40 protein-coding genes (2 of these 40 only partly in view) are annotated in these 57,671 nt (G+C 59.4%); 18 read left to right on the top strand and 22 right to left on the bottom strand.

From position 1 onward, the window contains the following. Positions 1 to 110, top strand: partial view of a 5-formyltetrahydrofolate cyclo-ligase gene (locus AC6I7J_RS03900; protein WP_058771549.1) — the final stretch only. The gene continues 496 nt to the left of window position 1, outside the view; only the last 110 of its 606 coding nucleotides appear in the window; the start codon falls outside the window, past its left edge; its stop codon occupies positions 108 to 110. Positions 111 to 140: 30 nt separating this feature from the next. Here the strand turns inward: AC6I7J_RS03900 and serA are convergent, their stop codons facing one another. Together serA and rpiA are read right to left on the bottom strand one after the other, a co-directional pair. Then, entirely contained in the window at positions 141 to 1,379 is a 1,239-nt protein-coding gene (gene serA, locus AC6I7J_RS03895) for a phosphoglycerate dehydrogenase (protein WP_021506658.1), read from the bottom strand. 279 nt (positions 1,380 to 1,658) lie between these two features. Beyond that, complete coding sequence (gene rpiA / locus AC6I7J_RS03890; RefSeq protein WP_021506657.1) at positions 1,659 to 2,318, bottom strand: ribose-5-phosphate isomerase RpiA; 660 nt, start codon at positions 2,316 to 2,318, stop codon at positions 1,659 to 1,661. Positions 2,319 to 2,500: 182 nt separating this feature from the next. Here rpiA and AC6I7J_RS03885 point away from each other — a divergent pair, with 182 nt between their 5' ends. After that, positions 2,501 to 3,406, top strand: coding sequence for a LysR family transcriptional regulator ArgP (locus AC6I7J_RS03885; RefSeq protein WP_021506656.1), 906 nt, complete (start codon positions 2,501 to 2,503; stop codon positions 3,404 to 3,406). Between the two features lie 115 nt (positions 3,407 to 3,521). On the opposite strand, the gene AC6I7J_RS03880 is transcribed toward AC6I7J_RS03885, so the two are convergent. After that, the gene (locus AC6I7J_RS03880) at positions 3,522 to 4,253 is read right to left on the bottom strand and encodes an oxidative stress defense protein (RefSeq protein ID WP_021506655.1); all 732 of its coding nucleotides are present in this window, start codon (positions 4,251 to 4,253) and stop codon (positions 3,522 to 3,524) included. A 219-nt stretch (positions 4,254 to 4,472) separates the two neighbouring features. Here AC6I7J_RS03880 and AC6I7J_RS03875 point away from each other — a divergent pair, with 219 nt between their 5' ends. Further along, the gene (locus AC6I7J_RS03875; protein WP_059011508.1) at positions 4,473 to 5,780 is read left to right on the top strand and encodes an MFS transporter; all 1,308 of its coding nucleotides are present in this window, start codon (positions 4,473 to 4,475) and stop codon (positions 5,778 to 5,780) included. Here AC6I7J_RS03875 and AC6I7J_RS03870 read toward each other — a convergent pair. Further along, entirely contained in the window at positions 5,767 to 6,465 is a 699-nt protein-coding gene (locus AC6I7J_RS03870) for an IclR family transcriptional regulator (protein ID WP_498006876.1), read from the bottom strand. The genes AC6I7J_RS03875 and AC6I7J_RS03870 overlap by 14 nt on opposite strands. Before the next feature lie 61 nt (positions 6,466 to 6,526). Between AC6I7J_RS03870 and AC6I7J_RS03865 the strand changes: the two genes are divergently transcribed. Next, a complete protein-coding gene (locus tag AC6I7J_RS03865) occupies positions 6,527 to 8,803 on the top strand; it encodes an FAD-dependent oxidoreductase (protein WP_498007209.1) in 2,277 nt (758 codons plus the stop codon). On the opposite strand, the gene argO is transcribed toward AC6I7J_RS03865, so the two are convergent. The 6 genes from argO to tkt form a co-directional block, all read right to left on the bottom strand. Then, entirely contained in the window at positions 8,782 to 9,405 is a 624-nt protein-coding gene (argO, locus tag AC6I7J_RS03860; protein ID WP_021506651.1) for an arginine exporter ArgO, read from the bottom strand. The genes AC6I7J_RS03865 and argO overlap by 22 nt on opposite strands. Positions 9,406 to 9,533: 128 nt before the next feature. After that, positions 9,534 to 10,409, bottom strand: a complete 876-nt coding sequence (mscS, locus tag AC6I7J_RS03855; RefSeq protein WP_136546699.1) for a small-conductance mechanosensitive channel MscS — start codon at positions 10,407 to 10,409, stop codon at positions 9,534 to 9,536. A 188-nt stretch (positions 10,410 to 10,597) separates the two neighbouring features. Next, complete coding sequence (fbaA, locus tag AC6I7J_RS03850) at positions 10,598 to 11,677, bottom strand: class II fructose-bisphosphate aldolase (protein ID WP_058757103.1); 1,080 nt, start codon at positions 11,675 to 11,677, stop codon at positions 10,598 to 10,600. A gap of 104 nt (positions 11,678 to 11,781) precedes the next feature. Then, positions 11,782 to 12,945, bottom strand: coding sequence for a phosphoglycerate kinase (gene pgk / locus AC6I7J_RS03845; protein WP_058771544.1), 1,164 nt, complete (start codon positions 12,943 to 12,945; stop codon positions 11,782 to 11,784). A gap of 51 nt (positions 12,946 to 12,996) precedes the next feature. Further along, positions 12,997 to 14,016 (bottom strand): erythrose-4-phosphate dehydrogenase, encoded by a 1,020-nt coding sequence (gene epd, locus AC6I7J_RS03840; protein ID WP_136546701.1) that lies wholly within the window; start codon positions 14,014 to 14,016, stop codon positions 12,997 to 12,999. A 398-nt stretch (positions 14,017 to 14,414) separates the two neighbouring features. Then, positions 14,415 to 16,406 (bottom strand): transketolase, encoded by a 1,992-nt coding sequence (tkt, locus tag AC6I7J_RS03835; RefSeq protein WP_058771542.1) that lies wholly within the window; start codon positions 16,404 to 16,406, stop codon positions 14,415 to 14,417. Positions 16,407 to 16,679: 273 nt separating this feature from the next. On the opposite strand from tkt, the gene loiP reads away from it, so the two are divergent. Then, on the top strand, positions 16,680 to 17,435 hold the full coding sequence (gene loiP / locus AC6I7J_RS03830; RefSeq protein ID WP_021506645.1) for a metalloprotease LoiP: 756 nt from the start codon (positions 16,680 to 16,682) through the stop codon (positions 17,433 to 17,435). Positions 17,436 to 17,692: 257 nt separating this feature from the next. Here the strand turns inward: loiP and speB are convergent, their stop codons facing one another. The 7 genes from speB to speA form a co-directional block, all read right to left on the bottom strand. Then, positions 17,693 to 18,613, bottom strand: a complete 921-nt coding sequence (gene speB / locus AC6I7J_RS03825) for an agmatinase (protein ID WP_021506644.1) — start codon at positions 18,611 to 18,613, stop codon at positions 17,693 to 17,695. 133 nt (positions 18,614 to 18,746) lie between these two features. After that, positions 18,747 to 19,970, bottom strand: coding sequence for an HlyD family type I secretion periplasmic adaptor subunit (locus tag AC6I7J_RS03820; RefSeq protein WP_369974314.1), 1,224 nt, complete (start codon positions 19,968 to 19,970; stop codon positions 18,747 to 18,749). Beyond that, positions 19,970 to 22,153, bottom strand: coding sequence for a type I secretion system permease/ATPase (locus tag AC6I7J_RS03815; RefSeq protein WP_394515902.1), 2,184 nt, complete (start codon positions 22,151 to 22,153; stop codon positions 19,970 to 19,972). The genes AC6I7J_RS03820 and AC6I7J_RS03815 overlap by 1 nt, the downstream gene beginning before the upstream one ends. Beyond that, positions 22,150 to 23,601 (bottom strand): TolC family outer membrane protein, encoded by a 1,452-nt coding sequence (locus AC6I7J_RS03810; protein WP_031279469.1) that lies wholly within the window; start codon positions 23,599 to 23,601, stop codon positions 22,150 to 22,152. The genes AC6I7J_RS03815 and AC6I7J_RS03810 overlap by 4 nt, the downstream gene beginning before the upstream one ends. Before the next feature lie 71 nt (positions 23,602 to 23,672). Next, positions 23,673 to 36,656, bottom strand: a complete 12,984-nt coding sequence (locus AC6I7J_RS03805) for an Ig-like domain-containing protein (RefSeq protein WP_498006872.1) — start codon at positions 36,654 to 36,656, stop codon at positions 23,673 to 23,675. Positions 36,657 to 36,857: 201 nt separating this feature from the next. Continuing rightward, entirely contained in the window at positions 36,858 to 37,553 is a 696-nt protein-coding gene (locus tag AC6I7J_RS03800; protein ID WP_136548065.1) for an EAL domain-containing protein, read from the bottom strand. Positions 37,554 to 38,259: 706 nt separating this feature from the next. Further along, positions 38,260 to 40,239, bottom strand: a complete 1,980-nt coding sequence (speA, locus tag AC6I7J_RS03795) for a biosynthetic arginine decarboxylase (RefSeq protein ID WP_071813582.1) — start codon at positions 40,237 to 40,239, stop codon at positions 38,260 to 38,262. A 796-nt stretch (positions 40,240 to 41,035) separates the two neighbouring features. Here speA and metK point away from each other — a divergent pair. From metK to ruvX, 8 genes are all read left to right on the top strand, one after another. Continuing rightward, on the top strand, positions 41,036 to 42,187 hold the full coding sequence (gene metK, locus AC6I7J_RS03790; protein ID WP_215481497.1) for a methionine adenosyltransferase: 1,152 nt from the start codon (positions 41,036 to 41,038) through the stop codon (positions 42,185 to 42,187). A 520-nt stretch (positions 42,188 to 42,707) separates the two neighbouring features. Then, a complete protein-coding gene (locus AC6I7J_RS03785; RefSeq protein WP_031279461.1) occupies positions 42,708 to 44,102 on the top strand; it encodes a sugar porter family MFS transporter in 1,395 nt (464 codons plus the stop codon). 105 nt (positions 44,103 to 44,207) lie between these two features. Continuing rightward, positions 44,208 to 44,720 (top strand): SprT family zinc-dependent metalloprotease, encoded by a 513-nt coding sequence (locus AC6I7J_RS03780; RefSeq protein WP_088517903.1) that lies wholly within the window; start codon positions 44,208 to 44,210, stop codon positions 44,718 to 44,720. A gap of 77 nt (positions 44,721 to 44,797) precedes the next feature. Next, a complete protein-coding gene (endA, locus tag AC6I7J_RS03775) occupies positions 44,798 to 45,505 on the top strand; it encodes a deoxyribonuclease I (RefSeq protein WP_127834530.1) in 708 nt (235 codons plus the stop codon). A 73-nt stretch (positions 45,506 to 45,578) separates the two neighbouring features. Then, entirely contained in the window at positions 45,579 to 46,310 is a 732-nt protein-coding gene (rsmE, locus tag AC6I7J_RS03770; protein WP_021506632.1) for a 16S rRNA (uracil(1498)-N(3))-methyltransferase, read from the top strand. Between the two features lie 96 nt (positions 46,311 to 46,406). Further along, complete coding sequence (gene gshB / locus AC6I7J_RS03765; RefSeq protein ID WP_021506631.1) at positions 46,407 to 47,351, top strand: glutathione synthase; 945 nt, start codon at positions 46,407 to 46,409, stop codon at positions 47,349 to 47,351. A gap of 85 nt (positions 47,352 to 47,436) precedes the next feature. Beyond that, complete coding sequence (locus AC6I7J_RS03760) at positions 47,437 to 48,000, top strand: YqgE/AlgH family protein (protein ID WP_021506630.1); 564 nt, start codon at positions 47,437 to 47,439, stop codon at positions 47,998 to 48,000. Then, positions 48,000 to 48,416: a Holliday junction resolvase RuvX gene (gene ruvX / locus AC6I7J_RS03755; protein WP_058757113.1), complete on the top strand. Its 417-nt coding sequence runs from the start codon at positions 48,000 to 48,002 to the stop codon at positions 48,414 to 48,416. Before AC6I7J_RS03760 ends, ruvX begins: the two co-directional genes overlap by 1 nt. 66 nt (positions 48,417 to 48,482) lie before the next feature. On the opposite strand, the gene AC6I7J_RS03750 is transcribed toward ruvX, so the two are convergent. Beyond that, positions 48,483 to 49,475, bottom strand: coding sequence for a type IV pilus twitching motility protein PilT (locus tag AC6I7J_RS03750; RefSeq protein ID WP_215481498.1), 993 nt, complete (start codon positions 49,473 to 49,475; stop codon positions 48,483 to 48,485). Between the two features lie 16 nt (positions 49,476 to 49,491). Between AC6I7J_RS03750 and AC6I7J_RS03745 the strand changes: the two genes are divergently transcribed. The 4 genes from AC6I7J_RS03745 to hemW are packed head-to-tail and all read left to right on the top strand — an operon-like array spanning position 49,492 to position 52,503. Next, positions 49,492 to 50,199: a YggS family pyridoxal phosphate-dependent enzyme gene (locus tag AC6I7J_RS03745; protein ID WP_021506627.1), complete on the top strand. Its 708-nt coding sequence runs from the start codon at positions 49,492 to 49,494 to the stop codon at positions 50,197 to 50,199. A gap of 12 nt (positions 50,200 to 50,211) precedes the next feature. Then, positions 50,212 to 50,766 carry a YggT family protein gene (locus AC6I7J_RS03740; protein WP_021506626.1) on the top strand — a complete coding sequence of 185 codons (555 nt, stop codon included), beginning with the start codon at positions 50,212 to 50,214 and terminating at the stop codon, positions 50,764 to 50,766. A 20-nt stretch (positions 50,767 to 50,786) separates the two neighbouring features. Then, positions 50,787 to 51,380, top strand: coding sequence for an XTP/dITP diphosphatase (locus tag AC6I7J_RS03735; protein WP_215481499.1), 594 nt, complete (start codon positions 50,787 to 50,789; stop codon positions 51,378 to 51,380). Beyond that, entirely contained in the window at positions 51,373 to 52,503 is a 1,131-nt protein-coding gene (gene hemW / locus AC6I7J_RS03730; RefSeq protein WP_058757116.1) for a radical SAM family heme chaperone HemW, read from the top strand. Before AC6I7J_RS03735 ends, hemW begins: the two co-directional genes overlap by 8 nt. 70 nt (positions 52,504 to 52,573) lie before the next feature. Here the strand turns inward: hemW and AC6I7J_RS03725 are convergent, their stop codons facing one another. From AC6I7J_RS03725 to trmB, 4 genes are all read right to left on the bottom strand, one after another. Further along, the gene (locus tag AC6I7J_RS03725) at positions 52,574 to 54,829 is read right to left on the bottom strand and encodes an Ig-like domain-containing protein (protein WP_215481500.1); all 2,256 of its coding nucleotides are present in this window, start codon (positions 54,827 to 54,829) and stop codon (positions 52,574 to 52,576) included. Positions 54,830 to 55,039: 210 nt separating this feature from the next. Continuing rightward, a complete protein-coding gene (locus AC6I7J_RS03720) occupies positions 55,040 to 55,756 on the bottom strand; it encodes a YggN family protein (protein WP_058757118.1) in 717 nt (238 codons plus the stop codon). Positions 55,757 to 56,044: 288 nt separating this feature from the next. Continuing rightward, the gene (locus AC6I7J_RS03715; protein ID WP_021313105.1) at positions 56,045 to 56,371 is read right to left on the bottom strand and encodes a YggL family protein; all 327 of its coding nucleotides are present in this window, start codon (positions 56,369 to 56,371) and stop codon (positions 56,045 to 56,047) included. Continuing rightward, positions 56,371 to 57,090: a tRNA (guanosine(46)-N7)-methyltransferase TrmB gene (trmB, locus tag AC6I7J_RS03710; protein ID WP_021506621.1), complete on the bottom strand. Its 720-nt coding sequence runs from the start codon at positions 57,088 to 57,090 to the stop codon at positions 56,371 to 56,373. The genes AC6I7J_RS03715 and trmB overlap by 1 nt, the downstream gene beginning before the upstream one ends. A 154-nt stretch (positions 57,091 to 57,244) precedes the next feature. Here trmB and mutY point away from each other — a divergent pair, with 154 nt between their 5' ends. Beyond that, a protein-coding gene (gene mutY, locus AC6I7J_RS03705) for an A/G-specific adenine glycosylase (RefSeq protein ID WP_058757119.1) crosses the window boundary here: on the top strand, positions 57,245 to 57,671 show its beginning. It continues 659 nt past the right edge of the window; the window shows 427 of its 1,086 coding nt (coding positions 1-427); it begins with the start codon at positions 57,245 to 57,247; its stop codon lies off the right edge, out of view.

Raw genomic sequence — 57,671 nt, 5'->3', positions numbered from 1 at the left:
CGCACGACTGCCAGCGCGTGGATGCGCTGCCGGTGGCGGCCTGGGATGTGCCATTGCCGGCGATTCTCACGCCGTCAAAGCTGTGGCAGTGGGAAACGCTGGCGGGATAAAGACAGGGCGCCCAGCGGCGCCCTGCACTGTCAGTACAGCAGACGGGCGCGCATGGTGCCCGGAATCGCCTTCATCAGCTGCAGCGCTTTCTCCGCCACATCCTCTTCGGCATCAATATCGATAACCACATAGCCCATCACTGGCGAGGTTTGCAGATACTGAGCGGCAATGTTGATGCCCTGCTCGGCAAAGATCTGGTTGATGGCGGTCAGCACGCCCGGGCGGTTTTCATGGATGTGCAGCAGGCGGCTGGCGCTGGCAGCGTGCATCGGCAGCGAAACTTCCGGGAAGTTTACTGCGGAGAGCGTCGAGCCGTTGTCAGAGTACTTGGCCAGCTTGCCAGACACTTCCAGACCGATGTTCTCCTGCGCTTCCTGCGTTGATCCGCCGATGTGCGGCGTCAGGATCACGTTGTCGAATTCGCACAGCGGCGAGTTGAACGGATCGCTATTGGTTGCAGGTTCAACCGGGAAGACGTCGATGGCGGCACCGGCGAGGTGCTTGCTGGCCAGCGCATTACACAGCGCCGGGATGTCAATCACGGTGCCGCGCGCGGCGTTGATCAACAGCGCGCCGGGCTTCATCAGTGCCAACTCTTCGCTGCCAATCATGTTCTGAGTAGATGGCGTTTCCGGCACGTGCAGGCTGACCACATCACTCATGTTCAGCAGGTCAGAGAGATGGCGCACCTGGGTGGCATTGCCCAGCGGCAGCTTGTTTTCGATATCGTAGAAAAATACGTGCATGCCGAGGCTTTCCGCCAGCACGCCGAGCTGCATCCCGATATGGCCGTAGCCAATGATACCCAGCTTCTTACCACGCGCTTCGTACGAGCCGGTGGCGATTTTATTCCAGATGCCGCGGTGGGCTTTGGCGTTGGCTTCCGGAATGCCGCGCAGCATCAGCAGCATTTCGCCGATTACCAGTTCCGCGACCGAACGGGTATTGGAGAACGGGGCGTTGAACACCGGCACGCCGCGTTTCGCTGCCGCGCTGAGATCAACCTGGTTAGTACCAATACAGAAGCAGCCCACCGCCACCAGCTTTTCAGCCGCCGCGAAGATCTCTTCAGTCAGTTGGGTACGGGAACGGATACCAATGAAGTGGGCATCGCGGATGGAGGACTTCAGCGTCTCAGCATCCAGTGCGCCTTTGTGGAACTCGATGTTGGTGTAACCTGCGGCGCGCAGATTATCCAGCGCACTCTGGTGAACGCCTTCCACCAGCAGGAACTTAATCTTGTCTTTTTCCAGTGATACCTTTGCCATTTCCCGACCCTATTCAGAATTCAACGAGGACTACCATAAGGTAGCCTTCTGTCAAAATATCAAAATTTTCCGGCGCGGCAATACAAACGATTGCCTGCACGCCAGCACGCGCCCACGTGCAGACAACACAAATCCACACAAAATCGTGAGATGACGAGAGCGCAAAGTACGAACCTGCTGTTGATGAATCATTTGTGACATAAGTCACCAAATTTCACTGCAGCAAGAAAAGATGTTTTGCGGATGGAAATAACCGGCGCTGGCGGCGCGCCGGTGAGATCAATTGGTGATGGTTTTCACGCCGTCCGGCGTGCCAATCAGCGCAATATCCGCTCCGCGTGCGGCAAACAGCCCCACGGTGACGACGCCCGGCAGCGCATTGATGGTTTTTTCCAGCGCAATCGGGTCAAGGATGCGCAGATTATGTACGTCGAGAATAATGTTGCCGTTATCCGTAACCACGTGCTGACGATACTCCGGCAGGCCGCCCAGCTTCACCAGCTCCCGCGCCACATAAGCGCGCGCCATCGGAATCACCTCCACCGGAAGCGGGAAGTTGCCCAGCACATCGACCTGCTTGGACGCATCCGCGATGCAGATAAATTTCTGCGCCACCGCCGCGACAATTTTCTCGCGCGTCAGCGCTGCGCCGCCGCCCTTGATCATCTGCATCTGCGGATTGATCTCATCAGCACCGTCGACATACACCGACAGCGCATCCACATTGTTGAGATCGAACACCGGAATGCCCAGCGATTTGAGCTTTTCGGTTGAGGCTTCCGAACTGGAAACCGCGCCCTCGATCTGATCCCTGATGGTACCAAGCGCGTCAATAAAATGCGCCGCCGTTGAACCGGTGCCTACGCCAACAATGGTGCCTGGCTGCACGTACTGCAGCGCTGCCCAACCTACCGCTTTTTTCAGTTCATCCTGGGTCATGGTATGTTTAAAACCTGTGCGACATCGAAGTGCGCGTAGTATAAAACAAGGCGCTGTCAAAAAGCGCGGCTGACCGACGTTGGATGTAAGCCTTTGGAAGCCAGCCCGCAAAAACGCGTCGGCCGCACAGCTTCGCCGTTTTATGGCATAGTAGTTTCCACCCTGAACGAGAGAGAACAACAATGAAACGCCCGGATTATCGAACGCTTCAGGCGCTGGATGCTGTGATTCGCGAACGCGGCTTTGAGCGTGCCGCCCAGAAGCTGTGCATCACGCAGTCTGCGGTGTCGCAGCGCATTAAACAGCTGGAAAATTTATTTGGTCAGCCGCTGCTGGTGCGTACCGTGCCGCCGCGCCCGACCGAGCAGGGACAAAAATTGCTGGCGCTGCTGCATCAGGTGGAGCTGCTGGAAGAGGAGTGGCTGGGTGATGATAACGGTGGCACCACGCCGCTGCTGCTGTCGCTGGCGGTGAACGCCGACAGTCTTGCTACCTGGCTGCTGCCGGCGCTGAAAGATGTGCTGGCCGACTCGCCGGTGCGCCTGAATCTGCAGGTAGAGGATGAAACCCGCACGCAGGAGCGTTTACGACGCGGTGAGGTGGTCGGGGCGGTGAGTATCCAGCCGCAGCCGTTGCCAAGTTGCCTGGTGGATCAGCTGGGTGCGCTGGACTATCTGTTCTGCGCCTCGCCGGAGTTTGCCGCGCGCTATTTCCCCAATGGCGTGACACGCTCGGCGCTGCTGAAAGCCCCGGCGGTGGCGTTTGATCACCTCGACGACATGCATCAGGCCTTTTTGCAGCAGAACTTTGATTTATCGCCGGGCAGCGTGCCGTGCCACATCGTGAACTCATCAGAGGCTTTTGTGCAGCTGGCGCGTCAGGGATCGGTGTGCTGTATGATTCCGCACCTGCAGATTGAGCGCGAGCTGGCGCAGGGAGAGCTGGTTGATTTGACGCCGGGTCTGTATCAGCGCCGGATGCTGTACTGGCACCGTTTCGCGCCGGAAAGCCGTCTGATGCGCAGCGTGACCGATGCGCTGATTGCCCACGGCCACCGCGTATTGCGCCAGGATGAAGTTGCGGCTTAGCGCCGTTCAGATTAGCGCACAACAGTCGTAGCGGCGCGATTCATCGCGCGTTTTAACAGCGGTTCTGCTGCTGGAAAGCGCGATGAATCGCGCCGCTACAATTTTACAGGCTAACTTACTGCGCCGTATTCGGTTTGATTTCGAATACCACATCCACCTGATCGTCAAAATGGATGCTCTGCTGCTCGTAGGTCTGCTGCGCGGTGGTGTCCGCTGCGGCACCGGCCGCTTTGTACATGCGCGCCATCGGCATCGGCTGGTAGTTAGCCACGTGATAGCGAATGCTGTACACCGAGCCCAGTTTGGCATTGAAGCCTTCCGCCAGGGCGCTCGCCTGCTGTGTGGCATTGGCAATCGCCGCTTTACGCGCCTGATCTTTGTAGCTGTCTGCGTTAGCCACGCCCAGCTCAACAGAACGAATCTCATTCAGGCCCGACTTCAGCGCGCCGTCCAGCAGCTCATTCAGCTTATCCAGCTGGCGCAGCGTCACTTCCACCTGACGCACCGCACGGTAGCCTTTCAGCACCGACTTGCCCTCTTTGGTGTAGTCATACTCCGGCTGGGTGCTGAGATTAGCCGCATCAATATCTTTCTTCTCGATGCCGTTCTTTTGCAGGAAATCAAAATATTGCGCCACGCGGTCGTCAGCCTGTTTTTTTGCATCCGCCGCGTCTTTCGACGAAACATTCACCACGATGGAGAGCGTCGCCATATCCGGACGGGCATCCACACTGGCCTGTCCTGATGTCACCACGTGCGGTCCGTTCGGCACTTCTCCCGCCTGGACCAGACCGGACAGTGCGCCCGTGCTCATTACGGCGGCCAGCGCCAGTGCTTTCAGTTTCACGAAAGTCCTCCTTGAAGGGTTCAATTTGCAGGTCGCCACTATGGCGAAACCCAAAACACATTACTATGCGTGATGGTCTGAGTTTGAAATTAGCAAAAAGTTCGGCTTTGCTCAGGTTTAACGTATCCGCGATCGCAAATTTATCGCTACAGATTCGCTGAAAAGCGCCGCCTGCGTTTCTATTAAAGAAACACTTCTGCCCCTCGGGAGAGTTGTATTATGACAGAACAGCCACTTAGCCAAAGCGCGGTCAGCGTGCGAGCCGGACGCACACGCTTTATGATGCTGGCACTGGTGTTTATCAACATCATCATTAACTACATGGATCGCACCAACCTGTCGGTGGCCGCCACGCAGATGGCCGGTGAACTGCGCTTCACGCCGCTGGAGATGGGGCTGATCTTCTCGGCGTTCGGCTGGATCTATGCGGCGCTGCAAATTCCCGGCGGATTCCTGATCGATCGTCTCGGCGCGCGGCTGGTATACGGCGCGGGGCTGTTTGCCTGGTCGCTAATCACCGCGCTGCACGCTTTTGCCAGCAGCTTTGGCGCGCTGTTCGGTCTGCGCCTCGGCGTCGGCGCCTTCGAGGCACCGGTGATGCCGGCTAACAATCGGGTGATTTCCAGCTGGTTCCCCGAGCAGGAGCGTGCCAGTGCAATTGGCATCTACTCGTCCGCACAGTTTGTTGGCCTCGCCTGTATGACGCCGCTGCTGTTTCACGTGCAGGCTGCGTTTGGCTGGCGCGGGCTGTTTCTGATTACCGGCGTGGCGGGTATGATTTGGGCGCTGGTGTGGTATCTGCTGTATCGCGAGCCGAACCAGCACAAAGGGGTATCAGAGGCTGAACTTAACTATCTGCGTGACAACGGCGCACTGCTGGAAAATCGCCAGGGCAGCCAGCCGCCGCGTGCACGCTGGGCCGATCTGGCGCAGATGTTTCGCAGCCGCAAGCTGGTCGGCATCTATATTGGCCAGTTCACCATCTCTGCCACCTTCTGGTTTTTCCTCACCTGGTTTCCCACCTATCTGGTGGAGTATCGCCACATGGACTTTATCAAGAGCGGCTACGTGGCGTCGCTGCCCTACTTCGCGGCGTTTTGTGGTGTGCTGCTGGCTGGCTTTGCCTCAGATCGCATGATCCGGCGCGGCGTCTCAGCCAGCGTGGCGCGCAAGCTGCCGGTGATCCTCGGCCTGTTCCTGACGCTGTTCATTCTGGGTGCTAACTACACCGAAGATTCGCGGCTGATCATCCTGTTTATGTCGCTGGCGTTTTTTGGTAATGGCCTGGCAACCATCACCTGGGTGTTTGTTACCGCGCTGGCGCCGCGCCATCTGATCGGTCTGGCCGGCGGCGTATTTAACTTTACCGGCGCGCTGTCATCGATCGTGGTGCCCATCGCCATCGGCGCCCTGATTGACGGCAGCAACTTCGCGCCGGCGCTGGCCTTTATCGCCGTGCTGGCCGCTATTGGCATCTGCAGTTATCTGTTTGTGGTAGGAAAAATTGACCATGTCAGCGCGCGCTGATGAGCCGTTTCGCCAGCGCGCGCAGCTGTTGCAGACGCTGCGCCAGCTGGTCCTCATCGGCCTGCCAGATTTTGGCGAAGGCCAGCGCCGCGCGATTGTTATTGATCGGCTGCGCCATGCTGATTTCACCGTCCTCGCGATGCCACACCAGATAATCCCCGGTGCGTTTGCGCGCCAGCAGCGGCGCAATCTGCGTCCACTGTTCGTCAGTGAAACGCGGCCGCAGCACCTCATCACTCTCCGCCGCCAGCAGCGCGACGCCAATCACCGACTGCCACGCTGGCAGCATGCGAAATCCGGCCAGCGCCTGGCTGGTACTGGTGCGCTCGCCGGGCTCCGAGTGCCAGATGTAGATCACCTGGTCCTCCCACAGCACGCCAAGCGCCACCACGATATCGCGCGGCGCGTGCGCCTCCAGCTGCGGCAGTGCCGAAGCAAACAGCGACGATCCACGAATGGCCTGCGCCGCCAGCGCATGAATGCCCGGGCCCGGCAGATAGCGCCGGTGTTCATCCTGAATCGTCAGGCCGATGGACGCCATGGTCATCAGCAGACGGTTTACCCGCGTGCTGTTCATCCCCATCTGGCGCGCCAGTTCACGGCCGCCGACCGCTTTGTCACTGGAGACCAGATATTGCAGGCAGCGAATTCCGTCAATCAGGCTCTGGTTGGGTTGCGAAGACATAAATCACCTTGTGACGGTAAAAATTCAATCTTAGCAGCCTTCAGGCGGGAGTAACCTCATGATGCAAACTTTCTCTTCTCAGGCCGCGCGTGCCTTTCCGTTGCAGTCGTTACACGCCGATGTGCTGGTCGCCGGTGGCGGTCTGGCTGGCGTCTGCGCCGCGCTGGCTGCGGCACGCGCGGGCCAGCAGGTGGTGCTGATTCAGGATCGCCCGGTGCTCGGCGGCAACGCCTCCAGCGAAGTGCGGCTGTGGGCCAACGGCGCGACGTCGCATATGGGTAATAACAACCGCTGGGCGCGTGAAGGCGGCATCATGGGCGAGATCATGGAGGAGAACCTGTGGCGCAACAAAGAGGGCAACCCGGTGCTGTTCGACATGGTGCTGCTGGACATCGTGCAGGCGCAGCCGCGCCTGACGCTGCTGCTCAATACCGTGGTCAGCGACATCGAAAAATCCGCGCAGCGCCTGCAGGCGGTTCAGGCTTTCAACGCCATCAATCAGACCCGCTATCGCGTGACGGCCGACCAGTTTATCGATGCCAGCGGCGACGGCGTGCTCGGCTATCTGGCCGGGGCAGCGCACCGTGTCGGCGCAGAATCACCGCAGGAGTTTGGCGAAAAAATGGCGCCGGGCGAGCAGTTTGGCCACAAGCTCGGCCACTCGATTTATTTTTATACCAAACGCAGCGCGCAGCCGGTGCGCTTTGTACCGCCATCCTTCGCGCTGAAAGAGATCACCGCCATTCCGCGCTATAAACGCCTGAGCTCCGATCTCAACGGCTGCGATCTGTGGTGGCTTGAGTGGGGCGGCCGGCTGGATACCGTGCATGAAAGCGAAACCATCAAGTGGGAGCTGTGGAAGATTGTCTGGGGCGTGTGGGATTACATCAAAAACTCCGGCGAGTTTGCCGATGCCGACACGCTGACCATTGAATGGGTCGGGCTGATTCCCGGCAAGCGTGAGAGCCGACGCTTTCTCGGCGATGCCCTGCTGTGTCAGCAGGATATCATCGCGCAGCGCGACCACTACGATGCGGTGGCCTACGGCGGCTGGTCGATTGACCTGCATCCGGCCGACGGCGTGTACAGCGCTCACGACGGCTGCCGCCAGTTCCACAGCAAAGGCACTTACACCATTCCGTTTCGGGCGCTGTACAGCCAGTCGCTGGATAATCTGCTGCTGACCGGTCGGCTTATCTCTGCCACACACGTTGCCTTTGGCAGCGCGCGCGTGATGTGCACCTGTGGCGTGCTGGGCGAAGTGGTGGGCCGCGCGGCAGCGCTGTGCCAGCAGCATAACCAGACTCCGCGTCAGCTGGCGCAGCCGGAGCATATTGGTCAGCTGCAGCAACAGCTGCTGCGCCACGGCGCGTTCATTCCGCGTCAGCAGCTGGCGCATCCGGCCGGTGCCGCTCAGGTCAGCGCCAGCAGCACCTTCGCGCTGCATGCCCTGCCGGCGGATGGCGGCTGGCACGCCCTAACCTCACGCTGCGCCCTGCTGCTGCCTCTTAAAGCCGGAGAACGCCTGCCCGCGCTGACGGTGCGGCTGCGGGCGTCATCCGCGCAGACGCTGCAGGTTTCACTGCTGACCAGCGACAATCCGGCCAACACCTGCGGCGATCGGCTGCTGGCCACGCACAGCCTGCAGATTGACGCTGAAGAGGCGTATTCGCTGCCGTTTGACTACCGTGCGGAATGCGATCGCTACCTGTTTATCGCCTTTGAAGAAAATCCGGCGGTTGAAGTGGCGCTCACCCGCCAGCGCCTGCCGGGCATTATGATGGTCTTCAACAGCCTCAATCCGCGCGTCGCGAAACGCACCCGGCAGATAAACGACGGCGATTACGGCGTGGAAGAGTTTGATTTCTGGCTACCGCGCCGCGCGCCCAATCAGATCCTGATCGCGTTTAGTCTGGCGACACCGCTGCGGCTGTGGCACTGCGACTATTTGCTCAATGGTAAACTGCGGCCGGAAAGTCACACCAACGGCTGGCTGCCGGCAGCGGACGATCGCCAGCCGTGGGTGTGCTGGCAGTGGCCGGACGCGCAGCGCGCCAGCCAGATTACGTTGCTGTTCGATAACGATTTCGATCATGCGATGGAAACGGTGCAGATGGGCCATGCGCAGGCGGTGACGCCGCACTGCACTACCCACTATCGCCTGTGGCTGGATGACAGGCTGCTGGCCGAGGTCAGCGATAATCATCACTCGCTGTGCCATCATGCGCTGCCCCCGGATACCGCGTTCCGCCAGATTCGGCTGGAGCTGCTGGCCAGCGCAGGCGCCCTGCCCGCGCTTTACGGCCTGCATGTGCATCACCAGCCGGCGATGCCCTGACGCGCCAGCTGCAGGGCGATAAACCACATCACGCCGCCCACCAGCAGATTAATGATGCGCTGCGCCCGTACGGTGCGCAGGCGCGGCGACAGCCAGGCGGCCAGCAGCGCCAGACCGAAAAACCACAGCAGCGAGGCGCTGGCGGTGCCGAAAGCGAACCAGCGGCGCGCCTCCGCCGACGGCAGCTGACTGCCGAGGCTGCCGAGCACCACGAAAGTGTCGAGATAGACATGCGGATTGAGCCAGGTCACCGCCAGCATAGTGGCGACAATGCGCCAGCGCCCCTGCTTCAGCGCCGCCTCTGACGCCAGCGTGACATCACCCTGCCAGGCACTGCGCAGCGCGCCCCAGCCATACCACAGCAGAAACGCCACGCCAGCCCAGGTGATCAGCATCAGCAGAACCGGTGACTGCTGCAACAGCGCGCTGCCGCCAAATATTCCGCCACAGATCAGCGCAATATCGCTCAGTGTGCACAACGACGCGGTCATCAAATGGTAGTGGCGCTTAATGCCCTGGTTCAATACGAAGGCGTTTTGCGGGCCTAACGGCAGGATCAGCGCAGCACCAAGGGCAAGCCCTTGTAAGTAAACAGATAACACAGAAGAGTTCCTGAAAAGGGGTGTTGCTGTGCAGTATAGTGAGGCGCGGATATTAGCGGAAATGGAAAGAATTAATCGGTCATTAGCGTAGCTGATAAAACAAGGGCACCCGCCGGTGCCCAGATAACTTACTCGCTGCGCGCAGGCTGCTGCGCCTCGCTCTGCACCTGATGCAGGTGCACGTCCATCTGCGGATAAGGAATACCGATACCGTGCGCATCCAGCGTGCGCTTGAAGTTCTTCATCAGATCCCAGTAGACGTTCTGCAGATCACCGCTTTTGCTCCAGCAGCGCACCACAAAGTTCAGCGACGAGGCCGCCAGTTCGTTCAGGCCAATCTGGATACCCATATCTTTCAGCACGCGCTCGTCCGCTTCCACCACGTCACGCAGCAGTGCGATCACCTGATCGACATCCGCATCGTAGGCGACGCCAATAATGAACTCGTTGCGACGCATCGGCTCGCGCGAGAAGTTGACGATGTTGCCGGCGATGATTTTGCCGTTTGGCACCACCACAATTTTGCCGTCAGCGGTTTTCAGCGTGGTCGAGAAGATCTGTACATTCTGTACGGTCCCCATTACGCCACCGAGATCGACGAACTCACCGGTGCGGAATGGACGGAAGGTCACCAGCAGTACGCCTGCCGCCAGGTTGGAGAGCGATCCCTGCAGTGCCAGACCGACGGCCAGACCGGCAGCACCGAGCACGGCAATCACCGAGGCGGTCTGCACACCGACGCGGCCCAGCGCGGCAATAATCGTGAAGGCAATGATACCGTAGCGCACCAGCGCCGAGAGGAAATCAGCCACGGTGGCATCAATATGACGCGCGACCAGCAGGCGATTGACGCCGTTCGATACCACGCGCGCGATAATCATCCCGACAATAATGATGGCGATAGCCGCCACGATGTTCACCGCATAGCTGAGGATCAGCGCCTGGTTGCGCACCAGCCAGCCACCTGCATTGTTAATGCCGTCAACGACGTTAAGATCTTCCATTTGTTAGCCCTGTTGTTGAGTTTCCCGCAGGAAAGTACAAAAACTGCCAGATTCAATCCGACACTCCCGAGTACAAGGGTAAACAATAATGGGGCGAAGCGCCAAAAATGTGCTGTATAAACCGGGATTTCCAGACGGGACGCATAAAAAAAGGCCCTTTCGGGCCTTTTTTGTACGGTAAGCAAAAATTACAGTACGTCGACAGCGTTCAGTTCTTTGAAAGCCTGCTCTAAGCGCACAACCATGGAAGATTGTGCCGCACGCAGCCAGACGCGTGGGTCGTAGTATTTTTTGTTCGGGCTGTCAGCGCCGTTCGGGTTGCCAAGCTGACCCTGCAGGTACGCTTCGTTGGTTTTGTAGTACTGCAGGATGCCGTCCCAGGTTGCCCACTGGGTATCGGTATCGATGTTCATCTTGATCACGCCGTAGCTGATAGACTCTTCGATTTCTGCAGCAGAAGAACCGGAACCGCCGTGGAACACGAAGTCCAGCGCGTTGTGCGGCAGGCCGTGTTTCTCTGAAACGTATTTCTGCGAATCACGCAGAATGGTTGGGGTCAGTTTCACGTTGCCTGGCTTGTACACGCCGTGCACGTTACCGAAGGACGCAGCGATGGTGAAACGCGGGCTGATTTTGCTCAGCTCGGTGTAAGCGTAATCTACGTCTTCTGGCTGAGTGTACAGTGCAGAAGCGTCCATGTGGCTGTTGTCCACACCATCTTCTTCACCACCGGTGCAGCCCAGTTCGATTTCCAGCGTCATATCCAGTTTCGCCATGCGCGCCAGATATTTAGAAGAAATCTCGATGTTCTCTTCCAGTGACTCTTCAGACAGGTCGATCATGTGTGAAGAGAACAGAGGCTTACCGGTTTTTTTGAAGTGCTCTTCGCCAGCATCCAGCAGGCCGTCGATCCACGGCAGCAGTTTCTTCGCACAGTGGTCGGTGTGCAGGATTACTGGCACGCCGTACTGTTCAGCCATCAGATGCACATGGTGTGCACCAGCGATTGCGCCGAAAATCGCAGCGCCCTGAGGTTTGTCGGTTTTGAAACCTTTACCGGCGATGAAGGCAGCACCACCGTTAGAGAACTGAACGATGACCGGCGCTTTAACTTTAGCCGCAGCTTCCAGTACCGCGTTGATGGAATCCGTGCCGACGCAGTTAACGGCTGGCAGAGCGAATTTGTTTTCTTTCGCTACTTTGAAGATTTTCTGAACGTCATCACCAGTGACAACGCCGGGTTTTACGAAATCAAAAATTTTAGACATGGTTGTGTCCTGTTTCGTTTATCGTCCACTCCCCAATGGGAATGCGATCTGTTCGCCCACAGCGGGCAAGCCTTCAGACAGCGCCGAAGCGCTGCCCCCAAAAATTACTGCTTCGCGCGCTCTTCCAGCATGGCAACTGCCGGCAGTTTTTTGCCTTCCACGAACTCGAGGAACGCACCGCCACCGGTAGAGATGTAGGAGATTTTGTCCTCGATACCGAACAGGTCGATAGCCGCCAGGGTATCACCGCCGCCGGCAACAGAGAACGCGTCGCTGTCTGCGATAGCGTTGGCAACGATTTCGGTGCCCTTACGGAAGTTCGGGAACTCAAACACGCCAACCGGACCGTTCCACAGAATGGTTTTTGCCTCTTTCAGCAGTTTCGCCATGTTCTGTGCGGTTTCGTCACCGAAGTCCATAATTTCTTCGTTATCCGCTACTTCGGAAACCTTTTTCACGGTTGCCGGGGCAGTTTCGGAGAATTCCGTGCCGACGCGTGAATCGGTCGGTACCGGAATGCCGTACTGGTCGCGCAGGCCTTTAGCGGCCTCAACGAAGTCTGGCTCATACAGCGATTTGCCGACGTTGTTGTCGATCGCCACGAAGGTGTTAGCGATACCGCCACCGACAATCACGGTATCAGCGATTTTCACCAGCGACTGCAGCACGTCGAATTTGGTCGACACTTTAGAACCACCCACCACGGCGACCAGCGGACGCTGTGGATTGCTCATCACTTTGCCCAGCGCTTCCAGTTCGGCAGACAGCAGCGGACCGGCACAGGCGATAGGGGCGAATTTGCCCACGCCGTGAGTAGACGCCTGCGCGCGGTGCGCGGTGCCGAATGCATCCATGACGAACACGTCACACAGCGCGGCATATTTCTTCGACAGGGTTTCGTCGTCTTTTTTCTCGCCTTTGTTGAAGCGAACGTTTTCCAGCACCACCAGTTCACCCGCGCCCACTTCCACGCCGTCGAGGTAGTCTTTCGCCAGGGTCACGTTAGTGCCGTTCAGTTTTTCTTTCAGGTAGTTAACAACCGGCAGGAGGGAGAACTCTTCGTTGTATTCACCTTCGGTCGGGCGACCCAGGTGAGAGGTAACCATCACTTTCGCGCCCTGTTTCAACGCCGCTTCGATGGTAGGCAGAGAAGCACGAATACGTGCATCTGACGTCACTTTCCCTTCTTTCACTGGTACGTTGAGATCGGCACGGATCAGAACGCGTTTACCAGCAAGATCCAGATCGGTCATCTTAATTACAGACATGGTGAACCCTCTCGTTGATTCTCATAAGTTTTGCCAGACGCAGTCCGCGTCTTACCTGAAACCGCTTGCGGCCATTGCTAACGTGGTGTCGATCATGCGGTTAGCAAAGCCCCATTCGTTGTCACACCAGACCAGGGTTTTGATCAGGTGGTGACCGCTGACCCGCGTTTGCGTGCCGTCCACTATGGCACTGTGCGGATCGTGGTTAAAATCTACTGAGACTAACGGTAATTCCGTATAGTCAACTATACCACGAAATGCCCCCTCTGACGCGTTTTGCAGCAACGCGTTGACCTCACACGCCTTCACCGCCTGGCGCACCGAAACGCTCAGATCAATGGCGGTCACGTTGATCGTCGGCACGCGCACCGCGATAGCCTCGAAGCGATCGTTAAATTTCGGAAAAATACGGGTAATGCCAGCGGCAAGACGCGTATCGACCGGAATGATCGACTGACTGGCGGCACGGGTACGGCGCAGGTCGCTGTGATACGCGTCAATCACCTGCTGATCGTGCATCGCCGAGTGAATGGTGGTTACGGTGCCCGACTCAATGCCAAAGGCGTCATCCAGCAGCTTGATCACCGGAATAATGCAGTTGGTGGTGCAGGATGCGTTGGAGACAATGCGGTCAGTTTGTTTAAGAGCCTGTTCGTTAACGCCGAACACTACGGTGGCATCCAAATCGTTGCCGCCGGGATGCGAGAACAACACTTTCTTCGCGCCAGCCTGCAGATGCGCTTCACCATCGTTGCGGCTGCCGTACACGCCGGTGCAGTCCAGCACGATATCGACATTCAGCTCGCGCCACGGCAGCGCGGCAATCTCAGCCTGATGCAGGATACGGATGGTATCTTCGCCAACCCACAGCTGATCGCGCTCCTGGCGTACCTCAAAGGCAAAGCGGCCGTGGCTGGTGTCGTACTTAAGCAGATGCGCCATGCCAGCCGCTTCCGCCAGTTCGTTAATCGCCACTACGGTGATTTCCGCCCGGCGACCGGTTTCATACAGCGCACGCAACACGTTGCGCCCGATACGACCAAAACCATTTATTGCGATACGAATGGTCATCTCACTTCCTGCAGCCACACCTGAAAAAACGTGCCAAATACCTTGAGCGTTTCGCTGCGTTTTGTACAGGGAATTCTTGCCCGGTTACGGTTGCTGACGGAGAGCACACGGCTGCAACTGAAACGGTTCAGCGAGAATAAAGCATGGAAGGAATAACAGGAATGATTGCGATCAACTGTGCTGCTGATTATTGGATCTGCGTCACAAATTCAGGCAATGGCGATTATTACTGCAGGAATAATTGAACCGTTTCAGGTTGAGGTGATAACAGGCCCGCCGATCTGCTCATGGGTGGCGCGGCGCAATTTATTGCGCGTAGTTAAGCCTGAGGATGGCAGCAGAACTGCGCGATGAATCGCGCCGCTACAACACGCAGCGGCGCGATGGGTTACGCGAAATTACAGAATCGATTTCGCGGTTTTCACCACGTTAGCCACGGTGAAGCCGAACTCTTCGAACAGCTTCTCAGCTGGCGCTGACTCACCGAAGGTGGTCATGCCAACGATGGCACCGTGCAGGCCGGTGTATTTGAACCAGTAATCCGCAATACCGGCTTCGATAGCAACGCGTGCGCCAACTGCTTTCGGCAGCACAGACTCACGATAAGCTGCATCCTGCTTATCAAACGCATCGGTAGACGGCATGGACACAACGCGCACCTTACGACCTTCCGCGCTCAGCTGCTCGTAAGCGCCGACTGCCAGCTCAACTTCAGAACCGGTCGCAATCAGAATCAGCTCCGGCGTGCCGTCGCAATCTTTCAGCACGTAACCACCGCGCGCCACGTTAGCCAGCTGCTCAGCGCTACGATCCTGCTGCGCCAGGTTCTGACGCGAGAAGATCAGGGCTGATGGACCGTCAACGCGCTCGATAGCGTATTTCCACGCCACCGCAGATTCCACCTGGTCACATGGACGCCACAGGCTCATGTTCGGGGTGGTGCGCAGGCTGGCCATCTGCTCAACCGGCTGGTGCGTCGGGCCATCTTCACCCAGACCGATAGAGTCGTGGGTATAAACCATCACCTGACGGATTTTCATCAGCGCCGCCATACGTGCCGCGTTACGCGCGTACTCGACGAACATCAGGAAGGTTGCGGTGTACGGCAGGAAGCCACCGTGCAGCGCAATACCGTTGGCGATGGCAGTCATACCAAACTCACGCACGCCGTAATGAATGTAGTTGCCTGCGGCATCTTCATTGATCGGCTTCGAGCCGGACCACATGGTCAGGTTGCTTGGCGCCAGGTCAGCCGAGCCGCCCAGATATTCCGGCAGCAGCTTACCGAAAGCTTCGATGGCATTCTGCGACGCTTTACGGCTGGCGATTTTTGCCGGATTAGCCTGCAGCTGCTCGATGAACTTCTGCGATTCCGCCTGCCAGTTAGCAGGCAGCTCGTTGTTCACGCGGCGTTTGAACTCTGTGGCCAGTTCCGGATGCGCAGCGGCGTAAGCAGCAAACTTCTCGTCCCAGGCTTTCTCTTTCGCCTGGCCGGCTTCTTTGGCATCCCACTGTGCGTAGATATCAGAAGGAATTTCAAATGGGGCGTAGTTCCAGCCCAGCTGTTTACGGGTCAGTGCGATTTCGTCGTCACCCAGCGGGGCACCGTGCGAATCGTGCGTACCGGCTTTGTTCGGGGAACCGAAACCGATGATGGTTTTGCACATCAGCAGCGATGGCTTGTCGGTGACCGCTTTGGCTTCTTCTACCGCTTTTTTGATCGCGTCGGCGTCGTGACCGTCTACGCCACGCACCACGTGCCAGCCGTACGCTTCGAAGCGTTTGGCGGTGTCGTCGGTGAACCAGCCATCCACGTGACCGTCGATAGAGATGCCGTTGTCGTCATAGAACGCCACCAGCTTGCCGAGTTTCAGGGTACCGGCGATGGAGCACACTTCGTGCGAGATGCCTTCCATCATGCAGCCGTCGCCCATGAACACGTAAGTGTGATGGTCTACGATGTCATGGCCCGGACGGTTGAACTGCGCCGCCAGCGTGCGCTCAGCAATGGCGAAGCCCACGGCGTTCGCGATGCCCTGACCCAGTGGGCCGGTAGTGGTTTCCACGCCTGCGGTGTAGCCGTATTCCGGGTGGCCTGGGGTTTTAGAGTGCAGCTGACGGAAGTTCTGCAGCTCGCTCATCGGCAGGTCATAGCCGGTGAGGTGCAGCAGGCTGTAAATCAGCATCGAGCCGTGGCCGTTGGACAGCACGAAACGGTCGCGATCTGCCCACAGCGGGTTAGTTGGATTGTGGTTCAGGAAATCACGCCACAGCACTTCAGCGATATCGGCCATGCCCATTGGGGCACCCGGATGTCCCGATTTCGCTTTCTGTACTGCATCCATACTTAACGCGCGAATGGCGTTGGCAAGCTCTTTACGAGAGGGCATCTTCTACTCCAGGTCGGATTAATGCTCCGCCACGCTTAACTGATTGTAATTAATGAGTTATAAGGCGAAGCGAGAAAAAAGTCGCACATCAATGTACATGAAAATCGGGGCAAAAGTACATGTATCAGGATGCTAAATCTGCGGTTCAGGGTTGCATTTCGGGTCCTGTCTGCTAGCCAATCCGCCCCTGGCACGCTATAACCAATGCATTTAAACACCTGCGTGGTTTTTCAGGTGTTTGTTTTCTCTACTTGTTACTCAAAGGATGCTGATATGAAAATTCGCGCCATGGTTGTCGCGCTGGGAATGGTTTCGCTGCTGAGCGGCTGCGAAGGAATGGATAATAACGCACTGTTGCAGTCTGGCGCGCAGGCGTTTCAGGCTTACTCGCTGAATGATGCCCAGGTTAAAGAGCTGAGCGATCAGTCATGTGCCCAGATGGATAAAGAGAACCAGCTGGCACCGGCCAACAGCAGCTATCAGCAGCGGCTGAACAAAATCGCCGCCGCGCTGGGCGATAACATCAACGGTGTACCGGCCAACTACAAGGTGTATCTGACCAAAGACGTCAACGCCTGGGCGATGGCCAATGGCTGTATCCGCGTTTATAGCGGTCTGATGGATATGATGAGCGACAACGAAGTGGAAGGCGTGCTCGGCCATGAAATGGGCCACGTCGCGCTCGGCCACACGCGCAAAGCAATGCAGGTGGCTTTCGCGACCACGGCGGCACGCAACGCTGCGGCGTCGGTGGGCGGCGTGATTGGTTCGCTATCGCAGTCACAACTGGGCGAGATGGGCGAGAAACTGGTTAACGCGCAGTTCTCACAGACCCAGGAGTCGCAGGCGGATGACTATTCGTACGATCTGCTGAAGAAGCGCGGCATTAATCCGCTTGGTCTGGCGACCAGCTTCGAGAAGCTGGCGAAGCTGGATCAGGGCCGCCAGAGCTCAATGTTTGACTCGCATCCGGATTCTGAGTCGCGCGCGCAGCATATTCGCGACCGCATCGCGGCGGATGGTAAGTAGTTGCCGATCTTCCCCTCACCCCAGCCCTCTCCCGCACGCGGGAGAGGGAGCAGTCCGTGCTGTTCTCACCGCTCGCTCGATCGGTTCCCTCTCCTGGGGGAGAGGGCGCAGTTCGTGCTGTTCTCACCGCCCGCTCGATCGCTTCCCTCTCCCGCATGCGGGAGAGGGCGCAGTCCGTGCTGTTCTCACCGCCCGCTCGATCGGTTCCCTCTCCTGGGGGAGAGGGTCAGGGTGAGGGCAGCCGTCCGCACTGCCGCTTAACCTTTATTCGCCGCCTGCACGTGCAGCATATCCAGCGCCAGCGTCGCAGCGGCCAGTGAGGTCAGGTCGGCGTGATCGTAGCCCGGTGCCACTTCCACCAGATCCATCCCCACAATGTTCATGCCCTGCAGGCCGCGAATCAGCTTGGTGGCTTTATCGCTGGTCAGGCCGCCAATCACTGGCGTACCGGTGCCTGGCGCATGGGCCGGATCGAGGCAGTCGATATCAAACGTCAGGTACACCGGCAAATCGCCCACGGTGCGCTTCACTTCGGCCAGAATATCGTCCACGCTGCGGTCATTAACCTGCGCGGCGTCCAGCACGTTGAAGCCCAGGCTCTTATCGAACTCGGTACGGATACCAATCTGCACCGAATGCTGCGGATCGATCAGCCCTTCCTGCGGCGCAGTGTAGAACATAGTGCCGTGGTCAAAAGTCGGGCCGTTGGAGTAGGTATCGGTATGCGCATCGAAGTGCACCAGCGCCATCTTGCCGAAGTGTTTGGCGTGCGCGCGCAGCAGCGGCAGCGTGACATAGTGATCACCGCCAAAAGTCAGCATGCGCTTGCCGTTCGCCAGCAGCTTTTCCGCGTGCGCCTGCAGCTTGTCGGACAGATCCTGTGAATCACCGAAGGCGTACACCAGATCGCCGCAGTCCACCACGTTGAGGCGCTGACGCAGATCGAAATCCCACGGCCAGCGGCAGCCTTCCCACGCAAGATTAGTGGAGATCTGACGGATCGCCCCCGGCCCTAAACGGCTGCCCGGCCGGCCTGACGTCGCGGCATCAAACGGCACGCCGGTAATCACCCACTCGGCGTCGCTGTCGTAAGGCTGGAAGTTCAGCGGAAAACGCATGAAACCGAAGGCGTTTGAAACCAGGGAGTTGTCGTACTGATTGCCCAGCGTGTTGTACATAACGAGTCCTCTTAAATCCTTAAATCGGTTAGCCAGTTAAGGTATAGATGAAAAAAATCCCCTCCGCGTCGTTAGGCCCGACGAGGAAGGGATTGATGGGCGTGATTATCGCCGAGATTGCCGCGCATCGCAATTAGCGCTCGCGCATCGCCTCTTTGGCCTTGTTAAACGGTTTGACCAGATAATCCATGATGCTCTTCTCGCCGGTTTTGATATCCACGGTAGATACCATGCCCGGGCTGATGGCAAAGCGCCGGCCAGCCTTATTCTGCACATAGTCGTTATCAGTACGAATAAATACGCGGTAGTAGTAAATCTCCGGTTTGACTTCGTCCTGGATGGTATCCGGCGAAATGCTTTCCACCACGCCGTTGAGGCCGCCGTAGATGGCGTAATCGTAAGCGGAGATTTTTACCACCGCGCGCTGGCCCGGATGGATAAAAGCAATATCGCGCGGCGACAGGCGTGCTTCTATCAGCAGCCGATCGTTCATCGGTACGATGTTCATCAGCTCACCGTTGGGCGGAATCACCCCGCCCACCGTCGAGACTTTGATGTTTTTCACGATGCCGCGCATCGGCGCGCGAATGGTCAGACGCGTGACGGTATCTTCGCGTCCTTTAATCACCTGCGCCAGGCTGTCGGCTTCGGCGCTGGCCTTCGCCAGCTCTTCGCGCGCCTGCACATAATACTGCGAGCGCATATCGGTAAGTTTCAGCTCAAGGTCGGACTTATCGCGCTGTAAGCGCAGCACTTCCACGCTGCTGGCGGCACCGGTTTTCGCCAGCCGTTGGGTGATCGCCAGTTCGCGATTAGCCAGCGCCAGCGACTCCTTAAACTGCCGGGTGGCATCATTGAGCTGGGCGCGTTTGGTGTTATACAGCCGGGTTTCCGCCGCGATAAGATCCGGGTAGCCCTTCAGCTCGGCGGGAAACGTGAGCGGATCATCGTTCACTTCCGCACGCAGGCGCGAGGCCGCTGCCAGCGCGGCCCGGTAGCGCGCCGCGCTCTCGCCGACGCTGGACTGCGAGCGCGTGGCATCCAGTTTCGCCACGATCTGCCCGGCCTGCACGCGATCGCCCTCATGCACATACAGTTCCGTGAGAATGCCGCCCTCCAGCGACTGCAGCACCTGCTCGCGCGAACTGGGGATCACCTTCCCGGTGCCGGTTGAGACCTCATCCAGCATGCCAAACCACGCCCACACCAGCGCCACCACGATCAGCGCGGTGCTGATGACGATCAGCCGCACTGCGCCGGTATAGTGGCTTTCCGATTTCAGTTCGCCGAGCAGATCGTCGGACGAATCCACTTCCGCGGCGGTCACCAGCCGCAGTTTTGCCGGCAATTGTTTCATCATGCCTGTCCCTCCCCCGCCGCTCCGCTGGCGCGCGGTGCCGGCAGCGCGTTCTCTTTCGGGCTGTCTATTACCAGCTGCCCCTCTTTCAGCACCAGTATGCGATCCACCAGCGACAGAATTGCCGCGCGGTGCGTCGCCACGATCAGCGTGCGGCCATTCAGCCAGGCACCCAGCCGCTCAATAAAATCCTTCTCGGTATGATCGTCGAGCGAAGCGGTCGGCTCATCCAGCAGCACGATATTAGGATCGCGCAGCAACATGCGCGCCAGCAGCAGCGACTGGCGCTGACCGCCGGACAGCCCGACGCCGCCCTCCATTATCGGATGATCGAGCCCGAGCGGCAGACGGCGAATGAAATCGGCCCCGCCACTGACCGTCAGCGCGGCAAAAATCGCCTCGTCGGTGGCGTGCGCCGCGCCCATGGTGAGGTTTTCCCGCAGCGTACCGTGGAACAGCCGCGCGTTCTGCGTCAGCAGCCCGACGTTGCGCCGCACGTCCGCGACATCAATATGCGGCAGGCTGAGGTTGTCCAGCCGCAGCTCGCCGCCCACCAGATCCATGCCGCCGGCCATCGCCTGCAGCAGCGTGGATTTGCCAGAGCCGTTGCGCCCCAGCACGGCGATACGCTCACCCGGCTTGATGGTCAGCGTCTTGATGCGCAGTGCCACCGTCAGCGAATCGCTGTAGTAGCGGAACATGGCATCGGTGAACTGGTAGTGGCCAAACAGCACTGGACAGTGAATGCGCGTTTCGTCTTTACTGTTCTCCACCGGCAGATTCATCAGCGCATCGAGGCTGCTCTTCGCCGCTTTCACCTGCTGCCAGCGCGCCAGCACGCCACACAGCGTCGCCATTGGCGCAATCATGCGCGAAGACAGCAGCGACGCGGCGACAATCGCCCCGGTGGTGATATCGCCGTTGATCACCATCGGCGCCCCGACCACGATCACGCTGGCGTACACCAGTCCCTGAATGGTGACGCCCCAGCTGATCAGCGCATGCATCACTTTGCGCATCTCGACGCCCGACTGCGCGGTGATGCGGATATAGCTGTTCCACTGCTGCAGAAAGCGATCCTCCGCCTGCATTAGCTTGATATCTTCCAGCCCCTGCACGCTCTCCACCAGCACCGCGTTGCGCAGCGTCGACTCTTTCAGGTTTTGCTGCGCCAGCTTTGCCAGTTTTTTCTGGCTCAGCACGCCGGGCAGGATCATCAGCAGCACCGCCACCGGCGCGATCCACGCCAGCTGCGGCGCGATGATCGCCATCACCAGCATAAACAGCAGGAAGAACGGCATATCGACGATCGCCGTCACCGTGGTCGACGTCACCATTTCGCGCACCGCTTCCAGCTCGCGCAGCTGCGAGATAAAGGTGCCGGTCGATCGCGGTACCGCGCTGTTACGCAGCCGCAGCGCGTGGCCGAACACGCGGTCGGAGACGCGCATATCGGCGCGCTTGCCGAGCAGATCGGTGACGTGATCGCGACCGACGCGCAGAATATAGGTGAACACCACCGAGAGGATCACCCCGATATATAGCACGTACAGCGTGGGGTACGACTGCGCCGGGATCACCCGATCGTACACCTGCATCGAGAAGATGATGCCGACCAGCGCCAGCAGGTTGATCAGGAACGATCCCAGCATCACGTAGCCGTAAGGACGCATGTCGTGCAGCACCAGACGGCGCAGCCAGTCGGGTCTGACCGTGGCGAGATAGCGATCGACACGGCTATCTTTGGCGGCCGTCACCGGGCGCAGCGCCGCGGCGTAGCGGATCTGCGGCAGCAGCGTGTTCAGCGCGATCGGCGCCGGTTGTTCATCGCCGGCCAGGTGCACGCGCACCGTGTCATCGCCATCAAAGCTGGTGATGACGCCAACCTGGCCGTCGCTCAGTTCCACCGCCAGCGGCAAGCGCCAGCTGCTGATCTCCCACTGATGCTCTTCATACAGCTGCAGCGACAGCCCGGCCTGACGCGCCAGATGGCGCAGTGCTTTATCACGTGACTGTTTGCCCTGCCATTCGCTGGCAGCCATGATCATGCCCGGCGAGCACGGCAGGCGATAATGGGTCGCGATGAGAATAATGGCGGTGGCCCAGCCGTGTAGCGGCACCTCGCCACCGGCGGCGCTGGCGGGATTGCCATTGGGGGCGTCCGGAATCTGTAATTGCGTCATGGCTGGATCTCCACGGACTGGATGCGCTGGTTATTCAGCGCAAACGCTGACCGCATCTGCCCGGTGCTGTATAAGCAGTCGAGCTGCAGTGAACGTAACTGACTGATGGTTTGCTGCATGGCGAAGCGCGTCTGAAACACTTCCTGTTCGGCGTTGAGCACGTCCAGCAGCGGACGGGTGCCGAGCTGCAGATACTGATCCTGATACAGCTGCTGCGTCTTCTCGCCCAGCGTCTGCTGACGCGACATGATCGCCAGGCTCTGCGACAGGCTCAGCGCTTCGGTTTGCGATTCGCTGAGCTGCTGCTGCGCTTTGAGGCGCGCCGAGTTCACCGCCGCATTGGCCGCCTGCAGCGCGCTGGCCGCCGCATCGCGCGCCGCGGTAATGCCGCCGCCCTGATACAGCGGCATCTCAACTTTGACGAACGCGGAATACTGGGTGCGGTCGAGCGTTTCGCTGCCGGAGTAGTGATTGTTGAGGTAATGCGTGACCTGCGGTTCCAGCGAAATGGTGGGTAAATTCTGCGCGTTGGCGTTATCTAGTTTAGCCTGCGCCTGCCGCGCCTGCGCCCACGCCGCCAGCACCGCCGGATTGGATTTGTCGTCAGCTTTGCCCACCGCGCAGGCGCGCGTCAGGCTGGGCGGAAACGCATCGCTGACCTTCTTCACCAGTGGCCAGCCGAGATAGCTGGCCAGCGTGGCACGCCAGCGGTTGAGGCTGGCCTGATACTGGGTCAGCGTGGTGCGCGCGCCTTCGATACGCGCGTCGGTCTGCGTGGCGTCCGAGAGCGATGCTGCCCCCTCTTCATTGCGCTGACGCGCCAGATCGCCAATCTTACTCAACGCCGTCAGCTGATCCTGGGCGATCTTCACCAGTTGCTGATAGCCCTGCACCTGCACCAGCGCGGCGGCGGTGTCGTGCGCGACGGTATCAATACTCACCAGCACGCTGGCCTGCTCCTGCGCCACCCCGGCTTCGGCGGAGCGCACCGAACTGCTGACTTTGCCGAAGTCATACAGCATCTGCGATACCGACAGCACAAATGACGGGCTGAAGCCTTTCTCGCTGTAGGCGTTGCTGTAGCCGTTGTTCATGCCGGCGCTGATTTGCGGATAGTATTTGGCCTGCGCCACATCGACCTGGCTGGCCTGCTCCAGCATTTTGCCAATTGCCTGCGCGATGTCCGGATGCCACTGGATGGCACGCTGTACTGCCTGGTTAAGGGTTAAGGTATCCGGCACGTTAGCCAGCGCGGGTTCGGCCACCTGACCGGTTAAGGAGGGAAGATCCTGCTGCTGCGCCAGACCGGCTGAGGTTATGCGCCCCGCCTGCGTCACGGCATCACTGGCAGCCATAAGATGAGAACTGTGAAAAAACACAATGCCAGCACACAGGGCGCTGAGCTTACAGGTACGGCGAGTTGTTGCGCCTGATTGCATCAGATCCATCGATTGTTCACCAGTAAAAGAGAGAAAGGGGCACCTCCCTGTGCCCGTTATGCTTCCCTGCGTTACACCCACTAAGCCGTGTGGTTTTGATGCGGTTGCTGCAGCAACTCCTCCAGTGAGACGTTTACGCCTTCCAGGGTAATCAGCTGCGTACTGCTGTACCCCGTGCCGCTGCCGTCACGGTCAATCGACAACACCGTATTGCCGTCCGCGGTATGATCCACTTTCACAAAGTCATTGATATTACTGGTGGAATCATTCCAGCCGATCAGCAGACTGCTGACGTCGATCTTGTCACCCTGCGCGACGTTAAAGTCGGTCCAGGTGTCGTGACCGTTGCCGCCGGTGGCATCTGCGCTGCTCAGCAGGTGGTAAACCAGCGTATCTGCGCCGGCACCGCTGGTAATGGTGTCGTCGTAGGCGCTGCTGGTGAGGCTGTCAGCCGCGGCGCTGCCCGTGATGGTCGGGTGAAGCTCAATGGTAAAGGTGTTGCTGGTGATGGTGCCGTCGGACGACGCCAGGGTGTAGGTAAACACCTCCTTATGCGTGATGTTCTGGATATTCACATCCGCGTTCAGGGTATAGGTATAGCTACCGTTGGCGGCGATGGTCAGCACACCAAAGTCCCCGGCCACCGCCGTGCTGCCCACGCTGCTCACGGTGGTGAGATCGCCGTGCTCATTGAGGATGCTCAGCGTGCCGCTGTGGCTGACATTGCTGTCTCCCCAGATGCTGCCGCTGGCATCATGCTCGCTGCTGGTGGTGGTTTCCGCCGCCAGACTGGTGGTGGCGAACAGCGCGGTGGCCGCACCGTTATGCAGCGTCACCGTCAGCGTCGCCGAGGTCACTGCACCGCTGGCATCCCGCACCGAGTAGGTGAAGGTGTCTGCGGATGGCAGGGTATCGATATCCAGCCCGGCCTTAAGCGTGTAGGTGTAGTTACCCTTCGCATCAATGGTCAGCGTACCGTAGGTGGTGTTGATCACCGTATTGCCGCTGGACGCCACCGCGCTGCTGCCCACCGACGCCACCGCCGTGCCGGACGGAATCGTCCCGGCGATCGAGCTGGTGTCGTTGGTCAGCAGGTTACCGGTGACCGTCGCGGCGGTGGTGACCGCCAGCGTGGTGAAATCCGACACCGTGCTTACCGTGGTGGTTGGCAACACGCTAATGTTGGTGGTGGCTGCGACCACCACCGCATAGTTGCCGGTCCCCAGTCCGGTGTAGGTGACGTTTGCCCCTTTCAGCGTACCGATCGTCAGCAGCGCGCTGATGTAGTTGGTCTTGATACTGATCAACTGCCACGAGCCGTTCGCCTGCTGTTCGTACAGGTTTAACGAATAGTTGGCGGCCACGCCGAGACTGGTCACCGAACCGTTGAGCGTCACGGTACGGCTGTCATCGTTACCCACGCTGAACAGGTAAGCATTACCGTTGTTCAGTACGCTGGCATTGAGCACCGTACCCAGCCCCACGGTCAGCAGCGCGGTGTGCGACGAGTTGACCGTACCGTTGTTCACCGTTGCCTGCGTGCTGGTGTAATCCACCTCATTGCTGTCGTTGGTCGCCACGATGCGAATCGCACCGGTCAGCGAGGCCCCCGGCGAGACGTTGCCGGCGCGATCCGTCTGGATCACCGAGAGCGGCGCACCGGTGATCTGCGCGGTGGTGAGCGTCACCGACCAGTTGCCGCCGCTGCCGACCGTGGTGGTACCGAGCGCGTTGCCGCTGGCATCGCGCACCGTTACCGTCGCCCCCACTTCACCGCTACCGGTGACAAGGGTACCGGCGCTGTTGATCGCCAGCCCGCTTACCGCCGTCGGAGGCAGGGTATCGACGTTCACCGTCGCCGTGATGTTGCCGGTGCTGACGTTACCCGCCGCATCGGTCACCGTGGTGCTCAGCGTGTGCGCGCCGTTCGCCAGCGTGGCGGTGGTGAAGCTCCAGCTGCCATCACTCCCCGCGGTCACAGAACCAATGGCGCTGGTACCGTCGTAGATGGTGACCACGGCACCCGCTTCCGTGGTGCCGCGCAGCGTTGGCGTGGTATCGCGCGTAAAGGCGCCGTTCGCCAGCGTCACCGGCGTACCGCTGATGTCATCAATGATGGTCAGCGTACTGGCGACCGGCACCACGGTGTCGACGATCAGCGTGGTCGACACCTGCGGGCTGACGTTGCCCGCCGGGTCGGTCTGCGTCACGTTCAGCGTGTGGCTGCCGTTGCTCAGCGCGTTACCTACCACGAAGCTCCAGCTGCCGTTGCTGCCCACCGTGGTGGTGCCCAGAAATGTGGTGCCGTCGTACACCGTGATGCGCGCGCCCGCCTCGCCATTGCCGCTCAGCAGCGGCGTGCTGTCGTTGGTGACGCCATTATTCGGAATGGTCACCGCCGTGCTGCCGTTGTTGTTGAGCGCCAGCAGATTGGTGATGGCCGCCGGTGCCGTGGTATCGATGATCACCGTGGCCGCGGTGGTACCGCTGACGTTACCTGCGGCATCCGTTACCGTCACCGTGATCGGGTGCGGCCCGACGCTCAGCGCTGCCAGTGGCGTGAAGCTCCAGCTGCCGTCCGCCTGCACAATCGCCGTGCCCAGTGCCAGACCGTTGTCCAGAATGGTGACGCGTGCCCCGGCCTCCGCTGCGCTGACGCTGCCGCGCAGCGTTGGCGTGGTGTCGTTGGTCGCACCACCGTTGACGATGGTGGCACCGGTAGCATCATTAATAATGGTGAGACTGGTGTTCGCTGGCGCCACCGTATCCACGGTGAGGTTAATCACCTCAGAACGGGGACTGACGTTGCCCGCGCTGTCGGTCACCGTCACGCTCAGCGCATGGGCGGCATTACTCAGCGTCGGCGAGACGAAGCTCCAGCTGCCGCTGGCGTTAGCCTGCACCGTTCCGAGCAGCGTGTTGCCATCGTAAACCGTGACAATCGCGTTCGCTTCCGCCGTGCCCTGCAGCGTCGGCGTGCTGTCGTTGGTGACTCCGTTATTGACGATAGCCACACCGGTGACGTCGTTGGTCAGCGTCAGCCCGGTTGCCGCCAGCGGCGGCGCGGTGTCGACGGTCAGCGCAAGGGACGCTGCGGGACCGGTATTGCCTGCCGCATCGGTGGCCGTCACGCTGAAGGTGTGTAAACCGTCAGACAGGATGCCAGTGACGAAGCTCCAGCTGCCGTTGCTGGCGGCGGTTACCGAACCCAGCACCGTATCACCATCGCGGATGGTCACAATGCTGTTGGCTTCCGCCGTGCCGCTCAGGCGTGGCGTGCTGTCATTAGTGACGCCACCCGCCGCAATCGCCACCGGCGTGCTGCCGTTGTTGTTTACCGCTGCCAGCCCGGTGATAGCCACCGGCGGCGTGGTGTCGATCACCAGCGTGGCGCTGGTGGTGGCACTGACGTTACCGGCCGCATCGGTGACCGTGACGTTGAGCGTATGGAGCGTTTCGCTCAGCGCCGTGGCTGGCGTCAGCGTCCAGTTACCGTCACTGCCCACCAGCGCGGAACCGACCAGCGTGGTGCCATCCAGCACGGTGACGATGCTGCCCGCCTCCGCCCGGCCGCTCAGCACCGGCGTGGTATCGCTGGTGACGCCGCCATTCGGGATGACGCTGCCGCTGACGTCGTTGGTGACCACCAGCGTGGCCGCGCCCGGCGCAACGGTATCGACGGTGATAGTTACCGGCGTGGTGCGCGGGCCGGTATTGCCCGCCGCATCGGTGACCGCCACGCTCAGCGCATGCGCGCCGTTACCCAGCGTCGGTGAGACAAGGCTCCATGCGCCGCTGCCGTTCACGAGCGCTGTGCCGAGCAGCGTGTTGCCGTCATAAACGCTAACCGTGGTGTTGGCCTCGGCGCTGCCGCTCAGCGTTGGCGTAGTGTCGTTAGTCGCGCCGCCAGCCGGTATGCTGACGCCGGTAACATCGTTAGTGATGGTCAGGTTGGTAGCCACCAGCGGTGGCGTCGCATCAACGATCAGCGTCACGCTGAGCGCCTCGCCGGTGTTACCCGCCGCGTCCGTTTCCGTGACGCTGAAGGTATGGCTGCCGTCGCTCAGTGCCGCAGAGGTGTAACTCCAGTTACCGCTGCTGCCGACCGTCAGCGAGGCCACCACATCGCCATCGAGGCGAATGGTCACCACGCTGCCCGCTTCTGCCACACCGCGTAACAGCGGCGTGTTGTCATTAGTGGTACCGCCGTCAGCAATCGTCACCGGCGTGCTGCCGTTGTTGTTGCTGGCCGTCAGCGTCAGATCGTCCGGCGCCAGGGTATCAACGATCACCGTCGCGCTGGTGCTGGTGCTGACGTTGCCCGCCGCATCGGTCACCGAAACGCTCAGGGTGTGCGATCCTTCACTCAGCGCTGTCGCTGGCGTGTAGCTCCAGTTGCCGCCGGACGGCACGGTCAGCGTGGTCAGCACATCACCATTGTTGAGGATGGTGACCGTGCTGCCCGCTTCCGCTACGCCGCTCAGGGTTGGCGTGGCATCGCTGCTGTAGCCGCCGTTGAGCACCGGCTGCGCGGTATCATCGTTGGTGATGACCAGCGTCGAAGCGTTCGGTGCGATGCTGTCCACAGTGAAGTTAAGCGCCGCGGTGAGAGCACTGCTGTTCCCCGCCGCATCGCTGACGCCCACGCTCAGCGCGTGCGTCCCTTCGCTCAATGCAGGCGTGGTCAGCGTCCAGCTTCCCCCTGCGCCCACCACCACCGACGCGATAGCGGTGTTGCCATCGTACACCGTGACCAGGCTGCCCGCATCGGCGCTGCCGCTGAGTACCGGCGTGTTGTCATTGATGACGCTGCCGTCGCTAATCGGCACCGCCGTGCCGCTGCGATCGTTGCTGATCACCACATCAGCGGCCACCGCCGGCGCGGTGGTATCCACGGTGAAGCCGAGGGTAGCCGATCGCGTCCCCTCATCACCGCCAGGGTTTTGCGCGGTGATGTAGTAGGCGTAGCTGCCTTCAGCCAGCGTCGGCGTATAGCTCCACTGGCCGTTAGCATCCGCCGTAACGCTGGTGATTACCACATCCGTATTAGCGTCATAAATACGAATCAGCTGACCGGCTTCGGCAGAGCCGCTGAGCGTTGGCGTGGTGTCGCGGGTTACCGCGCCGTCTGCCAGCGTCACCAGCGTCGTGCCCGTGTCGTCAGTGATTTGCAGCGTCGAGGTGGCTGGCGGCAGATCGGCCTGCACGTCAAGGCTGAACGCAGGCGTTGCCGTACTGACGTTGCCCGCCGCATCGGTGACGGTCACGGTGAAGCTGTGAGGTCCGTTGTTGAGCGCCGCGGTCGTAAAGCTCCAGGCACCGCCAGAGCCGGCCAGCGCAGTGCCCAGCAGCGTGGTGCCATCGTAGATGTTCACCGTGCTGCCGGCTTCTGCCGTGCCGCTCAGGGTTGGCGTGTTGTCATCGGTTGACGCGCCGTTGTCCAGCGGGCCCGTCGTGCCGCCCACGTTATCGGCAACCACCAGGTCTGGAACCGCGTCTGGCACCAGCGTATCGACGGTGATATTCACCGGCCCAACCGGCTCGCTGACGTTGCCAGCGGCATCCACCACCTGCACCGAGAAAGCGTAGCTGCCATCCTGCAGCGCGCTGGTTTCAAAGCGCCATGCGCCATTGGCATCGGCGACCACCGAGCCAATCACCGTATCATCCTGCAGCAGATTGATGATGGCACCGGCCTGCGCCGTTCCGCTCAGTACCGGCGTGGTGTCGTTGGTAAAGCTGCCATCCACCAGCGGCAGAGCGGTCGGACCGTTATTGGCGTTGACCTCAAACGACAGCACCGGATCTGGCCCGACGGTATTAACCGTCACGCCAATGCTCACCGGGTCGCTGACGTTACCCGCGTTGTCACTGACGACGACCGTCAGCGTGTAGCTGCCGTTATCCAGCGGCAAGGTGTTCAGGCTCCAGTTGCCTTCGCTGTCCACCGTCGCCGACCCCACCAGCACGTTGCCGTTGTACACGTTGACGAGGCCACCCGCCTCACCGCTGCCGCTCAGCAGCGGCGTGTTGTCGTTGGTGGCGCCACCGTTGGCGATGGTGACTGGATTATCCGGATCGTTGTCATTCTGCAGCAGCACGGCGCTGACCGGCTGCGGCGGCGTAGCATCAACCTGAACGGTGAAGCTGGAAGACGGCGCACTGACGTTGCCGAGGCTGTCCGTCACCGTGGCCGTCAGGGTGTGCTGACCATCGGTGAGCACGGGCGACAGGAACACCCATTCGCCGTCCGCATTGGCGGTGGTCGAACCCAGCACCACATTACCATCGTAAATGGTCACCAGGCTGTCAGCCTCCGCCGTACCGCTCAGGCGTGGCGTGTTGTCATTGGTAAAGGTGCCATCGGGTACCAGTACCAGATCGGTACCGTTGTCGTTATTCACTTCCAGCGTGGCCTGGGCCGGAGCCTGGTTATCCACGGTAAAGGTAATCGGTGCCGACGCCGGCCCGGTGTTACCGGCCGCATCGGTGACCGTCACCGTCAGGCTGTGCGCCGCGTTGGTGAGGGTTGGCACGTTGAAACTCCACGCGCCGTCACTGCCCGCAATCGCCGTACCAATCGGCGCGCCATTATCCAGAATGTTCACCGTGCTGCCCGGCTCAGCAACGCCCGCCAGCAACGGCGTGGTATCGCTGGTGGTCGATCCCGACGGAATATCTACCAGCGCACTGCCGTTGTCATTGGAGAGACTGATTTCCGTCACCTGATCCGGGGCGGTGGCATCAATCACCAGCTGTGCCGTGACCGGCGCGCTGACGTTGCCCGCCGCGTCGCGCGCCACAACGGTTAAGGTGTAGCTGCCGTCACTCAGCGCACTGGCCGGCGTGAAGCTCCAGCTGCCGCTGCTGCCGACAGTGACGCTGCCCACCGGACCGTTCTGCGAGGTAATCACAATCAGGCTGCCCGGATCGCCGCTGCCGCTCAGCACCGGCGTGTTGTCACTGGTTAAGCCGCCGTTCGGGATGGTGACCGGATCGCCGTTGCCATTGTCGCTGGCGACGCTCAACTGGGTGACCGCCGATGGTGCTACGGTATCGACGGTGATCGCCACGCTGGCGCTCGGTGCACTGACATTGCCGGCGACGTCGGTGACCGTCACGCTGAGGCTGTGCGAGCCATCGGTCAGTTCAGGTGAGAAGCTCCATGCGCCATCGTTATCTGCCGTCGCCGTGCCAATCGGCGTCTGCCCGTCATAGACGATGATGGTGCTGTTCGGCTCCGCCGTTCCGCTGAGCAGCGGCGTGCTGTCATTGGTGTTGCTGCCTGAAGTGATTGGCGTGGCCGGATCGACATTGTTGTTCACCAGCAGCAGATCGACGACCGCGTCCGGCGCCGTGGTATCCACGGTAAAGCTAATTGGCGCGGAAGGATCGCTGACGTTACCCGCCGCATCAGTCACCGTTACCGTCAGGCTGTGATCGCCCTCGTCCAGCGTACCGGTAACAAACTGCCAGCTGCCATCGGCGCCCACGGTCACAGAACCGATCGGCGTTGTGCTGTCGCCATCGTAGACAGTGATGATACTGCCGGCCGTGGCGCTGCCGGAGAGCTGCGGCGTGGTGTCGTTGGTCGCGCCATTGGCGGCAATCGCCACCAGCGTGCTGCCATCGTTATTGCTCAGCACCACGTCCACTGGCGCTGCCGGTGGCGTAAGATCAACGGTGAAGGTGTACGGCGCGGACTCCGGCCCGACGTTGCCTGCCGGATCGGTGACGCTGGCCGTCAGGCTGTGACTGCCCGCTTCCAGGGCGGTATCTGGCGTGAAGCGCCAGCTGCCGTCATTGCCGGCGGTAGCCGAGCCGATGATCACGCCGTTGTCGCGCACGATCACCACGCTGTCAGGCTCGGCGCTACCGCTCAACACTGGTGTGGTGTCGTTGGTCGCCCCGCCAGAGGCCACCGGTACGGCCGGATCAACCTCATCGTTCACCAGCAGCAGGCCGGTCGGCTCGGCCGGTGCCGTGGTATCCACGGTAAAATCAATCGCCGCGGACGGTGCGCTAACGTTGCCCGCCGCGCTGGTTACCGTGGTGGTCAGGCTATGTTCGCCCTGGCTCAGCGTCGGTACCGCATAGGTCCATGTGCCACCGGCACCCACCAGCACGCTGCCCAGTACCGTGTTGCCATCGAGGATGGTGACGGTACTGCCGGCATCGGCGGTGCCGCTCAGCTGCGGCGTGGTGTCGTTGGTCGCGGTGCCGCTGTTAATCGGCTGCAGCGTCTCGCCGTTATCGTTGTTCAGCACGACATCAACGGCGGCAGACGGCGTGGTGAGATCGATTGTGAAATCAAACGCATCAGACACCGGCCCGCTGTTGCCCGCCGTGTCGGTGACAACGGTGGTCAGGCTATGCGTGCCCGCCTCCAGTGCCGGATCCGGCGTGAAGCTCCAGTTGCCGTTTGCATCGGCCTGCGCCGAGCCAATCACGCTGCCATTGTCGTAAATCGCGACGAGGCTGCCCGGCTCCGCGCTACCGCTGAACAGCGGCGTGGTGTCATTAGTGACGCCATCCGCAGCGATCGGCAGCGGCGTTGCGCCCTGATCGTTAACCAGCAGCAAGTCTGCGGCGGGCGCCGGATCGGTGAGATCGATGTTCACCTCCAGCGGAGCAGAAGGTGCGCTGGTATTGCCAGCCGGACTGGTTTCGGTCGCCGTCAGGCTGTGCGGCCCTTCGCCCAGCGCGGTGGCTGGCGTGAAGCTCCAGCTGCCGTAGTCGTTGACCGTGGTGGTGCCCAGCACGGTATTGCCATCCGAGACGGTGATGGTGCTGCCGGCGGTGCCGCTGCCGCTCAGGACCGGCGTGGTGTCGTTAGTGGCACCGCTGGTGATCAGCACCGGCGTGCCGCTCTGATCATCACTGAGCTGCACATTGCCCGGCGCGGCTGGCGTGGTGGTATCAATGGTAAAGCTGAGGGCGGCCGAGGGTTCGCTGGTATTGCCAGCGGTATCGGTCACCGTCGCCGTCAGGCTATGGTCGCCCGCTGCCAGCACCGGTGCGGTGAAGCTCCAGCTGCCGTCGTTGCCGACGGTGGCGGTGCCCAGTACCGTATCGCCATCGGAAATGGTCACGGTGCTGCCCGGTTCCGCGCGGCCACTGAGCACCGGCGTGGTGTCATTGGTGAGGCCATTGCTGACCGGCACCGGTGTACCGCTCTGGTCGTTGCTGAGCAGCAGCTCGCTGGCCACAGCAGGGGCGCTGGTATCGACGATGACAATCACCGCCGTACTGCCCGGCCCGGTATTGCCCGCCGTGTCGGTAACGGTGGACGTCAGGTTATGCTGCCCTTCGCTCAGCGGATCGGTCGGGGTGAAGCTCCAACTGCCGTCGCTGCCTGCCGTCGCTGTGCCCAGCACCGTATCGCCGTCGCTGACGGTCACCGTGCTACCGGGTTCAGCGGTACCGCTCAGGGTTGGCGTGGTGTCATTGGTGCTGCCGCCCGCGGCAACCGGTGTGCCGTCGCCATTGCTAAGCTGCAGATTGCCTGCCGCCGCCGGTGCCTGCGTATCGACGGTGACGGTTACCGGTGTTGACGCCGGTCCGGTGTTGCCAGCCGCATCGGTCACGGTGCTGGTCAGGCTGTGGCTGCCATCGCTGAGGGGCGGCGTGGTGAAGCTCCAGTTGCCATCGTTGCCCACCGTGGTGCTGCCAATCACCGTATCGCCATCAGAGATAATGACCACACCGCCGGCTTCACCGCTGCCGCTCAGGGTTGGCGCAGAGACGTTAGTGCTGCCTGTGCCCAGCGGATCGCCGTCATCGTTGGTCAGCTGGATGCCTGTCGGTGCCGCGGGCGCGACGGTGTCGATGGTGATGGTGATCACCGGCGAATCCGTCACCGTGCCGCTGCCGTTATCGGCGCTGGCGCGGAATGCGTAGGTGCCGTCGGCCAGCGCTGCTGGCGTGAAGCTCCACTGTCCGTTGCTGCCCGCGACCACGCTGCCCAAAACCGTGCTGCCGTTGTACAGGGTGACGAGATCGCCCGCCCCGGCCTGGCCGCTGAGAATCGGCGTGCTGTCGGTGGTGCTGTCGTTATTGGCCAGTTCGACCAGCGTGCTGCCGTTATCATCGGTGACAATCAGCAGGCTGCTGGTGGCCGGCACGCCCGCCTCAATGTTGACCGTGAACACCGGCGATGCCGGACTGACGTTGCCGGCCGCGTCAGTCACCGTGGTGGTCAGGCTGTGCTGCCCGTTGGTGAGCGCATCTGGCGTAAAGCTCCAGCTGCCGTTGCTGGCGGCGGTCACGCTACCGAGCAGCGTGGTGCCGTCATAGATACGCACCACCGCGCCCGCTTCTGCCGAACCGCTCAGGGTTGGTGTGCGATCGTCGGTGGTCTGGCCGGAAGCCAGCGCGCCGGTGGCGCTGCCCGCGTTATCCGTCACCTGCAGGCCGCTGACGGCGGCAGGCGCGGTGGTGTCAACGCTAAAGGCGATCGGCGTTGATGCCGGGCTGACGTTGCCGGCGGCATCGGTCACCGTGGTGCTCAGGCTGTGATTGCCCTCGCCCAGCGCTGGCGTGGTGAAGCTCCAGCTACCGTTACTGCCCACGCTGACGCTACCGAGAACGGTGTTGCCATCGCGAATCGTGACAATACTGCCGGCTTCCGCCGTGCCGCTCAGCAGCGGTGTCGCATCGTTGATCGCGCTGCCGCCTGTCACCGGCTGTGCGGTACTGCCGGCATCGTTCAGCAGTGCCAGATCGCTGGCTGCCGCCGGTGGCGTGGTATCAACCGTAATGTTCAGGGTGACGGTGTCAATCACATTGCCGTCAACGTCGGTAATGGTGGCGCTGAACGCGTGGCCGCCCTCACTCAGGTTGCTCAGGGCAAAGCTCCACTGCCCATTGCCGTCGGCGGTGGTGCTGCCGAGCAGATCGCCGCCGTCAAAGATGCGGACGAGGCTGCCCGCACGGGTCAGGCCGGCGAGGGTCGGGCTGTCGTCATTGGTGACGGCGCCGTTTTGCAGTGAGACGAGGGTATTGCCGCTGTCGCCCACCAGCTCAATGCTGGCGCTGGCGGGCGGCAGCGCAGCGTCCACATTGACCACAAATTCCGCGGTCGCGCTGCTGACGTTGCCCGCCGCATCAGTTTGCGTAACGGTCAGGCTGTGGCTGCCGTTGCTGAGCGCTGGCGTGGTAAAGCTCCAGCTGCCGTTGGCCCCGACAAGGGTATTGCCCAGGAGCGTGCTGCCGTCGTAAATGCTGATCAGCGCACCGGCTTCGCCGCTGCCGCTCAGGGTAGGTGTGTTGTCATCGGTGGTAGCGCCCGACGTCAGCGGGCCCTGGCTGGCACCCACGTTGTCGCTCACCTGCAGATCGCCGATCGCCGCCGGTGCGGTGGTATCGACGGTGACCACGATAGCCGCTGACGCCGGACCGGTATTGCCGGCGCTGTCGGTTACCGTGGTAGTCAGGCTGTGATTGCCGTCGCTGAGCGCTGGCGTGGTGAAGCTCCAGCTGCCGTTACTGCCGACGATAGCCGTGCCGAGCACGACGTTGCCATCGCGTACCGTAACGGTGCTGCCGGCCTCTGCCGTGCCGCTCAGCACCAGCGTGTTGTCATTGCTGCTGCCGCCGGCGGCAATCGGCGTCACGGTGCCATTGCTGTCGCCGGTCAGCAGCAGATCGCCTGCCGCGCCGGGCGCCACGGTATCAATGGTGACCGTCAGGGTGACGGAGGTGGTGACGTTACCGGCGGCGTCGGTGGCAACCGCGCGGAACGCGTAAGTACCATCTGCCAGCGTGGCGGGAGTGAAGCGCCACTGACCACTGCCGTCGGCAATGGTACTGCCCAGCAGCGTGGTGCCGTTGTACAGCGTGATGACGGCGTTAGCGCTCGCCAGGCCGCTCAGCACCGGCGTGCTGTCTTTGGTACTGGCGCCATCGCTCAGCGTGCGCAGCGTGGCATCGCTATCGTCGGTAATTTGCAGCGAACTGCTGGTTGAGGGCAGGCCCGCCTGAATCGTCACCACAAACGGCGAGGACGCAGCGCTGACGTTGCCGGCAGCGTCCGTCAGCGTCACGGTCAGGCTGTGGCTGCCATTGCTCAGCGCTGGCGTGGTAAAACTCCAGTTGCCGTTCGCGCCCACCAGCGCCGTGCCGAGCAGCGTCTGACCATCGTAAACGCTGACGACAGCGCCCGCTTCACCGCGGCCGCTCAGGGTCGGCGTGTTGTCATCGCTGCTCGATCCGTTTGGTACCGGCGTGGTGCTGCCGCCGCTGTTGTTGGTCAGGGACACGTCCGTGGCAACTGCCGGTGGCTGCGTATCGACAGTGAAATCAACCGGGCTGGTGGCAGGACTGGTGTTGCCGGCAGCATCGGTGACGGTAACCGTCAGGCTGTGCTGCCCTTCACCCAGAGCGGGTGTCGTGAAACTCCAGCGGCCATCGGCACCGACGGTGACCGTACCCAGCAGCGTGGTGCCGTCGTAAATACTGACAATGGTCCCCGCTTCGGCCGTGCCGCTCAGCGTAGGCGTGTTGTCATCGGTGCTGGTGCCGCCCGTGATAGCGCCCTGCACGCTGCCCGCGTTATCCGTGATCAGCAGATCGCTGACCGCCGCTGGTGCCGTGGTATCACCGCCGCCGCCATTGTCGCCGCCGCCATTATCCCCACCACCGCCGCCGCCACCGCCGTTGTTACCGGCGATCAGCGCACCGATACCGGCCAGTGCGGCGCCGGCGATACCAAAGGCGGTCAGTGTGCCGTCACCCGTGACGTTTTCCGCTAACAGCCCTTCCGTGCTGTCGATAGAGACAAACTGGAAGCCTTCTGTGCCGGGATCCTCCACCCACCACAGCGCGCCTTTGTCGTCCTGCAGCACCAGATCGCTGTCGCCGTTAGCATCGTAGAATTTATGAATAACAACGACTTCACCGGATTTAGTGGTGACCACTAAATCACTACCATTGCGTGTGAAAGACTTAATATCAGCCTGATTAAGGTTGAGCTTAACCACACTGGGAGCAGTCAAATTAACCTGATTACCGCTCACTTCAGTAGCAATCGTTCCGCCTTTAGGCGTTACAGAGATATTGTTCATTTTATCGATATCCCGCGCAGTTATAAGCTTAATGGCATCCATAAAAACGCCCGGTATCGCCAGACACCGGTATTCTTCGCGAATAATTCAATGAATTACTCACATCCTCTCCAGGCCGGTTTCATCTGCCAGAGGCACAGTGAAAACGCGCTGAGTCGTTATTTGCCGCCCGTCCGAAAAAACAGCTCTGCCGAACTCTTTTCAGACTTGCGCCAACAAATCAGTGAGATAGACGCTCTTCCAGTGGTAGCCTTGCATGCCGTAAATTGATTTTTGCGACAGCAAATCAACCTGACGTTGATGTTCAACGCCCTCAATAATCACGCCGCGACATAATTGATTGAGGTGGTCGAGCAGAATGTCGAAAGTGCGATCTTCGCCAAATTGCCAAAAAAAATTTTTATCAATCTTGACGATGTCGAATATTCCGCTATCGAGCATGGTCAGGTTGGAAAAACCCGGACCAAAGTCATCGAGCCATAACGGGGCCGGCGTGATTTTGGCTACGCCTTTCAGGATCAGCAGGTCGGCACTATTAAAACGTGCGGTGAAGAAGGCAGAGATTTCCAGCCGTAATCGCGTCAGCGCGGCCAGTTTTCTCTGTATTTCAGCATCTTTAAAAATGCCTGAAACAATATCTCTGTCTACATTAACGCTGATGACCTGCTCAAACCCCGCATGGTAAAGCTGAATAAGTTTTTCGACCTGGTGGAGGAATAACTGCCATTTTTCGTCAGCAGAAAGCCGACTGAAGAACCCTGCATCCCTGTCAGGGTTACGCTTATTATTGGTATCTGCATCATCTGCGAAACGCGTCAACAATTCCCATGCCACCACTTCACCGGAAATAGCGTGAACCGGCTCCAGCATCAGAATGTAGTCGGATTTGCAGCGCATTTTACGATCCTTACACTGGCTGATAGCGCGTTAAACCGTCAGCTTTTCTCATGTGATTCGTAAGGGAAACATCGATAAAACTTAACACCTTAACTGAAGGTTAACTTACAACTTACATTTTGAAAAATAGATTTCAGTGAACAACAGCGTGAACTTTAATCGTTTAAACCAATCAATAAATCTTCATTTTCACTGCATGTTTCATATAAAGATCAGATAATTCTTAGATTTCAGATTTTACTTATCGGCCCTGACAAAAAAATAAAACCAATAATCAATTGATTAATAAGCAATTAATTATAAAGCATTGGTATAAATTCTGGCTTTGTGCTTAAGATGGGATATTGCACTGCTTAAAGCGGGATTCCAGAAAGCGTCAAAAAACCGACAGTCTGCACATCGCTCACCCACCGCCTTATGCTTAAATTTTTATTATAGATAGCCAGGAACTCATAAAAGAAAGATTGGTCATTTGCGGGCTGGTACAACACTAAGCCACAGATTTAAAAAACGTTTTTTTCGCTGCCGATGCGCTTTCGCTGCTGAATTAAGCAGATAGCTTTTGTTAATAAACGGTTTGAATTTGCTGTTTCGGCCGGGATAATTTCAGAGTGATAGCGATCACGAATTGAATAAATGGCAGGAAGGATTGTCAGGGAAGGTGATAATAACGGGCTCCAGCCGGAGCCCGTTGCGGGAAATACACTTACTCGTCTTCGAGATAGGTATAGCCGTAAAGCCCACTCTCAAACTCTTCAAGGAACTGCGCCCGCAGCTCTTCGTCAATATCCTGCTGCTGTTTTACCTGATCGCGGAATAACGTCATCAGATCGTTAGGATTGAGCTGCACGTATTGCAGCATATCCGCCACGGTATCACCTTCATCAGACAGCTGCACTTCTACACTGCCATCCGGGAAGGCGAAGACGTCAACCGCTTCGGTATCGCCAAACAGGTTGTGCATATTGCCGAGGATTTCCTGATACGCCCCGACCATGAAGAAGCCCAGCATCGGTGGATTATCCACATCGTACTCCGGCATTGGCATGGTGGTGGCAATACCGTCGCCGTCAACGTAGTGATCAATAGTGCCATCGGAATCACAGGTGATATCCAGCAGTACCGCACGCCGCTGCGGAGTTTTGTTCAGCCCTTCCAGCGGCAGCACCGGGAACAGCTGATCGATGCCCCACGCATCCGGCATCGACTGGAACAGCGAGAAGTTGACGTAAATCTTGTCCGCCATGCGCTCCTGCAGCTCATCAATGATGGGCCGATGGGCGCGGTTGCTCGGGTCAAGGTGCTGCTGAATATAGTGGCAGATGCTGAGATACAGCTGCTCTGCCCAGGCGCGCTGACCGAGATCGTAGGTGCCTGACGAATAGCCGGTATGAATGTCGAACAGGTCCATCTGGCTGTCATGCAGCCATTCGCGCAGCGAACGGCGTACGCTCGGCTCGTGCATCTCCTGCCAGGTATCCCACAGGCTCTGAATCGGGCGCGGTGAGTCGGCATCCGGTGCGACCGGCGTACTGAATTCATTGCGCTCAACGCCGATGATGTTGGAGACCAGCACGGTATGATGCGCGGTCACCGCACGCCCCGATTCCGTAATCACGGTCGGATGCTCCAGACCGTGCTCTTCACAGGCGTCACCGATGGCCCAGATCACGTTATTGGCGTATTCGTTCAGGCCGTAGTTGACTGAGCAGTCTGACTGCGAACGTGTGCCTTCGTAGTCAACCCCAAGCCCGCCGCCGACGTCAAAGCACTTGATGTTGACGCCCAGCTTCGCCAGCTCAACATAGAAGCGCGCCGATTCACGCACGCCGGTGGCGATATCGCGAATATTGGACATCTGCGAGCCGAGGTGGAAATGCAGCAGCTGCAGGCTGTCGAGACGACCCGCTTTGCGCATGATATCGACCAGCTGCAGCACCTGCGATGCCGCCAGACCAAATTTGGATTTCTCGCCGCCGCTCGACTGCCACTTACCGGAGCCCTGCGATGCCAGACGGGCGCGGATGCCGAGGCGCGGCACCACGTTAAGCCGCTCGGCTTCTTCCAGCACCAGGCGCACTTCGGTCATCTTCTCAATCACCAGATAGACTTTATGGCCGAGCTTTTCACCAATCAGCGCCAGACGGATATATTCGCGGTCTTTGTAGCCGTTACACACAATCACCGAGCGGGTTTTCCCGGCGTGTGCCAGCACCGCCATCAGCTCAGCTTTGGAACCCGCCTCCAGCCCCAGCGGCTCGCCGGAGTTGACCAGCGATTCAATCACGCGCTTATGCTGGTTAACTTTGATCGGGTAAACCAGGAAGTAGTCGCCCTTATAGCCGTAGGATTCACGCGCGCGTTTAAAGGCGGCATTAATCGAACGCAGACGGTGCTGCAGAATTTGCGGGAAGCAGAACAGCGCAGGCAGGCGCTGGCCGTCGGCCTCGCGCTCTTTAACCAGCTTCGCCAGGTCAACGCGCACCTCCGGCTGATCCGGATCCGGGCAGACGCTGATGTGGCCGAGTTCGTTGACGTCGTAATAGTTGTTTCCCCACCAGGCAATGTTGTAGGTGCGCAGCATTCTGCTTGCGTCCTGATCGTTCATCGCCACCTCCTGCATTGAGCGGAGTACACCCTGTTCGCCAGCTGACGAACCCTTGATATTCTTCATGTCGTCAGACATCACGAACCTCAATTTTCCGTTGAAATATGAAAAAGTTGCCGGATTTTGCTGCTACTGCGCCGGATGGAAATTTCCTCATTCTGCTTATCTTGCCTCAGCAGGTTACCGTGCGCCTTACTGAGGTTAAGTGTAAAACACCGTGCCGGAAGCGGTGAACAACGGGGCAAAATCGTCCCGCATCACCTCACCACAGGCGAGTGAAACACAGCAGAGATACTGGGGGAATAGCTTAGCCGGCGCTCGTGTCGGGATAATTACCGCAGCGCAGAAAACTTCGACGAGAGAAAAGAGCAGAACTGGAAATGGAAAGGCGTGCCAGCGCGCCAGAACGGCGCCGTGAACCGAAGAGAGCGAAAATGTGGTTCATTGTTTTTATCACCTCCAGCGCCTGCTAACAGCATGCGGAAACGGAGTGGATGAAAATCAGATCAACAGCCTCTGACAGCGCGACGCACGGGGGCGTCATCCATGGGACAACTGCGGCGTTTTATACAGTCTGACGCGGCAAAATGCAAAATCTTTGTCGGCGCGCTGCGGCGGGTGTCAGGAAAATATTCCAGTTGATCTGTAGCGATAAATGCGGATGGCGAAAAAGCACTGGAAAAACGCGCACTGAGTGACCTAAAATAGCCGTCCAGATGGTTTTCCATCTAAACTGATTAACATCCAGGCGGTGTGAGCCTGGTACGCTGACACTTCCTACTGCTTGCGGCTTTGCCTGAAGGGGCGTCGAGCTGGCATCATCCCGCTTACGCTATGCAGTCGAATTCAAACCATTTGCAAGGTAAAGAACAGAATGGCTAAACACCTTTTTACATCCGAGTCCGTATCAGAAGGACATCCTGATAAAATCGCCGATCAGATTTCCGATGCCGTGCTGGACGCCATCCTTGAACAGGATCCCAAAGCACGCGTCGCCTGCGAAACCTACGTAAAAACCGGTATGGTGCTGGTTGGCGGTGAGATCACCACCAGCGCCTGGGTCGATATCGAAGAGATCACCCGTAATACCGTACGTGAAATCGGCTATGTTCATTCCGATATGGGCTTTGATGCTAACTCCTGTGCGGTGCTGAGCGCGATTGGTAAACAGTCGCCGGACATCAACCAGGGCGTAGACCGTACCGATCCGCTGGAACAGGGCGCGGGCGACCAGGGCCTGATGTTTGGTTACGCCACCAATGAAACCGACGTGCTGATGCCGGCACCGGTGACCTACGCGCACCGTCTGGTGCAGCGTCAGGCTGAAGTGCGTAAAAACGGTACGCTGCCATGGCTGCGCCCGGATGCCAAAAGCCAGATTACCTTCCAGTACGACGGCGGCAAGATTGTCGGTATCGATGCGGTAGTGCTGTCAACTCAGCATTCAGAAGAGATTTCACAGGCCGATCTGCGTGAAGCGGTGATGGAAGAGATCATCAAGCCGGTACTGCCGACCGAGTGGATTAACGCCAGCACCAAATACCACATCAACCCAACCGGTCGTTTCGTGATCGGCGGCCCGATGGGCGACTGCGGCCTGACCGGTCGTAAAATCATCGTCGATACTTACGGCGGCATGGCTCGTCACGGCGGCGGCGCGTTCTCCGGTAAAGATCCGTCGAAAGTTGACCGCTCAGCGGCTTACGCTGCGCGCTACGTGGCGAAAAATATCGTTGCCGCTGGCCTGGCCGATCGCTGTGAAATCCAGGTTTCTTACGCGATTGGCGTGGCAGAACCGACCTCTATCATGGTGGAAACCTTCGGTACCGAGAAAATTTCAACCGAACAGCTGACGCTGCTGGTGCGTGAGTTCTTCGACCTGCGTCCATACGGTCTGATTCAGATGATGGATCTGCTGAAGCCAATCTACAAAGAAACCGCTGCCTACGGTCACTTTGGTCGTGAACACTTCCCGTGGGAACAGACCGATAAAGCCGCCCAGCTGCGCGAGGCCGCAGGCCTGTAATCTACGCGGGTGCGGGCAACGGCTCTCACCCCGCTCTTCTCTTAGCGGAGAAGGTAAATCGAGCCCGCGCAAGCGGGCTTTTTTACCGGCGAAATTTCCACTCTTTCGTCCCTGACCGCTTCCCCTATCCCGCCTTTGCACCATCACACTTTTTGTCTATACCACCGCAGGCGCATTTTTCAGCGCTGTCTACACTGTTAGCACTGCGCTTACAACAAAGTGTTAACGATTACATTTTGAAATCCTTTTAATATCTTCAATTTAGAGATTTTTCAGCGTAGTAACGGTGATGAAAATGCGTTATTTTCAGCGTCGTCTGATAGCCGATATTTATAGTGATGTCAGAAACTTAAAGGGTGCTATACCTTACTGGTTATGTGACTGATTCGGGCAAAAAATGCTGGATTACAGGGTTTCAGCGTGTGTAACCGATTACATCGATGTGATCGCACTCACTTTTTCCCGCAGGCAGCTTACTTAACATTGATAAAAACAAAGATGGATAAACTTCGGAGGCAATATGCCTGGTAATACTCACAAAAGCAGAACCTCAAACAAGGCGATGACCCTGTTTGTCTGCTTTCTGGCCGCTCTGGCGGGCCTGCTGTTCGGTCTGGATATCGGCGTTATCGCCGGTGCCCTGCCCTTCATCGCGAAAGATTTCAACGTTACCGCACATCAGCAGGAGTGGATCGTCAGCTCAATGATGTTCGGTGCTGCGGTCGGTGCTGTGGGCAGCGGCTGGATGTCTTCGCGTCTCGGCCGTAAAAAGAGCCTGATGGCCGGTGCCATCCTGTTCGTTATCGGTTCACTGTGGTCGGCGATGGCGCCAAACCCGGAAATGCTGATTGCCGCACGCGTGGTGCTCGGCCTTGCCGTCGGCGTTGCCTCTTATACCGCCCCGCTGTATCTCTCGGAAATCGCACCGGAGAAGATCCGCGGCAGTATGATTTCCCTGTATCAGCTGATGATCACCATCGGTATTCTCGGCGCTTACCTGTCTGACACCGCGTTCAGTGCCTCGGGCGACTGGCGCTGGATGCTGGGCATCATCACTATTCCGGCGGTGCTGCTGCTGGTTGGCGTGGTGTTCCTGCCAAACAGCCCGCGCTGGCTGGCGGCGAAAGGTGACTTCCGCGATGCACAGCGCGTGCTGGATCGCCTGCGTGACACCAGCGAGCAGGCGAAACGCGAGCTGGATGAGATCCGCGAAAGCCTGAAGATCAAACAGTCCGGCTGGCAGCTGTTCCAGAGCAATAGCAACTTCCGCCGCGCGGTGTTCCTCGGCGTGCTGTTGCAGGTGATGCAGCAGTTCACCGGCATGAACGTCATCATGTACTACGCACCGAAAATCTTCGAAATCGCCGGCTTCGCCAATACCACGCAGCAAATGTGGGGCACCGTGATCGTAGGTCTGGTGAACGTGCTGGCCACCTTTATTGCTATCGGTCTGGTGGATCGCTGGGGCCGTAAACCCACGTTGGTGCTGGGCTTCCTGGTGATGGCAGCCGGCATGGGTATCCTCGGTACCATGCTGCACATTGGCATTAACTCTGCCGGTGAGCAGTACTTTGCTATCGCCATGCTGCTGATGTTCATTGTTGGCTTCGCGATGTCAGCCGGTCCGCTGATTTGGGTACTGTGTTCTGAAATTCAGCCGCTGAAAGGGCGTGATTTTGGTATCACCGTCTCTACCGCGACCAACTGGATTGCCAACATGATCGTTGGTGCCACCTTCCTGACCATGCTGAACTCGCTGGGCAACGCGCCGACTTTCTGGGTCTACGCCGCGCTGAACGTGTTCTTTATTCTGCTGACGGTCGCGCTGATTCCGGAGACCAAAAACGTCTCGCTGGAGCACATCGAGCGCAACCTGATGTCGGGCAAAAAACTGCGCGATATCGGCCAGCAGTAAGGCCAGATGCGTTAACCGGGGCTGCCGCAGGGCGGCCCTTTTTTTTATCTGCCGCCTGTGCGCATGCAGTTGCGTACCCCGCGGCAACGCCTTATGCTGCCGCACATGAAAACGCCACGTCTGCCCATCGCCCTGCAACAAGCCGTCATGCGCTCGCTGCGCCATTTTTTGCAGCTGGCTCAGCAAAAACTCGAACGTCATTTCGAAGAGCCGACGCTGGTTTATCAGCAGCGCGGCACGGCCGCAGGCACCGCGTGGCTGGAGCAGTGGCAAATTCGCCTCAACCCGGTGCTGTTGCTGGAAAACCAGCAGGCTTTTATTGATGAAGTGGTGCCGCATGAGCTGGCGCATCTGCTGGTGTGGAAAACCTTCGGCCGCGTGCCGCCGCACGGCAAAGAGTGGAAGTGGATGATGGAGGACGTGCTGGGCGTGCCCGCCCGCCGCACCCATCAGTTCGCAATCACTTCGGTGCGCAGCAATACCTTCCCCTATCGCTGTCGCTGCCAGCAACATCAGCTGACGGTACGCCGCCATAACCGCGTGGTGCGTGGTGAGAGCGAATATCGCTGTGTGCATTGCGGTACGCTGCTGCAACCCGGTGAATACGCAGCGGATTAGTCCGCGATTCTCATTCCCCGCGCCCGGCCATTCTGTTACGCTGCCGCCCTTTTCGGTACCAGGTTATTTTTTGGAATATGTCTCGCAAAACGCTGTTATTACTCTCTCTGCTGGTCGCGCCGCTCAGCGCGTACAGCCTCAGTCTCACCCATTACAACCAGAACAATTTTCAGCAGGCGAAAGTGGTCGCGGCAAAGATCAACGCGGATGCGCCGGCGGATTTTTATTGCGGCTGCAAAATCAGCTGGCACGGTAAAAAAGGCGTGCCGGATCTGAGCAGCTGCGGCTATAGCGTGCGCAAGAACGCCAACCGCGCGGAACGCATCGAGTGGGAACACGTCATGCCGGCATGGGAGTTTGGTCATCAGCGTCAGTGCTGGCAAAATGGCGGACGCAAAAACTGCAGCAAAGACGCAGATTACCGCCGCATCGAAAGCGATCTGCACAACCTGCAGCCAGCCATCGGCGAAGTGAACGGCGACCGCAACAACTTCCAGTACAGCCAGTGGAACGGTGGCGAGCAGCCGTACGGTCAGTGCAGCATGAAGATCGATTTTAAGCAGAAGCGCGCCGAGCCTCCCGAGCGCGCGCGCGGCGCCATCGCCCGCACCTACTTCTATATGCGCGACCAGTATCATCTGCGCCTGTCACGCCAGCAAACCCAGCTGTTCACCGCGTGGAACAAGCAGTATCCGGTCACACCGTGGGAGTGCGAACGTGACCAGCGCATCGCCGCGGTGCAGGGAAATCACAATTCCTGGGTACAGCAGGCTTGCCAGCGCTGAAAGCGCTACCCTACACTAGCTTTTTTCGATTGGGCCGCATCGCGCGATGCGGCATAACGCCGGCAGGAACCGCATGCGCATACCCCGCATTTATCACCCCGAAGCTCTAACCGTTAACAGTGAAGTTCTGCTTGATGAGGATGCCGCCAACCACGTCGGCCGCGTGCTGCGCATGAGCGCCGGACAGCAGATCGAGCTGTTTGATGGCAGTAATCTGACTTTTAGCGCCGAAATCACCCAGGCCGACAAAAAGCGTGTAAAAGTAAAGGTCCTTGCCAGCCAGCCTGACGATCGCGAATCCCCGCTGCACTTACACCTCGGTCAGGTGATGTCGCGCGGTGAAAAAATGGAATTCACTATCCAGAAATCGATCGAACTGGGCGTGAATGTGATTACGCCCTTGTTTTCTGAACGCTGTGGCGTAAAGCTGGATGCCGAACGCCTGGCGAAAAAGATTCAGCAGTGGCAGAAAATTGCCATCGCCGCCTGCGAGCAGTGCGGTCGTAATCGCGTGCCGGAAATCCGCGCCGCGATGACGCTCGAAGCCTGGTGCGCCGAAGCGGATGACGGCCTGAAGCTCAACCTGCATCCGCGCGCCAGCCACAGCATCAATACGCTGCCGCAGCCGGTTGAACGCGTACGGCTGCTGATTGGCCCGGAAGGCGGCCTGTCGGCAGAGGAAATTGCCATGACGGCGCAGCACGGCTTTACCGATATCCTGCTCGGTCCGCGCGTTTTGCGCACCGAAACCACGGCGCTCACCGCCATCACGGCACTTCAGGTGAGGTTTGGTGACCTCGGTTAAGGGATACTTTCAGCCCGAAGACACACGCAGATAACTGACCAGCACAACGCTTTCGCACGGAACGGGGTGGCTGAATTCCCCTTTGAGGAGAGAATAATGATTAAGCTTGGCATCGTTATGGACCCGATTTCGTCCATCAACATTAAAAAAGACTCCAGCTTCGCCATGTTGCTGGAAGCACAGCGCCGCGGTTATGAAATTCACTACATGGAGATGGGCGATCTGTCGCTGCGCGGTGGCGTGACTTACGCGCGCACCCGGCTGCTGAGCGTCGAGCAGAACTACGATCAGTGGTACACGTTTGGCAGCGAGCAGACTATCCCGCTGGCCGATCTTAACGTGGTGCTGATGCGTAAAGACCCGCCGTTTGATACCGAGTTTATCTACGCAACCTATCTGCTGGAGCGCGCGGAAGAGCAAGGCACGCTGATCGTTAACAAACCGCAGAGCCTGCGTGACTGCAACGAAAAACTCTACACCGCCTGGTTTGCCGACCTGACGCCAGACACGCTGGTGACGCGCAACAAAGAGCAGCTGCGCGCGTTCTGGCAGGAGCATGGCGATGTGATCTTCAAGCCGCTCGACGGCATGGGCGGCGCGTCGATTTTCCGCATCAAAAAAGATGACGCCAACTTCGGCGTGATCACCGAAACGCTGACCAACCACGGTCAGTTCTTCTGCATGGCGCAAAATTATCTGCCGGCGATCAAAGACGGTGATAAACGCGTGCTGGTGGTCGATGGTGAACCGGTGCCATACTGCCTGGCACGCATTCCGCAGGGCGGCGAAACCCGTGGCAACCTCGCCGCCGGTGGCCGCGGCGAAGCCCGTCCGCTGAGCGACAGCGACTGGGAAATTGCCCGCCGCGTAGGTCCGACATTGAAAGCCAAAGGGCTGATTTTTGTCGGCCTCGATATTATCGGTGATAAACTGACAGAAGTTAACGTCACCAGCCCAACCTGCATCCGCGAAATCGAGGCGGCGTTCCCGGTCTCCATCACCGGCATGCTGATGGACGCGATTGAAAAACGTTTGGGCTGAGGATGCCGCAGGAGTGAGAGCTCCGTGAACCACCCAAAGCCGGTGCAGCCGTTCAGCACCGGCTATTTTTGGTAAACGAGTGAGAATGAATTTACAGCACCATTTCTTGATTGCGATGCCGTCGCTGCAGGACCCTTTCTTCAAACGCTCGGTGGTGTATATCTGCGAGCATAACGAAGAGGGTGCCATGGGTTTGATCGTTAACAAGCCGATGGACAACCTGACGGTCGAAGGCATCCTGAAAAAACTTAAGATCAGCCCATCAGAACGCGATCCTGCCATCAAACTGGACAAACCGGTGTTTGCCGGTGGTCCGCTGGCGGAAGATCGTGGCTTTATTCTGCACTCGGCCCAGCGCGTGTTCTCCTCCAGTATTCGCATTTCTGACAATACGGTGATCACCACTTCACGCGATGTGCTGGAAGCGATCGGCACGCGTGAACAGCCAGAGAACGTGCTGGTAGCGCTGGGTTATTGCGCATGGGAGAAGGATCAGCTGGAAAATGAGCTGCTGGAGAATGCCTGGCTGACCACGCCGGCCAATACGCAGATCCTGTTCCAGACGCCGATTGCCGAACGCTGGCGTGAAGCCGCGCGCAGCATGGGTGTGGACATCCACAACATGACCAGCGATGCAGGGCACGCCTGATGGCCAGTGAAACGCTGCTCGGCTTTGACTTCGGTACCAAAAGCATCGGCGTTGCCATCGGGCAACAGCTGACCGGCACTGCGCGCCCGCTCACCGCGCTGAAAGCGCAGGACGGCACGCCGGACTGGGAGCTCATTGGTAAGCTGCTGAAAGAGTGGCAGCCGGATTACGTGGTGGTTGGCCTGCCACTCAACATGGACGGCAGCGAACAGCCGCTGACGGCGCGCGCACGCAAGTTTGCTAACCGGCTGCACGGCCGCTTCGGCGTGCGTGTGGAGCTGCAGGATGAGCGCCTGAGCACCGTTGAAGCGCGTGCCGATCTGTTCGAACGCGGCGGCTATCGCGCGCTGCAGAAAGGCCATATCGATTCGCAGTCCGCGGTGATTATCCTGCAGGACTGGTTCGAGACGCATTAAATCAGCCCGGACACGGCCGCGCGGTTTCGCGCCGCCGTGTCGACGGTTCTCAGGGCACGTCGCCGCTCAAATTAATCCCGCCTCACGCCGGGCCTGCTCGCTCTGAGCGAAAGTCTGCATCCCTGCCTGCGCGCCGGTCTGCAACACACCGGGCAGCTGATGCATTTTGCCTTCGCGGATCAGGTTAGCGACCGCCGGCGTCGCCACCAGCACTTCAAACAGGCCAATGCGGCCACCGGCTTTGGCGGCGACTAAACGCTGCGCCAGCACCGCTTTCAGGCTGCCGGCCAGCTGCGTGCGTACGAGGTTTTTCTCCTCGGACGGAAACACATCCACCAGCCGGTCCACCGCCTGCGTCGCGCCGCGCGTATGCAGCGTGGCCAGCACCAGATGGCCGGTCTCAGCAGCGGTCAGCGCCAGGCGGATGGTTTCGCTGTCGCGCAGCTCACCCAGCAGGATCACATCCGGGTCTTCACGCAGCGCCGCTTTTAATCCGAGCTGAAACGAAGCGCAGTGCGCGCCGATTTCGCGCTGCTGAATCAGCGAACGCTGGCTGTGATGGACGAACTCGATCGGATCTTCCAGCGTGATAATGTGGCGCGCCTGCTGACGATTAAGGCTATCCACCAGCGCCGCCAGCGTGGTGGATTTGCCGCTGCCGGTCGCGCCGGTGATGAGGATAAGCCCTTCCTCCAGCTGCAGCAGCGAGCGCACCACGTCCGGCAGCTGCAGGCGCGCTATATCCGGTGGCTGACTGGCAATCAGCCGCAGCGCCAGCGCCAGTCCGTGACGCTGGCGGAACAGATTGGCGCGCAGCCGGCTGCCGTTGCCGAGCATGATGGCGAAATCGACGTGACCGCTGCCAGCTAACTCGCTGCGCTGCGCGGCGCTAAGCCACTGCTCGCTAAAGGCCTGCAGCCAGCGCTCAGGCAAGCTGTGCTGTTGCGGTATTGGCTCCAGTACGCCCTGCCGGCGCCAGTGCGGTAAATGTCCGCTGCAAAGGTGCAGATCGGCCGCATTATGCTTTACACTAAGCGCCACAACGTCATCCAAATCCATTTAACTTCTCCTGACTATGACTTCCATTGAGCACAACTTACAGCAAGTGCGCGAGCGGATCGCTGCTGCCGCCGCGCGTTGCGGCCGCGCGCCAGAAGAAATTACGCTGCTTGCAGTGAGCAAAACCAAACCTGCGAGCGCTATCGCAGAAGCCATTGCCGCCGGACAGCGCGCCTTCGGTGAAAATTACGTGCAGGAAGGGGTTGAAAAAGTTGCCGAACTGGCCGCACATCCTGATCTGCAATGGCACTTTATCGGGCCGTTACAATCCAATAAAAGCCGTCTGGTGGCGGAAAACTTTGCCTGGTGCCATACCGTTGACCGTCTGCGTATCGCGCAGCGGCTGAACGATCAGCGTCCGGCCGCGCTGCCGCCGCTCAACGTGTTAATTCAGGTAAATATCAGTGACGAGCACAGCAAATCTGGCATCATGCTGGAGGCCGTCGCCGGGCTGGCACAACAGATTGCCGCCCTGCCGCGTTTGCGCCTGCGTGGGCTGATGGCGATTCCGGCGCCCGAGCAGGATTACGCGCGCCAGCTGGCGGTGTGCCAGCAGATGGCCAGCGCGTTTCGCGCCTTGCAACAGGACTATCCAGGCGTCGATACGCTTTCTCTGGGAATGAGCGACGATATGGATGCGGCGATTGCCGCAGGCAGTACGATGGTGCGCATCGGCACCGCGGTATTTGGCGCGCGGGATTATGCACGCCCTTCACAACAATAATTGAGGAACCTCATGTTAACACTGACGTTTTTAGTCAAAACGCTGATTGATCTGTACGTGATGGTGCTGCTGCTGCGCATCTGGATGCAGTGGTCACGCTGTGACTTTTACAATCCGCTGGCGCAGTTTGTCGTGAAGATCACCCAGCCGATTGTTAAACCGCTGCGCCGCATTTTGCCGGCGCTGGGACCGATTGACACCGCGTCACTGCTGCTGGCATTCGTGCTGACCACGCTGAAATATCCGATTCTGCTGCTGATTCAGGTCGGGGTGTTCTCCGTCGATCCGACCAACCTGCTGGTGGGCCTGCTGTCACTGGTCAAATCCGCCGGCTATCTGGTGTTCTGGGTGATCATCATTCGCTCGCTGATGAGTTGGATCAGCCAGGGACGCGGTGCGATGGACTATGTGCTGATCCAGCTGACCGAACCGCTGATGGCACCGATTCGCCGTATCCTGCCGGCGATGGGCGGCATTGATTTCTCGGCGATGATCGTAATTCTGGTGCTGTATGCGCTGAACTTCCTCGGTATGGATCTGTTCCCGGGTCTCTGGTACCTGCTGTAATTCGTTAATCTGGAACTGTTATGCAAAAAGTTGTGCTCGCCACCGGTAATCCGGGCAAAGTACGTGAACTGGCCGATCTGTTAGCGGCCTTCGGCCTGGATATCGTGGCGCAAACCGAGCTGGGCGTAGAGTCTGCCGAAGAGACCGGGCTGACCTTTATCGAAAACGCCATCCTGAAAGCGCGTCACGCTGCGCAGATCACCGGCCTGCCGGCGATTGCCGATGACTCCGGGCTGGCGGTCGATGCGCTGGGCGGCGCACCGGGCATTTACTCGGCACGCTATGCCGGCGTTGATGCCAGCGACCAGCAGAATCTCGACAAACTGCTGCAGGCACTGGAGCTGGTGCCGGACGGCGAGCGCCAGGCACAGTTCCACTGCGTGCTGGTGTACGTGCGTCACGCCTCCGACCCGACGCCGCTGGTGTTCCACGGCAGCTGGGCCGGGGAGATTACCCGCGCAGCTGCCGGTGAAGGCGGTTTCGGTTATGATCCGATCTTCTACGTGCCGGCGCTGGGTAAAACCGCCGCCGAGCTAAGCAAGGATGAAAAGCGTGCCGTGTCGCACCGGGGTAAAGCATTGACGCTGCTGCTGGAAGCGATGCGCAATGCCTGAGTTACCACCGTTAAGCCTTTATATCCACATCCCGTGGTGCGTGCAGAAGTGTCCGTACTGCGACTTCAACTCGCACGCGCTTAAAGGCGAAGTGCCGCACAGTGAGTATGTGCAGCATCTGCTCAACGATCTTGACCAGGATCTGCCGCTGACCGCCGGGCGCGAAGTGCGCACCATTTTCATCGGCGGCGGCACGCCCAGCCTGCTGAGCAGCGAAGCGATGCAGCAGCTAATGGATGGCGTGCGTGCGCGCCTGCCGCTGGCGGCGGACGCCGAAATCACCATGGAAGCCAATCCGGGCACGGTGGAAGCCGATCGCTTCAGCGGCTATCAGCGGGCGGGCATTAATCGGATTTCGATTGGCGTGCAGAGTTTCAGTCCGCAAAAGCTGACGCGCCTGGGGCGCATTCACGGTCCGGACGAGGCGGTCCGCGCGGCACAGCTGGCGGCCGGTCTCGGCCTGCGCAGCTTTAACCTCGACCTGATGCACGGCCTGCCGGATCAGTCGCTGGAAGAGGCGCTGGACGATTTGCGCCAGGCGATTGCCCTCAATCCGCCGCATCTGTCGTGGTATCAGCTGACCATTGAGCCCAACACGCTGTTTGGTTCACGCCCGCCGGTATTGCCGGATGACGATGCGCTGTGGGATATCTTTGAGCAGGGTCATCAGCTGCTGAGCGCCGCAGGCTATCAGCAGTATGAAACCTCGGCCTACGCCAAACCGGGCTATCGCTGCGAGCATAACCTGAACTACTGGCGCTTCGGTGATTACCTCGGCATCGGCTGTGGCGCGCACGGCAAGCTGACGCAGCCGGACGGGCGCATTGTGCGCACGGTGAAAACCCGTCATCCGCGCGGTTTTATGAAGGGCAACTATCTGGATAAGCAGCATGACGTGCCGGACGAGGACAAGCCGTTCGAGTTCTTTATGAACCGGTTCCGCCTGCTGGAAGCCGCGCCGCGCGCCGACTTTCAGCGCTACACCGGGCTGGACGAGGCAGTGATTCGCCCGCAGATCGACGCAGCCATCGCCGCCGGTTATGTGCAGGAGCAGCCAGAGCACTGGCAGATTACCGAAAAAGGCAAACTGTTCCTGAATTCGCTGCTGGAGCTGTTCATGTAAATTCAGCGGAGAAGGCGCGCGCCTTTTCCGCTGGCAGCCGTGCTGTGCGGCACGGCTGCATCTGTTACGCTCAGGCGACCATCACCTCATTATTGATTAACAGCGTCGCGCTGTGGTCGAGACTCTCAAACACCTGCCACACTTTGCCACCGCTCTGCTGCGTCCCCTGCTGCTGCCACTGCTGATAAAATTGCGTGCTATCGCTGAGCTGTACCACGTCGCCGGCATCACCATCAATCAGCCAGCTGCGCGTGCGCTCTGGCAGCAACACATCCTGATGCGCCTGCTGCAACAGCTGCTGCGCATCCAGCTGCAGCAGATTGTCTCCTGAGCCAGTGAGATCGATATGCTGCAGGCCGCTGATATGCTGCGTCAGCTGCTGATAATCAAGCTGCTGATGTTCTCCTTCCAGCACCAGCGCAGAGAAGCCCTGCAGCGGTTGTCCGCTGTGCGCCGCCAGCCACTGCTGCACATCATTCAGATGCAGCTGCGCGCCCTCCTGTTCCTGCGTTTCCGGCAGCGTATGGTGCTGTACCAGGCTCTCGTCTTTGCCCCAGCGCACAGTATCAATAATCCAGCCGACATCGCGCTTCACCAGCACGTTCCAGCACAGCACTTTTTTATAGGTATCCGGATCTTCGCCCGAATGGACGTCAATATAGCCAATCTGCTGGCCCGCCGGAGCCTGCCAGCTAAAGGTGTTCAGGCCCTGCTCAGACCGGCTGGCGCCACCGGGCTGCAGGTATTCGCGCCCCAGCAGCTCGCCGCTGGGGGAGAAGATATCCACGTAGGTATCGCAATTGTGGAGATAGCCATAATTGAACTCCACGTAATTGGTGGCGCCAAAATCAAACTGCACGACCGAATGATCCAGCATCTCAATCGCTTTGCTTTCATAGCCATCTGGCCGGTTCATGATGCCGGTATAGAAACAGTTGTTGGTGGTGCCATGTTTCAGTTCGGTGACTTTCAACCCGCCGTACTGATACACACGGCCGGTTTGCCAGCTGGTATTGGCGCGACAGTTCCAGTTCTCTTCGCCAGAACTGTGCTTTACGCCAGAGTCATAGTTAATCGCCCAGTTGGGCGCATAGTCACTGACGTTACCCGCCACATCGACCGCTTTTACCGTAAAGTTGTTGCTGCCCGGCTGCATGTCGCGGTCCGGGGTAATCTGCCAGCGCCCATCGGCCCCCACCGTCGCGCTGCCGGCTGCCACGCCGTTCTGGTACAGCGTCACCTGACTGTAAGGCTCAGCCTGTCCGGAAAAATCGAGCCGCTTATCGTCGGTGGTCTGGCCCGGCAGCACCGGCTGGATGGTGCCGACGTCATCGATAGCCTGCAGGATGGTGGGCGTGTTGATACGGGTGTCGATGGTCAGCGTCCAGCTGTCGCTCCATTGACTGACGTTGCCGGCTTTATCGCTGCTGCGGCTGCGAAAACGCCAGTCGCCGTCCGGCAGCAGATCCTGCGGCGGCGTCCAGTGCCAGTGGCCGCTGCTGTCGACGGTGGCCGTACCGCCGACAATCCACTTTCCGCCCGGTGCGGCATACTGAATGCGCACCACGCTGCCGGGCTCGGCTTCGCCGTGCAGTTCCGGCCGGACATCATCGGTGGGTTTGCCGCGGCCAAACTGGCCCTGATACAGCCCGCGATTGTCGTCGTAATAGCTGAACGTCGGCGTTTCCGGGGTAAGCGTATCGAGATGAAAGGTCCACTTCGGCGACGGCTGACTGCGGTTGTCGGCGCGGTCCTCGGCCTGCGCCGTCAGGTTATAGGTTCCGTCCTGCGGCAGATCGAGTTGTGCCTGCCAATTGCCCTGCGCATCGGCACGGACAGAGGCGAGAAGTTGGTTGCCATTATAGAGATAAACCAACGCGTTGCCTTCGGCCTGCCCGCGTACCACCGGCTGATCATCGTTGGTATAGCCGTTACGGCGGATGCTGTTACCGTCCTCCACGCCGCCGGCAACGTGGTCTTCAATCGCTTCGATGATCGGTCTGGCGGGCGGATGGGTATCGATATTGTAATCCACGCGCGTGGGTGCGCTGTGATTGCCGGCGGCATCCACGGCGGTAAAGGTGAGCTGGTATTCACCATCGGCCATCGGCTGCGGCGGCATCCACTCGAAGTGGCCATTGATCACCGGCACGTGTAGCGGATTGCCACCGTTAACCGTCACGATGACTTCAACGGCGTCCGGCGTTTGTACCGTTCCCTGCCAGCGTTTTTGCGGATCGTTGTACCAGCCGCGTTCGGCAACGATAACCACAGGGGGGGATAAAACCGGGTGTGAACTGGAAGCAGAGGTGTCAGAAAATAACATAAAATTTCCTTAAAAATTAATAAGTTCAATAGGCTGAATGCCCGTTGATATAGTTATTAATGCGGAAATTTTGTCGTTATCAGATTCGTCCCGAATCTAAGACAACCCGTTAAATCTTGGCTTAAAAGTTGCGGGGATAAAAAAGGCGCCACTGTTCAGAAGAACAATGACGCCGTGATGTTCCGTGCATTCAGCGGCAACGCGGCTGGCTTAGCCCTTTACGTTCTGCATCAGCGTCTTGCGCTGGCTCTCCAGTGCGGTCACCCGGTTACACACTTCATGACCGAAGTTCTGGAAATCCTGCTCCTGATTGTTCCATTCAGTCTGAATCGACTGCTGTAGCCCGCCGAGGTTGCCCATCAGCGCCTGTAGCGGATTGCTGCCGCTGGCGGCCTGTTTGGTACCCATCTCGTTCAGGCTATCCTGCAACACCCCGCCCAGCGTGCTCTGCACCAGCTTCTCGCCGTCGGCGCGCACCTGCTCAATGGCCTGATGGTGGAAAGTCAGGCCATCCGGGCGATGCTCGATGATGCGGTTCATCTGCTGCTTCAGCTGACCGTTCAGCGTGGTCAGGCGATTGCGCACATTGCTGTCCGAGCCGAGTTTTTCGACAATCACTTTATCCAGCGCCACGCGGCCCCGCTCCAGACGGGTGGTTGCGCCGCTGTCGACCCACGGCAGATCGCGACGCAGCGCGTTCTGGTAGTCAATCGCCTGCTGGCGCGTGGCGTTATCGACGCTCACCGACTTGCCGTTGAACTGCACATCGCCCTGCGGCGTGATTTCAAGGTTGCCGTTGCTGCCCACCACCTGCACGCTCTGGGGTTTGATGATCACATCATCCTTTGGATTGACGCTGCACTGATAGTCAGCATGCGCCTGAGCCGCCGCCAGCAGCAGCGCGGCGAGAAGAGCCTTACGAACCATGAAATCTCCTGAGTATTCTGTGCGGGAAAGAGCAAGACAGTTTGCGGTTGTTACCAGGTCGCCATAAATGGCGACCCTACAAAGGACCATCCCCCGCAGGGTGCGCATTTATACGCTTCAGCATGCGGTCCAGGTCGCCATAAATGGCGACCCTACAAAGGACCATCCCCCGCAGGGTACGCATTTATACGCATCAGCATGCGGTCCAGGTCGCCATAAATGGCGCCCCCGTAAGGGCAATCCCCTGTAGGGTGCGCATTTATGCGCACCAGCATACTGTAATAAAACTTAGTCCCACCAAACGTCGAAGAGTTCAGTGACCTGAATATCGGCGAGATTTTTCTTTTCCAGCCAGTTACGCACCAGCTCGCGGTGCGCGTCGGTGCATTTGCCGGTCTGCTGCAGACACACCAGCCCTTCCCACACCAGATAGCCGCTGCCGTCATAGGCCAGACCATTCGGATCGATCACCTCATTGATGAACTGATCGAGCGTGGCATCCACCTCTTCCTCGCTGGTGCCTTCGGCAAAACGCCAGGCAACAGAGAAGCCCAGCTCCTGAAACTCATCAACATGCAACTTTTTACGTAAACGGCGGCTACGTTTTACAGCCATTATTTCACCCTCTCAAACATCAGATCCCATACGCCATGGCCCAGTCGCTGCCCGCGCTGCTCAAATTTGGTTAACGGACGCGTTTCCGGACGCGGCACGTAATTCTGGCTCTCCGACTGATTGCTATAGCCATCGATGCTGCTCATCACTTCCAGCATGTGCGTGGCGTACTCTTCCCAGTCGGTCGCCATGTGGAACACGCCGCCCAGCTTCAGCTTGCGCAGCACCAGCTCGGCAAACGGTACCTGGACGATGCGGCGCTTGTTGTGGCGCGCCTTATGCCATGGATCCGGGAAAAACAGCTGCACCATGCGCAGCGAATTGTCCGGCACCATGTTTTCCAGCACTTCCACCGCGTCGTGACACATCACGCGCAGATTCTGCACGCCAGCCTCTTTGGCCGATGCCAGACAGGCACCGACGCCCGGCGCATGCACTTCAATGCCGAGGAAGTTCTGATGCGGATTGTTCTGCGCCATGGTCACCAGCGAGGCGCCCATGCCAAAACCAATCTCCAGCACCAGCGGCGCTTCGCGGCCAAACAGCGCAACCATGTCCAGCGGCTGCGGCTGATACTCGACGCCCATCTCCGGCCAGTAATTGTCGAGCGCGAGCTGCTGTCCTTTCGTTAAGCGCCCCTGGCGGCGCACAAAACTGCGGATACGGCGCAAAGGCCGCCCGTTCTCATCAAATTCCGGGGTGATGACGTCATTAATCATGTTGAAACCTGCTGGTTAGCCTGTTCAGGGAAACGGGCATTATGCAAAGTTAAGTAACAGAAGCAAGCCTTTGCAATCTTCCGGTTTACACCCTGATGTCTCTGTGCTGGAATTCCTGCCTGATTGTAGAGTAAACACGGAAAATTTCCTTCTTATGATGCAGGCGCCGCAGTTCGCGCAACAGGTGCTGGAGTGGTACCAACGCTTTGGCCGTAAAACTCTGCCGTGGCAGCTGGAGAAAACGCCCTATAAGGTGTGGCTCTCCGAAGTGATGCTGCAGCAGACGCAGGTTGCCACCGTTATTCCCTATTTCGAACGCTTTATGGCGCGCTTCCCCACGGTTGCCGACCTGGCCGCCGCGCCGCTTGATGAAGTGCTGCATCTGTGGACCGGCCTCGGCTATTACGCACGGGCGCGTAACCTGCACAAGGCGGCTAAACAGGTGGTTGAGCTGCACGGCGGCGTATTCCCGCCTCATTTCGATGACGTCGCGGCGCTGCCGGGCGTCGGCCGCTCCACGGCGGGCGCGATCCTGTCGCTGTCGCTTGGCCTGCATTTCCCGATCCTCGACGGCAACGTAA

Source organism: Type-C symbiont of Plautia stali, assembly GCF_059730935.1.
This window is presented reverse-complemented; position numbering and strand designations above follow the sequence as displayed.

Bases quoted from the DNA above. Each gene is read 5' to 3' on its own strand.
- serA (WP_021506658.1), bottom strand. From the start codon at position 1,379: ATGGCAAAGGTATCACTGGAAAAAGACAAGATTAAGTTCCTGCTGGTG.
- rpiA (WP_021506657.1), bottom strand. From the start codon at position 2,318: ATGACCCAGGATGAACTGAAAAAAGCGGTAGGTTGGGCAGCGCTGCAG.
- AC6I7J_RS03885 (WP_021506656.1), top strand. From the start codon at position 2,501: ATGAAACGCCCGGATTATCGAACGCTTCAGGCGCTGGATGCTGTGATT.
- AC6I7J_RS03875 (WP_059011508.1), top strand. From the start codon at position 4,473: ATGACAGAACAGCCACTTAGCCAAAGCGCGGTCAGCGTGCGAGCCGGA.
- AC6I7J_RS03870 (WP_498006876.1), bottom strand. From the start codon at position 6,465: ATGTCTTCGCAACCCAACCAGAGCCTGATTGACGGAATTCGCTGCCTG.
- AC6I7J_RS03865 (WP_498007209.1), top strand. From the start codon at position 6,527: ATGCAAACTTTCTCTTCTCAGGCCGCGCGTGCCTTTCCGTTGCAGTCG.
- mscS (WP_136546699.1), bottom strand. From the start codon at position 10,409: ATGGAAGATCTTAACGTCGTTGACGGCATTAACAATGCAGGTGGCTGG.
- fbaA (WP_058757103.1), bottom strand. From the start codon at position 11,677: ATGTCTAAAATTTTTGATTTCGTAAAACCCGGCGTTGTCACTGGTGAT.
- pgk (WP_058771544.1), bottom strand. From the start codon at position 12,945: ATGTCTGTAATTAAGATGACCGATCTGGATCTTGCTGGTAAACGCGTT.
- epd (WP_136546701.1), bottom strand. From the start codon at position 14,016: ATGACCATTCGTATCGCAATAAATGGTTTTGGTCGTATCGGGCGCAAC.
- tkt (WP_058771542.1), bottom strand. From the start codon at position 16,406: ATGCCCTCTCGTAAAGAGCTTGCCAACGCCATTCGCGCGTTAAGTATG.
- loiP (WP_021506645.1), top strand. From the start codon at position 16,680: ATGAAAATTCGCGCCATGGTTGTCGCGCTGGGAATGGTTTCGCTGCTG.
- speB (WP_021506644.1), bottom strand. From the start codon at position 18,613: ATGTACAACACGCTGGGCAATCAGTACGACAACTCCCTGGTTTCAAAC.
- AC6I7J_RS03820 (WP_369974314.1), bottom strand. From the start codon at position 19,970: ATGAAACAATTGCCGGCAAAACTGCGGCTGGTGACCGCCGCGGAAGTG.
- AC6I7J_RS03815 (WP_394515902.1), bottom strand. From the start codon at position 22,153: ATGACGCAATTACAGATTCCGGACGCCCCCAATGGCAATCCCGCCAGC.
- AC6I7J_RS03810 (WP_031279469.1), bottom strand. From the start codon at position 23,601: ATGGATCTGATGCAATCAGGCGCAACAACTCGCCGTACCTGTAAGCTC.
- AC6I7J_RS03805 (WP_498006872.1), bottom strand. From the start codon at position 36,656: ATGAACAATATCTCTGTAACGCCTAAAGGCGGAACGATTGCTACTGAA.
- AC6I7J_RS03800 (WP_136548065.1), bottom strand. From the start codon at position 37,553: ATGCGCTGCAAATCCGACTACATTCTGATGCTGGAGCCGGTTCACGCT.
- speA (WP_071813582.1), bottom strand. From the start codon at position 40,239: ATGTCTGACGACATGAAGAATATCAAGGGTTCGTCAGCTGGCGAACAG.
- metK (WP_215481497.1), top strand. From the start codon at position 41,036: ATGGCTAAACACCTTTTTACATCCGAGTCCGTATCAGAAGGACATCCT.
- AC6I7J_RS03785 (WP_031279461.1), top strand. From the start codon at position 42,708: ATGCCTGGTAATACTCACAAAAGCAGAACCTCAAACAAGGCGATGACC.
- AC6I7J_RS03780 (WP_088517903.1), top strand. From the start codon at position 44,208: ATGAAAACGCCACGTCTGCCCATCGCCCTGCAACAAGCCGTCATGCGC.
- endA (WP_127834530.1), top strand. From the start codon at position 44,798: ATGTCTCGCAAAACGCTGTTATTACTCTCTCTGCTGGTCGCGCCGCTC.
- rsmE (WP_021506632.1), top strand. From the start codon at position 45,579: ATGCGCATACCCCGCATTTATCACCCCGAAGCTCTAACCGTTAACAGT.
- gshB (WP_021506631.1), top strand. From the start codon at position 46,407: ATGATTAAGCTTGGCATCGTTATGGACCCGATTTCGTCCATCAACATT.
- AC6I7J_RS03760 (WP_021506630.1), top strand. From the start codon at position 47,437: ATGAATTTACAGCACCATTTCTTGATTGCGATGCCGTCGCTGCAGGAC.
- ruvX (WP_058757113.1), top strand. From the start codon at position 48,000: ATGGCCAGTGAAACGCTGCTCGGCTTTGACTTCGGTACCAAAAGCATC.
- AC6I7J_RS03750 (WP_215481498.1), bottom strand. From the start codon at position 49,475: ATGGATTTGGATGACGTTGTGGCGCTTAGTGTAAAGCATAATGCGGCC.
- AC6I7J_RS03745 (WP_021506627.1), top strand. From the start codon at position 49,492: ATGACTTCCATTGAGCACAACTTACAGCAAGTGCGCGAGCGGATCGCT.
- AC6I7J_RS03740 (WP_021506626.1), top strand. From the start codon at position 50,212: ATGTTAACACTGACGTTTTTAGTCAAAACGCTGATTGATCTGTACGTG.
- AC6I7J_RS03735 (WP_215481499.1), top strand. From the start codon at position 50,787: ATGCAAAAAGTTGTGCTCGCCACCGGTAATCCGGGCAAAGTACGTGAA.
- hemW (WP_058757116.1), top strand. From the start codon at position 51,373: ATGCCTGAGTTACCACCGTTAAGCCTTTATATCCACATCCCGTGGTGC.
- AC6I7J_RS03725 (WP_215481500.1), bottom strand. From the start codon at position 54,829: ATGTTATTTTCTGACACCTCTGCTTCCAGTTCACACCCGGTTTTATCC.
- AC6I7J_RS03720 (WP_058757118.1), bottom strand. From the start codon at position 55,756: ATGGTTCGTAAGGCTCTTCTCGCCGCGCTGCTGCTGGCGGCGGCTCAG.
- AC6I7J_RS03715 (WP_021313105.1), bottom strand. From the start codon at position 56,371: ATGGCTGTAAAACGTAGCCGCCGTTTACGTAAAAAGTTGCATGTTGAT.
- trmB (WP_021506621.1), bottom strand. From the start codon at position 57,090: ATGATTAATGACGTCATCACCCCGGAATTTGATGAGAACGGGCGGCCT.